Source organism: Sphingobium sp. L-44, assembly GCF_056859495.1.
This window is the reverse complement of the sequence record NZ_JBSXOQ010000096.1, coordinates 114,202-169,901: the sequence shown is the minus strand read 5'-3', so window position 1 is coordinate 169,901 and position 55,700 is coordinate 114,202. Positions and strand designations below refer to the sequence as shown.

General features: G+C 65.3%; 55 protein-coding genes and 1 riboswitch (1 of these 56 running past the window's edge). Of the genes, 30 read left to right on the top strand and 25 right to left on the bottom strand.

Going from position 1 to position 55,700, the window contains the following annotated elements; genetic code table 11:
* Position 1 precedes the first annotated feature (1 nt).
* From AC13EK_RS14705 to AC13EK_RS14650, 12 genes are all read left to right on the top strand, one after another.
* Entirely contained in the window at positions 2-946 is a 945-nt protein-coding gene (locus AC13EK_RS14705) for a helix-turn-helix domain-containing protein (protein ID WP_010339232.1), read from the top strand.
* Between the two features lie 103 nt (positions 947-1,049).
* Positions 1,050-1,460 carry an RrF2 family transcriptional regulator gene (locus AC13EK_RS14700; RefSeq protein WP_069338812.1) on the top strand — a complete coding sequence of 137 codons (411 nt, stop codon included), beginning with the start codon at positions 1,050-1,052 and terminating at the stop codon, positions 1,458-1,460.
* Positions 1,457-2,941, top strand: coding sequence for a Fe-S cluster assembly protein SufB (gene sufB, locus AC13EK_RS14695; RefSeq protein ID WP_004209391.1), 1,485 nt, complete (start codon positions 1,457-1,459; stop codon positions 2,939-2,941). The genes AC13EK_RS14700 and sufB overlap by 4 nt, the downstream gene beginning before the upstream one ends.
* Positions 2,938-3,192, top strand: a complete 255-nt coding sequence (locus AC13EK_RS14690) for a hypothetical protein (protein WP_139150136.1) — start codon at positions 2,938-2,940, stop codon at positions 3,190-3,192. The genes sufB and AC13EK_RS14690 overlap by 4 nt, the downstream gene beginning before the upstream one ends.
* Before the next feature lie 32 nt (positions 3,193-3,224).
* Complete coding sequence (locus AC13EK_RS14685) at positions 3,225-3,680, top strand: hypothetical protein (RefSeq protein ID WP_069338824.1); 456 nt, start codon at positions 3,225-3,227, stop codon at positions 3,678-3,680.
* A gap of 6 nt (positions 3,681-3,686) precedes the next feature.
* Positions 3,687-4,433, top strand: a complete 747-nt coding sequence (gene sufC, locus AC13EK_RS14680; protein WP_069338813.1) for a Fe-S cluster assembly ATPase SufC — start codon at positions 3,687-3,689, stop codon at positions 4,431-4,433.
* Positions 4,430-5,182 (top strand): SufD family Fe-S cluster assembly protein, encoded by a 753-nt coding sequence (locus tag AC13EK_RS14675; protein ID WP_017500996.1) that lies wholly within the window; start codon positions 4,430-4,432, stop codon positions 5,180-5,182. The genes sufC and AC13EK_RS14675 overlap by 4 nt, the downstream gene beginning before the upstream one ends.
* Positions 5,179-6,384 carry an aminotransferase class V-fold PLP-dependent enzyme gene (locus AC13EK_RS14670; RefSeq protein WP_069338814.1) on the top strand — a complete coding sequence of 402 codons (1,206 nt, stop codon included), beginning with the start codon at positions 5,179-5,181 and terminating at the stop codon, positions 6,382-6,384. Before AC13EK_RS14675 ends, AC13EK_RS14670 begins: the two co-directional genes overlap by 4 nt.
* A complete protein-coding gene (locus AC13EK_RS14665) occupies positions 6,381-6,842 on the top strand; it encodes an SUF system Fe-S cluster assembly protein (RefSeq protein ID WP_010335502.1) in 462 nt (153 codons plus the stop codon). The genes AC13EK_RS14670 and AC13EK_RS14665 overlap by 4 nt, the downstream gene beginning before the upstream one ends.
* A complete protein-coding gene (locus AC13EK_RS14660; RefSeq protein WP_017503694.1) occupies positions 6,842-7,204 on the top strand; it encodes a HesB/IscA family protein in 363 nt (120 codons plus the stop codon). The genes AC13EK_RS14665 and AC13EK_RS14660 overlap by 1 nt, the downstream gene beginning before the upstream one ends.
* 24 nt (positions 7,205-7,228) lie before the next feature.
* The gene (locus tag AC13EK_RS14655; RefSeq protein WP_069338815.1) at positions 7,229-8,044 is read left to right on the top strand and encodes a Rossmann-fold NAD(P)-binding domain-containing protein; all 816 of its coding nucleotides are present in this window, start codon (positions 7,229-7,231) and stop codon (positions 8,042-8,044) included.
* Between the two features lie 77 nt (positions 8,045-8,121).
* Positions 8,122-8,280 carry a hypothetical protein gene (locus AC13EK_RS14650; RefSeq protein WP_004209402.1) on the top strand — a complete coding sequence of 53 codons (159 nt, stop codon included), beginning with the start codon at positions 8,122-8,124 and terminating at the stop codon, positions 8,278-8,280.
* Here AC13EK_RS14650 and AC13EK_RS14645 read toward each other — a convergent pair.
* Positions 8,270-9,205, bottom strand: a complete 936-nt coding sequence (locus AC13EK_RS14645; RefSeq protein ID WP_234792515.1) for a DMT family transporter — start codon at positions 9,203-9,205, stop codon at positions 8,270-8,272. The genes AC13EK_RS14650 and AC13EK_RS14645 overlap by 11 nt on opposite strands.
* Entirely contained in the window at positions 9,195-10,220 is a 1,026-nt protein-coding gene (locus tag AC13EK_RS14640) for a threonine aldolase family protein (protein WP_069338817.1), read from the bottom strand. Before AC13EK_RS14640 ends, AC13EK_RS14645 begins: the two co-directional genes overlap by 11 nt.
* Before the next feature lie 154 nt (positions 10,221-10,374).
* Here AC13EK_RS14640 and AC13EK_RS14635 point away from each other — a divergent pair, with 154 nt between their 5' ends.
* Positions 10,375-11,466, top strand: coding sequence for a branched-chain amino acid aminotransferase (locus AC13EK_RS14635; protein WP_069338818.1), 1,092 nt, complete (start codon positions 10,375-10,377; stop codon positions 11,464-11,466).
* 136 nt (positions 11,467-11,602) lie between these two features.
* Positions 11,603-12,811, top strand: coding sequence for a UbiH/UbiF/VisC/COQ6 family ubiquinone biosynthesis hydroxylase (locus AC13EK_RS14630; RefSeq protein WP_069338819.1), 1,209 nt, complete (start codon positions 11,603-11,605; stop codon positions 12,809-12,811).
* 134 nt (positions 12,812-12,945) lie between these two features.
* Here the strand turns inward: AC13EK_RS14630 and AC13EK_RS14625 are convergent, their stop codons facing one another.
* Together AC13EK_RS14625 and acs are read right to left on the bottom strand one after the other, a co-directional pair.
* Entirely contained in the window at positions 12,946-13,458 is a 513-nt protein-coding gene (locus AC13EK_RS14625) for a cytochrome b (protein ID WP_069338820.1), read from the bottom strand.
* Between the two features lie 118 nt (positions 13,459-13,576).
* Positions 13,577-15,520 carry an acetate--CoA ligase gene (acs, locus tag AC13EK_RS14620; RefSeq protein ID WP_069338821.1) on the bottom strand — a complete coding sequence of 648 codons (1,944 nt, stop codon included), beginning with the start codon at positions 15,518-15,520 and terminating at the stop codon, positions 13,577-13,579.
* 152 nt (positions 15,521-15,672) lie between these two features.
* On the opposite strand from acs, the gene AC13EK_RS14615 reads away from it, so the two are divergent.
* Entirely contained in the window at positions 15,673-16,344 is a 672-nt protein-coding gene (locus tag AC13EK_RS14615) for a glutathione S-transferase family protein (protein ID WP_004209410.1), read from the top strand.
* A gap of 159 nt (positions 16,345-16,503) precedes the next feature.
* Here AC13EK_RS14615 and AC13EK_RS14610 read toward each other — a convergent pair whose 3' ends face one another.
* Together AC13EK_RS14610 and AC13EK_RS14605 are read right to left on the bottom strand one after the other, a co-directional pair.
* A complete protein-coding gene (locus AC13EK_RS14610) occupies positions 16,504-17,661 on the bottom strand; it encodes a GGDEF domain-containing protein (RefSeq protein ID WP_004209411.1) in 1,158 nt (385 codons plus the stop codon).
* A gap of 92 nt (positions 17,662-17,753) precedes the next feature.
* Positions 17,754-18,638 carry a LysR substrate-binding domain-containing protein gene (locus tag AC13EK_RS14605; protein ID WP_004209412.1) on the bottom strand — a complete coding sequence of 295 codons (885 nt, stop codon included), beginning with the start codon at positions 18,636-18,638 and terminating at the stop codon, positions 17,754-17,756.
* Between the two features lie 337 nt (positions 18,639-18,975).
* Between AC13EK_RS14605 and AC13EK_RS14600 the strand changes: the two genes are divergently transcribed.
* The 4 genes from AC13EK_RS14600 to AC13EK_RS14585 all read left to right on the top strand — a co-directional run bounded on the left by AC13EK_RS14600 (position 18,976) and on the right by AC13EK_RS14585 (position 24,764).
* Positions 18,976-21,264, top strand: coding sequence for a CDC48 family AAA ATPase (locus tag AC13EK_RS14600; RefSeq protein ID WP_026109514.1), 2,289 nt, complete (start codon positions 18,976-18,978; stop codon positions 21,262-21,264).
* Positions 21,265-21,404: 140 nt separating this feature from the next.
* Complete coding sequence (locus AC13EK_RS14595; RefSeq protein WP_069338822.1) at positions 21,405-22,052, top strand: class I SAM-dependent methyltransferase; 648 nt, start codon at positions 21,405-21,407, stop codon at positions 22,050-22,052.
* 110 nt (positions 22,053-22,162) lie between these two features.
* Positions 22,163-23,263 (top strand): helix-turn-helix transcriptional regulator, encoded by a 1,101-nt coding sequence (locus AC13EK_RS14590; protein ID WP_277788069.1) that lies wholly within the window; start codon positions 22,163-22,165, stop codon positions 23,261-23,263.
* A gap of 235 nt (positions 23,264-23,498) precedes the next feature.
* On the top strand, positions 23,499-24,764 hold the full coding sequence (locus AC13EK_RS14585; RefSeq protein WP_069336545.1) for a glutamate-5-semialdehyde dehydrogenase: 1,266 nt from the start codon (positions 23,499-23,501) through the stop codon (positions 24,762-24,764).
* Between the two features lie 26 nt (positions 24,765-24,790).
* Here AC13EK_RS14585 and kdsA read toward each other — a convergent pair whose 3' ends face one another.
* Both kdsA and AC13EK_RS14575 read right to left on the bottom strand, forming a co-directional pair.
* Positions 24,791-25,618, bottom strand: coding sequence for a 3-deoxy-8-phosphooctulonate synthase (gene kdsA, locus AC13EK_RS14580; protein ID WP_069336544.1), 828 nt, complete (start codon positions 25,616-25,618; stop codon positions 24,791-24,793).
* A gap of 5 nt (positions 25,619-25,623) precedes the next feature.
* Entirely contained in the window at positions 25,624-25,917 is a 294-nt protein-coding gene (locus AC13EK_RS14575; RefSeq protein WP_004209421.1) for a hypothetical protein, read from the bottom strand.
* 21 nt (positions 25,918-25,938) lie between these two features.
* On the opposite strand from AC13EK_RS14575, the gene AC13EK_RS14570 reads away from it, so the two are divergent.
* On the top strand, positions 25,939-27,063 hold the full coding sequence (locus AC13EK_RS14570) for a hypothetical protein (protein WP_069336543.1): 1,125 nt from the start codon (positions 25,939-25,941) through the stop codon (positions 27,061-27,063).
* Positions 27,060-28,430 (top strand): cytochrome P450, encoded by a 1,371-nt coding sequence (locus AC13EK_RS14565; protein WP_069336542.1) that lies wholly within the window; start codon positions 27,060-27,062, stop codon positions 28,428-28,430. Before AC13EK_RS14570 ends, AC13EK_RS14565 begins: the two co-directional genes overlap by 4 nt.
* 6 nt (positions 28,431-28,436) lie before the next feature.
* On the opposite strand, the gene AC13EK_RS14560 is transcribed toward AC13EK_RS14565, so the two are convergent.
* From AC13EK_RS14560 to AC13EK_RS14525, 8 genes are all read right to left on the bottom strand, one after another.
* Positions 28,437-29,045, bottom strand: a complete 609-nt coding sequence (locus AC13EK_RS14560) for an SMI1/KNR4 family protein (protein WP_234792152.1) — start codon at positions 29,043-29,045, stop codon at positions 28,437-28,439.
* Positions 29,046-29,150: 105 nt separating this feature from the next.
* Positions 29,151-29,336, bottom strand: coding sequence for a hypothetical protein (locus tag AC13EK_RS14555; protein ID WP_069336541.1), 186 nt, complete (start codon positions 29,334-29,336; stop codon positions 29,151-29,153).
* The gene (locus tag AC13EK_RS14550) at positions 29,333-30,238 is read right to left on the bottom strand and encodes a transglutaminase family protein (protein ID WP_069336540.1); all 906 of its coding nucleotides are present in this window, start codon (positions 30,236-30,238) and stop codon (positions 29,333-29,335) included. Before AC13EK_RS14550 ends, AC13EK_RS14555 begins: the two co-directional genes overlap by 4 nt.
* Positions 30,235-32,718 (bottom strand): circularly permuted type 2 ATP-grasp protein, encoded by a 2,484-nt coding sequence (locus AC13EK_RS14545; protein WP_069336539.1) that lies wholly within the window; start codon positions 32,716-32,718, stop codon positions 30,235-30,237. Before AC13EK_RS14545 ends, AC13EK_RS14550 begins: the two co-directional genes overlap by 4 nt.
* A 3-nt stretch (positions 32,719-32,721) precedes the next feature.
* The gene (locus AC13EK_RS14540) at positions 32,722-36,054 is read right to left on the bottom strand and encodes a transglutaminase family protein (protein WP_069336538.1); all 3,333 of its coding nucleotides are present in this window, start codon (positions 36,052-36,054) and stop codon (positions 32,722-32,724) included.
* Between the two features lie 471 nt (positions 36,055-36,525).
* A complete protein-coding gene (locus AC13EK_RS14535; protein WP_017503264.1) occupies positions 36,526-36,873 on the bottom strand; it encodes a hypothetical protein in 348 nt (115 codons plus the stop codon).
* Positions 36,874-37,044: 171 nt separating this feature from the next.
* Positions 37,045-39,141 (bottom strand): prolyl oligopeptidase family serine peptidase, encoded by a 2,097-nt coding sequence (locus tag AC13EK_RS14530; RefSeq protein WP_069336537.1) that lies wholly within the window; start codon positions 39,139-39,141, stop codon positions 37,045-37,047.
* Positions 39,142-39,161: 20 nt separating this feature from the next.
* Positions 39,162-39,446, bottom strand: a complete 285-nt coding sequence (locus AC13EK_RS14525; RefSeq protein WP_234792150.1) for a hypothetical protein — start codon at positions 39,444-39,446, stop codon at positions 39,162-39,164.
* A gap of 108 nt (positions 39,447-39,554) precedes the next feature.
* A riboswitch (TPP riboswitch) is annotated at positions 39,555-39,664 on the top strand.
* 54 nt (positions 39,665-39,718) lie between these two features.
* Here AC13EK_RS14525 and thiC point away from each other — a divergent pair.
* From thiC to AC13EK_RS14495, 6 genes are all read left to right on the top strand, one after another.
* Positions 39,719-41,653 (top strand): phosphomethylpyrimidine synthase ThiC, encoded by a 1,935-nt coding sequence (gene thiC, locus AC13EK_RS14520; RefSeq protein ID WP_069336535.1) that lies wholly within the window; start codon positions 39,719-39,721, stop codon positions 41,651-41,653.
* A 12-nt stretch (positions 41,654-41,665) separates the two neighbouring features.
* Positions 41,666-42,031 carry a ferredoxin gene (locus AC13EK_RS14515; protein ID WP_375178264.1) on the top strand — a complete coding sequence of 122 codons (366 nt, stop codon included), beginning with the start codon at positions 41,666-41,668 and terminating at the stop codon, positions 42,029-42,031.
* Positions 42,032-42,077: 46 nt separating this feature from the next.
* The gene (locus AC13EK_RS14510) at positions 42,078-42,305 is read left to right on the top strand and encodes an AbrB/MazE/SpoVT family DNA-binding domain-containing protein (RefSeq protein ID WP_081331555.1); all 228 of its coding nucleotides are present in this window, start codon (positions 42,078-42,080) and stop codon (positions 42,303-42,305) included.
* Between the two features lie 6 nt (positions 42,306-42,311).
* Positions 42,312-42,728, top strand: coding sequence for a type II toxin-antitoxin system death-on-curing family toxin (locus AC13EK_RS14505; protein ID WP_069335498.1), 417 nt, complete (start codon positions 42,312-42,314; stop codon positions 42,726-42,728).
* Between the two features lie 57 nt (positions 42,729-42,785).
* Positions 42,786-43,082 carry a LysR family transcriptional regulator gene (locus AC13EK_RS14500; RefSeq protein ID WP_081331554.1) on the top strand — a complete coding sequence of 99 codons (297 nt, stop codon included), beginning with the start codon at positions 42,786-42,788 and terminating at the stop codon, positions 43,080-43,082.
* A gap of 268 nt (positions 43,083-43,350) precedes the next feature.
* The gene (locus AC13EK_RS14495; protein ID WP_069335497.1) at positions 43,351-43,752 is read left to right on the top strand and encodes a hypothetical protein; all 402 of its coding nucleotides are present in this window, start codon (positions 43,351-43,353) and stop codon (positions 43,750-43,752) included.
* A 28-nt stretch (positions 43,753-43,780) separates the two neighbouring features.
* Here AC13EK_RS14495 and AC13EK_RS14490 read toward each other — a convergent pair whose 3' ends face one another.
* Both AC13EK_RS14490 and AC13EK_RS14485 read right to left on the bottom strand, forming a co-directional pair.
* Positions 43,781-44,440, bottom strand: coding sequence for a DUF6891 domain-containing protein (locus tag AC13EK_RS14490; RefSeq protein ID WP_069335496.1), 660 nt, complete (start codon positions 44,438-44,440; stop codon positions 43,781-43,783).
* Between the two features lie 141 nt (positions 44,441-44,581).
* On the bottom strand, positions 44,582-45,025 hold the full coding sequence (locus AC13EK_RS14485; protein WP_017500007.1) for a hypothetical protein: 444 nt from the start codon (positions 45,023-45,025) through the stop codon (positions 44,582-44,584).
* Positions 45,026-45,167: 142 nt separating this feature from the next.
* Here AC13EK_RS14485 and AC13EK_RS14480 point away from each other — a divergent pair, with 142 nt between their 5' ends.
* A complete protein-coding gene (locus AC13EK_RS14480) occupies positions 45,168-45,710 on the top strand; it encodes an Ivy family c-type lysozyme inhibitor (RefSeq protein ID WP_069335495.1) in 543 nt (180 codons plus the stop codon).
* A 40-nt stretch (positions 45,711-45,750) separates the two neighbouring features.
* On the opposite strand, the gene AC13EK_RS14475 is transcribed toward AC13EK_RS14480, so the two are convergent.
* From AC13EK_RS14475 to AC13EK_RS14460, 4 genes are all read right to left on the bottom strand, one after another.
* Entirely contained in the window at positions 45,751-47,859 is a 2,109-nt protein-coding gene (locus AC13EK_RS14475) for a hypothetical protein (protein WP_483022259.1), read from the bottom strand.
* Between the two features lie 48 nt (positions 47,860-47,907).
* Positions 47,908-48,888, bottom strand: coding sequence for an acyl-CoA dehydrogenase family protein (locus AC13EK_RS14470; protein WP_069335493.1), 981 nt, complete (start codon positions 48,886-48,888; stop codon positions 47,908-47,910).
* Positions 48,885-50,093 (bottom strand): acyl-CoA dehydrogenase family protein, encoded by a 1,209-nt coding sequence (locus tag AC13EK_RS14465; protein ID WP_069335492.1) that lies wholly within the window; start codon positions 50,091-50,093, stop codon positions 48,885-48,887. Before AC13EK_RS14465 ends, AC13EK_RS14470 begins: the two co-directional genes overlap by 4 nt.
* Before the next feature lie 90 nt (positions 50,094-50,183).
* A complete protein-coding gene (locus AC13EK_RS14460; RefSeq protein WP_069335491.1) occupies positions 50,184-50,498 on the bottom strand; it encodes a Rieske (2Fe-2S) protein in 315 nt (104 codons plus the stop codon).
* Between the two features lie 140 nt (positions 50,499-50,638).
* Between AC13EK_RS14460 and AC13EK_RS14455 the strand changes: the two genes are divergently transcribed.
* Together AC13EK_RS14455 and AC13EK_RS14450 are read left to right on the top strand one after the other, a co-directional pair.
* On the top strand, positions 50,639-51,784 hold the full coding sequence (locus tag AC13EK_RS14455; RefSeq protein ID WP_069335490.1) for an acyl-CoA dehydrogenase family protein: 1,146 nt from the start codon (positions 50,639-50,641) through the stop codon (positions 51,782-51,784).
* Positions 51,784-52,698: an acyl-CoA dehydrogenase family protein gene (locus tag AC13EK_RS14450; RefSeq protein WP_069335489.1), complete on the top strand. Its 915-nt coding sequence runs from the start codon at positions 51,784-51,786 to the stop codon at positions 52,696-52,698. Before AC13EK_RS14455 ends, AC13EK_RS14450 begins: the two co-directional genes overlap by 1 nt.
* A 70-nt stretch (positions 52,699-52,768) precedes the next feature.
* Here AC13EK_RS14450 and AC13EK_RS14445 read toward each other — a convergent pair whose 3' ends face one another.
* The 3 genes from AC13EK_RS14445 to AC13EK_RS14435 form a co-directional block, all read right to left on the bottom strand.
* A complete protein-coding gene (locus tag AC13EK_RS14445; RefSeq protein WP_069335488.1) occupies positions 52,769-53,689 on the bottom strand; it encodes a TIGR03619 family F420-dependent LLM class oxidoreductase in 921 nt (306 codons plus the stop codon).
* Between the two features lie 19 nt (positions 53,690-53,708).
* Complete coding sequence (locus tag AC13EK_RS14440) at positions 53,709-55,091, bottom strand: aromatic ring-hydroxylating oxygenase subunit alpha (protein ID WP_069335487.1); 1,383 nt, start codon at positions 55,089-55,091, stop codon at positions 53,709-53,711.
* A 103-nt stretch (positions 55,092-55,194) separates the two neighbouring features.
* Positions 55,195-55,700, bottom strand: partial view of a CaiB/BaiF CoA transferase family protein gene (locus tag AC13EK_RS14435; protein WP_069335486.1) — the final stretch only. It continues 658 nt past the right edge of the window; 506 of the gene's 1,164 nt are visible here — the last part of the coding sequence; its start codon lies off the right edge, out of view; the stop codon is at positions 55,195-55,197.

Here is a 55,700-nt window from a genome sequence, read left to right as displayed (position 1 = left end):
TATGGGGCCGCAACATTGGGATCTGCCGCTGAGTGCGGCGCGGGGGGTGGTGCCGGATAATCGCGGGCCATTGTCCTATTCGGTGGATGCCGAACAGGGCCCGGTCCGCTTGCGCTATTTCACCCCGCCGGAAAAGGTCCGGCCCTATTTCGGCTCGCTCTACATATTTTCCGTGGCCGCCGACCATTATGCCGACGTCACCCGCGCCGATGTCGCGCAGTTGCGGCTGATGCTGCGGGGCGATGGGCGCTATCATTTCCAGGATGGATCGGTGCAGCGGCCCCCCGCCGTCGGCCTGATCGGCCCCACGCAGGGCGCGACCCGCTTCGAACTGGATGCCCCGACCCGGCTGCTGGGCGTGTCGCTGCTGCCGGCCGGCTGGCTGGCGCTGCATGGCGGCGACGCCGACAAGCTGGCTGATGGCCTGTGCGATCTGGCGGCGGAGCGGGATGACGGCTTTCTCGACCTGCTCGCCCAGTTGCAGCGCATGGAGGATGGCGACGCCATGGCCGCGCTCACCTGGTCCTTCCTTGCCGAACGGATCAAGCCGTTGCCCGAAGCGACCTGGGCGATCCTGCGGGCGATCGACAGCTGGCTGATCGGCGAAGGCTCGCCCCGGATCGAGGTGCTGAGCGAGATGACCGAATTGTCGCCGCGCCAGCTCGCCCGCATCACCAACAAACTCTATGGCGCCCCGCCCAAGCTGCTCGCCCGCAAATATCGCGCCCTGCGCTGCAGCGCGCGGATCGCGCTCGACCATGAAAGCTGGCAGGCGCTGTGCGACGATGGCAGCTTCTACGACCAGTCGCATTTCATTCGCGAGATCAAGCATTTCATCGGCATGACCCCGCACCAGCTCCAGACCGAGCCGACCGCCGTGGTCCAGCTGACCCTGCTCCGCCGCACGCTGGGCGGCGACGTCGCGGTGCTCAACCGGCTGAGCTGATCACCCTTCGATCCAAGCAAAAATGCCTTGATTCCGGGGGCGAGTGGGACCACATGCCCAATCGGATTGATTCGATCCGATTTGAGAATGGTTCGCAACACGCATGAAATTATCGAGCTTTGCCGATTATGCCGTCGTGCTGATGTCTGCCGCCGCCCGCCACTGCGGTGCGGTCAAGATGAACGCGACCACGCTCAGCGCCGAAACCGGCATCCCGCTGCCCACCGCGCAGAAGCTGGTGAGCCGGCTGTCGGCGGCGGGTCTGCTCGAATCGAGCCGGGGCACTGGTGGCGGCGTGCGCCTGTCGCGCCCGCCCGCGACGATCACCCTGGCGGACGTGGTGGAGGCGGTCGAAGGCCCCATCGCCATGACCGCATGCAGCGAACAGGGGGCGCATGACTGCAATCTGGAACAGGATTGCCGCATCCGTCCGCACATGAATCTGGCGAACAACGCGATCCGCGAAGCGCTCGCGAACGTGACCATCGCCAGCCTGACACGAGAAATGGCATGACCGAAGAAGTGAGCACCGTCCGTAATCAGGAAGCGCTGGAGGCCGCCGAGCGCGCCTCCACCTATGAGCATGGCTGGTCGTCGGCCATCGAGCAGGATTTCGCGCCCAAGGGCCTGAACGAGGATACGGTCCGCTTCATCTCGGCCAAAAAGAACGAGCCGCAATGGCTGCTCGACTGGCGCCTGAAGGCCTTCGCCATGTGGCAGAAGATGGAAGCGCCGGACTGGGCCAAGCTCAATGTCCCGCCGATCGATTACCAGGACGCCTATTATTACGCCGAGCCGAAGAAGAAGGTGGAGCTGGATTCGCTGGATCAGGTCGATCCGGAAATCCTGGCGACCTATCAGAAGCTCGGCATCCCCATCGCCGAGCAGGAAATGCTCGCCGGCGTGAAGGGCAGCCGCAAGATCGCGGTCGACGCCGTGTTCGACTCGGTCTCGGTCGCCACCACCTTCCGCAAGGAGCTGGAGGAAGCGGGCGTCATCTTCCGCTCGATCAGCGAAGCGGTGCGTGAATTCCCCGACCTGGTGAAGAAGTGGCTGGGCAAGGTCGTGCCGATGCACGACAATTATTTCGCCACCCTCAACTGCGCGGTCTTCTCCGACGGCACCTTCGTCTACATTCCCAAGGGCGTTCGCTGCCCGATGGAGCTGTCGACCTATTTCCGCATCAATGCGGAAAATACCGGCCAGTTCGAGCGCACTTTGATCGTCGCGGACGATGGCGCCTATGTCTCCTATCTCGAAGGCTGCACCGCGCCGATGCGCGATGAGAATCAGCTTCACGCCGCGGTCGTGGAACTGGTCGCGCTCGACGATGCGGAGATCAAGTACAGCACCGTCCAGAACTGGTATCCCGGTGACGAGAATGGCAAGGGCGGCATCTATAATTTCGTGACCAAGCGCGCGCTCTGTCAGGGTCGCAACTCCAAGGTGTCTTGGACCCAGGTCGAAACCGGCTCCGCCATTACCTGGAAATATCCGTCCTGCGTGCTGAACGGCGAGAATAGCGTCGGCGAATTCTACTCCGTCGCGCTCACCAACAATCTGCAGCAGGCCGATACCGGCACCAAGATGATCCACAATGGCAAGGGCAGCCGCTCGACCATCGTGTCGAAGGGCATCTCGGCGGGCCGGTCCAACAACACCTACCGCGGCCTCGTCCGCGTTGCGCCGGGCGCGGAGGGCGTGCGCAACTTCACCCAGTGCGACAGCCTGCTGCTGGGCGACCAGTGCGGCGCCCACACCGTGCCCTATATCGAGGTGCGCAATCCCTCGGCCCAGATCGAGCATGAGGCGACCACCAGCAAGATCAGCGACGACCAGCTTTTCTACGCGATGCAGCGCGGCCTGGATCAGGAAAGCGCGGTCAGCCTGATCGTCAACGGCTTCGCCAAGGAAGTGCTGCAGCAACTGCCGATGGAATTCGCGGTGGAAGCGCAGAAGCTGCTCGGCATCAGCCTGGAAGGCAGCGTGGGGTGACGCGAAATGCAGCCATTGTGAGTGACATAACTTTGTTGCTTGCTGTGATGATTGCCGGGCCGATGATTGGATGGTTTTTCTGCAAAGGTTGGAAAACTGGGCTGGTCGAAACTTGGTATGGCAATTTCGTTAAATCTGAACGACCTGCGGCCTTTTGGCTTTTCATGATGATTTATGGCGCTGGCCTATTGGTTGTAGCGGCCAGTCTGGTGATGGTTTGTGCGGATCTTTTCGGAAACGCGGCAAGCTGAACAGCAAATTTGAGATTTTGAAGGACGGAAAATTGAGCGACGAAGACGATATCCAGGATGCCCTCGCCGATTTCGCGGAGGATGTCGGCAATGGCCAGGCATGGACCGCCGCGATCCGCATCCTGACCGAGGATTATGAGCTGGAAGAGGGCGAGCTTACCGCCCGCGCCGCCAAGGATTTCGGCGATCTCGACGCCTATCAGGCCGAATGCCGCGATGCGCTGGAAAAGGGCGATGTCGCCATGACCGAGAAGCTGCGCACCGACAAGGCCTTCCACAAGGCGAAGGCGCCCAACCTCGCCCGCATGGGCCCGGTCAGCGAATTCGTCGTCGCGCTGCTGGAAAAGGGCGCGCCCGAGCCGGACGCCGACTGGTGGCCCTATATGCCGATCAAGCGCCATATCGACACGCTTTTCCCCGCGCCGGGCGATGTGCGCGACATGGCCTTCTGGACCGCGCGGACGCTCCAGCGCGCGCACAAGGACTAAAGACAGATGCTGACGATCGACAATCTCACCAACGAAATCGACGGCAAGGCGATCCTGAAGGGCCTGTCGCTCCAGATCAACGCGGGCGAAATCCACGCGATCATGGGGCCGAACGGCGCCGGCAAGTCGACGCTCGCCTATACGCTGGGCGGCCGTCCGAACTATGAAGTGACCGGTGGCACCGCGACCTTCGAAGGCGAAGACCTGTTCGAAAAAGACCCGCATGAACGCGCTGCTGCTGGCCTGTTCCTGGGTTTCCAGTATCCGGTCGAAATCCCCGGCGTCTCCAACCTGCAGTTCCTGCGCGAAAGCCTCAATTCGCAGCGCCGCGCGCGCGGCGAGAAGGAACTGAACGGTGGCGAGTTCATCAAGCTGGCCAAGGAAAAGGCCGGCCTGCTCGGCCTCGACATGGAAATGCTCAAGCGTCCGGTGAATGTCGGCTTTTCGGGTGGCGAAAAGAAGCGCGCCGAAATGGTGCAGATGGGCATCCTCGATCCCAAGCTGGCGATCCTCGACGAAACCGACTCGGGCCTCGACATCGACGCGCTCAAGACCGTTGGCGCGGGCATCAATGCGATCATGCGCAAGCCCGACAAGGCCGTGCTGTTGATCACCCATTATCAGCGCCTGCTCGACTATGTGAAGCCGGATTTCGTCCACGTCCTGGCCGCCGGCCGGATCGTCAAGTCGGGCGGCCCCGAACTGGCGCTGCAGCTGGAAAGCGAAGGCTATTCCGAGGTGATCGCGGCGTGACCCTCCTCGCTCTCCCCACGCGCAAGGATGAAGCCTGGCGTTACAGCGATCTTGACGCACTCGCCGCCGTCTGGCCGGTGCCGGCCGCGACCCGGATCACGGTGGCGGAGGGCGAAAGCGCGCATGATCATCTGTTGCAGGATGCGGCCGATGGCGCGACCGCGGTGCATGACTATGTCATTGATATCGCGGACGGTGCCCGGTTCGATTTCCATCTGCTCAACATCGGCGGCAAGCTTGGACGTGTCACTTTCGCTGTCACGCTCGGCAAGGGCAGCCATTTCGAACTGAACGGCGCGATCATCGGCGGTGGCGAGCAGACGCTGGAGATCATCACCAGCGTCACCCATGCCCAACCCGACGCGACCAGCGGCCAGACCGTCCGCTCGATCCTGGGTAGCCATGCCACCGGCAATTATCTCGGCAGCATCAATGTCGCCCGCGATGCCCAGCGCACCGACGCTTTCCAGTCGATCAAGGCGATGCTGCTCGACCGCACCGCCACGGCCAACGCCAAGCCGGAACTGGAAATCTACGCCGACGACGTGAAATGCGCCCATGGCGCCACGGTCGGCGAGCTGGACAAGCAGGCGCTCTTCTACATGGCCTCGCGCGGCATGGACCCGGCCACCGCCAAGACGTTGCTGCTCAAGGCCTTCGTCGCCGGCGTGTTCGACGATGTCGCGCAGGACGATCTGCGCGAGCGGTTCGAGGCGGCGGCGCTCGCCAAGCTGGGGACGCTGGTATGACCGATCTCGCCCAAGGCCTGCGCCTGCGGGACGATTTCCCCGGTGTCGGCGACTGGCATTATCTCGACAGTGCCGCCACCGCGCAGAAGCCGACCGCGGTGATCGACGCGATCGCCCGTGCCTATGGCCCGGACTATGCCACCGTGCATCGCGGCGTCTATGAACGCTCGGCCAATATGACGCTCGCCTATGAGGCTGCACGGCGCAAGGTTGCCGGCTTCATCGGCGCCGCGTCGGACAGCGAGATCGTCTATGTCCGTGGCGCGACCGAGGGCATCAACCTGGTCGCCCAGTGCTGGGCCGGAACGCAGTTGAAGGCCGGCGACCGCATCCTGCTGTCGACCCTCGAACATCACAGCAATATCGTCCCCTGGCAGATCGTCGCCGAAAAGGTCGGCGCCCAGATCGACGTGGTGCCGCTGACGCAGGATGGCCGGATCGATCTCGACGCGATGCGCGCGATGATCACGCCGCAGCACCGCATGGTCGCGCTTGCCCATGTGTCGAATGTGCTCGGCAGCGTGCTCGATTGCCGCCGCGCCGCCGATGTCGCCCATATGGTCGGCGCCAAGATTCTGATCGACGGCTGCCAGGCGGTCCCCCGCCTCGCCGTCGATGTGCAGGCGCTCGACTGCGATTTCTACGTCTTCTCCGCGCACAAGCTCTATGGCCCGACGGGCATCGGCGTGCTGTGGGGGCGCAAGGAACTGCTGGACGCCATGCCCCCCTATCAGGGCGGTGGGTCGATGATCGACAAGGTGACGTTCGAAAAGACCACCTATGCCCCCGCGCCGACCCGGTTCGAGGCGGGCACGCCGCATATCGTCGGCGTCGTCGGCCTGTCGGCCGCGATCGACTATGTGCAAGGCATCGGCCTCGACGCCATCCACGCCCATGAATGCGCCATGGTGGCCAAGGCCCGCACCGCGATCAGCCAGATCAACAGCGTGCGCGTCTTTGGCCCGGAAGATTCGGCCGGCATCCTTTCTTTCGAGGTGGAGGGGGTGCATCCGCACGATGTCGGCACCATATTGGACGAAACGGGTGTCGCGATCCGCGCCGGCCATCATTGCGCCCAGCCGCTGATGCGGCATCTGGGCGTCGAGGCGACCGCACGGGCCAGTTTCGGCATCTACAGCGACGACAGCGACGTGGATGCGCTGGTCAAGGGTATCGAACGGGTAAGGAAGATCTTCGGATGACCGAGGAAAAGAAGTTCATGGTGGAAGAAGTCGACGCGGTGGAAACCCCGCCCAAGGCGCGCGTGGAAGAGGCGGAGGCCGCTCCGCGCCAGCGCGACTATCTCGACGGTTTCCTGGCGCAGAAGCCCAGCGAAGTCGCGGCGGGCGAACCGGGTGGCGATCTCTATGACGGCATCATCGATGCGCTGAAGGAAATCTTCGACCCCGAAATCCCGGTCAACATCTATGACCTCGGCCTCATCTACGGCGTCGACGTCACCAGCGACGGCCATGCCGTCGTCACCATGACGCTGACCACGCCGCATTGCCCGGTCGCCGAATCCATGCCCGGCGAAGTCGAGCTGCGCGTCGGCGCGGTGCCCGGCGTCGGCGATGTCGAGGTGAACCTCGTCTGGGATCCGCCATGGGATCCGGGCAAGATGTCAGACGAAGCCAAGCTCGAACTGGGAATGCTCTGATGACCGAGACGACCACCAAGACTCGTGCCCGCCCCGCCGCCGTCATGCTGACGCCCAGCGCCGAAGGCCGCATCGCCGAATTGATGGCGCAGGCGCCCGAAGGCGCGATCGGGGTCAAGCTCTCGACCCCCAAGCGCGGCTGCTCGGGCCTTGCCTATTCGGTCGACTATGTCACCGAAGAAGCCAAGTTCGACGAGAAGATCGAGACTCCCGGTGGCGTCCTCTATATCGACGGCGCCTCGGTCCTCTATCTCATCGGTTCGACCATGAACTGGGTCGAGGATGATTTCACCGCCGGCTTCGTCTTCGCCAATCCCAATGCCAAGGGCAGCTGCGGCTGCGGCGAGAGCTTCACGGTCTGATACCGGCTTAAGGGGAGGGCGCCGATGCTGCACATGCTGATCCTCGGCATGGGCTATAGCGCCTCCCGCCTCGCCGCCCGACTGCGGGCCGAGGGTTGGCAGGTCACCGGCGTCCGCCGCAGCGCCGATGCCCAGGCGATCGCCTTCGATGATGAACCGGCCGTTCGCGCGGCCATCGCCGGCGCCACCCATATCCTCTCCTCCGTCCCGCCCAAGGGCGAGGATGACCCCGTCCTCACCCGTTATGGCGCCGCGATCGCCGCCGCGCCGGCGCTCTGGGTCGGCTATCTCTCCTCGACCGGTGTCTATGGCGATGCGGCCGGCGCCTGGGTCGACGAGGCAAGCCCCGTAGGGCAGGGGCGCCGCACCGCCCGCGCCCGCGCCGATCTCGACTGGGGCGCCTTGCGGCCCGATGTCCGTCGCTTCCGCCTGCCCGGCATCTATGGTCCCGGCCGCTCGGCGCTCGATCGCGTCCGGGCCGGCAAGGCGCACCGCGTCGCCCTGCCCGGACAGGTGTTCAGCCGGGTCCATGTCGACGATATCGTCGGCGGCATCATCGCCGCCTTTGACGGCCCGCCCGGTGCCTATAATCTGGCCGACGGCAGCCCCTGCGCCCAGAATGATGTGATCGCCACCGCCTGCGAACTGCTGGGCCAGCCGCTGCCGCCGCTGCTGTCGCTGGAACAGGCGGACCTGTCGCCCCAGGCGCTGGCCTTCTATGCCGAAAACCGCCGCGTCGCCAATGGCCGGGCGCGTCGGCTGCTTGATTGGAAACCTCTTTACCCCACCCATGTCGAAGGTCTAAGGGCCTGTCTTGTGGAAGAAAATCAGCCTTGCTGATCGGTTCGTCGCATGGTTTACGCCCCGTTAACCAGCGTGCGCCGAAAGCGGGATTACCGCATCAACAAGGGTGTGTCATGACCAGCATCGACAAGACTGTTTCCACGCTCGGTGACCGCATCAACGCCATGTCCGTGCCTGATCGCGCGGCCCCCGCACCGGAATCGCTCAGCAGCCTGATCGCCCGCCTCAACATGGCCAAGCTACGCTACCAGCCCGGCGGCGTCAGGCTCTAGTTTTCGCCCGCAGCGCGATCACCATGCCGGCGATCGCCAGCAGCGCGCCCGGCACCGCCAGCCCGCTCCAGCGATAGCCCTCCATCACCGTGGAGATCAGCATTGCGATCACCGGGATCAGCACGCTGGTATAGGCGGCCCGACCCGCGCCCATGCGCTGGATCAGCCCGAAATAGAGCGGGAAGGTGACGACCGATCCCGCCAGTGCCAGCCATCCTATGCCCAGCAGATAGCCGATCCGCGGCTCGATCACCGGCGGCCCGGTGGTGATCCAGGCAAAGGCGGCGTCGATCCCGGCGCCGATCAGCATTGCCCAGGCCAGCACCGCGATCATTGGCAGGCGGCGGGCGATGTCCATGCCCTGCATCACATTGGCGGTCGAAGCGCTCATCAGCCCGGCACAGGCAAAGGCCGCGCCCAGCACCACCTTGTCCGGGCCGATTCCGGCAAAGCGATATTCATGCACCAGCATCATGGCGATGCCCGCCGTCGCGATCACCGATCCGCCGATGAAGGCCCGGCTGACCGGCTGGCGATGGAAGATCCAGGCCAGGATGCTGTTGGGGATCAGCAGCATCGCATAGACCACCGCCACCACGCCGGACGTCAGATAGACTTCGGCGCGATAGACAAAGTTGAAATTGAGCACGAACTGCGCCGTGCCCAGCAGCGCGGCAAAGACCAGGCCGCCCCGCCCGATGTTGAGCGATACGCCGCGCATCCGCGCGAACGCGGCCATGGCAAGCCCCGCCAGCAGGAAGCGATAGCAGACCGACCAGCTGGCGGGCACGCTGCCCAGCTGGTCGCGGATCACGATCCAGGTCGAACTCCAGATCAGCGTGACGAGGATGAAGGGCAGGGCGATGCCGCCCCGCTCCATCCCGCCCCGCTCCATCCCGCGCCGCGCCCTGTCGTCAGGCGTCATGATGCCCCAAGGCCCGGATCGCGGCGGCCAGCGGCGCGACGCTCTGCGCATCCTGCGACCAGTTGGTCACCAGCCGCGCCGCGCCTTCGCCCCAGTCATAGAAATCGAAGCCCTGCGCGCGCAGCGTCGCCGCTTCCGCCGGGGTCAGCCAGACAAACAGCTCATTGGCTTCCACCGGATGCATCAGCCGTCCGGCCGCTGCCTGCGCCAGCGCCTGCGCCGCACCATTGGCGGCGCGGGCATTGTCCAGCCACAGCCCGTCCTCGACCATCGCCAATATCTGCGCGGCCAGATAGCGCCCCTTGGAAAAGAGATGGCCCGCCCGCTTGCGCCAGCGCGCCGCTTCCGCAGCCCGCGCCTCACGCTCACGGCCGAAGAAGATCAGCGCCTCGCCCACCATGCCGCCATTCTTGACGCAGCCGAAGGAGAGGATGTCGATCCCCGCGCGCCAGGTGACGTCGGCCGGCGCGCAGCCCAGATGCGCCACCGCATTGGCGAAGCGCGCGCCGTCCATGTGGAAGCCCAGCCCATGGGCCTTGGCGATCTCGCCCAGCGCTGCGACCTCGTCCGGCGTATAGACCATGCCATATTCGGTCGCATTGGTGATGCTGATCGTCCGTGCCGGCACCTGATGCACGTCGGGGCGGATCGCCTTGAGCCTTGCCTTCACGACATCGGGCAACAGCTTAGCGCCGACACCGGGCAGCGCCATCAGGCTGGCGCCATGGGTGTAGAAGCCCGGCGCGCCGCATTCGTCGACGACGATATGCGCTTCCTCATGACAGATCACCCCGCCATAGGGCGGGCACAGGCAGGCGAGCGCGATGCTGTTGGCCGCCGTGCCGGTGGCGATCCATTGTGCCTTCACCGGTGTTTCGAACAGGTCGGAAAAGGCGCCGTCCAGTCGCGCGCTCCACGCGTCGCCGTCATAGCCATGGTCGGCATGGTCCGCGCCAGCGATGGCGGCCATCACCTGGGGGCAGATCGGGGTGGCGTTGTCCGAAAAGAAGTGCATGGCGCATGCGATACAGGGCGCGCGCTGGGACGGGAAGAGGCCAGCGACAGCGCCTTGGCTCTTTATTCCAAAATTGGTCAGTATATATGACCAATTGTTTCGCGGGGCCGGATGTGACATAGGCGCCCCCGTCCAACGCATAAGGAGACTCACCATGGACGTCGAACAGAAGTCGCGCTTTACCGTTACCCCCAGCAGCAAGGCTGTGGCGGCGGACGCGCGCGCGGTACTTCTGGAGGATCCGGGCTTCGGCCGGCTCTTCACCGACCATATGGTCACCATCCGCTATACCGAGGGGCAGGGCTGGCACAGCCACGCCGTCGGTCCGCGCGAGCCGTTCCAGCTCGATCCGGCCTGCGCCGTGCTCCATTATGCCCAGGAAATCTTCGAAGGGATGAAGGCCTATCGCCTGGCCGACGGCAGCGTCGCCATGTTCCGGCCGGAGGAAAATGCCCGTCGCTTCGCCGAGTCCGCTGAACGCATGGCGATGCCGGCGATCCCGGAAGACCTGTTCCTCGAAGCGGTCGAGCAGCTGGTGAAGATTGACGCGGACTGGATCCCGTCGGGTGAGGGCAGCCTCTATCTGCGCCCCTTCCTGTTCGCCAGCGAAGCCTTCCTGGGTGTGCGCCCGTCGAACGAATATATTTTCTGCGTCATCGCCTCGCCCGCCGGCGCTTACTTCAAGGGCGGCAAGAAGGCCGTGACCCTGTGGGTGTCGGAACATTATACCCGCGCCGCGCGCGGCGGCACCGGTGCGGCCAAGTGCGGCGGCAATTATGCCGCGTCGCTGGTCGCGCAGAAGGAAGCGATCAAGCATGGTTGCGACCAGGTCGTCTTCCTCGACGCCGCCGAGAACAAGTGGGTCGAGGAACTGGGCGGCATGAACGTCTTCTTCGTGATGGATGACGGTTCGATCGTTACCCCGCCGCTGACCGGCACCATCCTGCCCGGCATCACCCGCAACTCGATCATCAGCCTCGCCCGCGCCAAGGGGCATGAGGTCCGCGAGGAGCCCTACAGCTTCGCCCAATGGCGTGCCGACGCCGCCAGCGGCAAGCTGCGCGAGGCATTCGCCTGCGGCACCGCTGCGGTCGTCACGGCGATTGGCACGGTCAAGAGCACCGACGGCGATTTCACCGTCGGCAATGGCGATGGCGGCCTGGTCACCGAAAGCCTGCGCGCCGAACTGACCGGCATCCAGCGCGGCAGCGTGGCCGATCCGGCCGGCTGGGTCCGCACGCTGTAAGATTTGAGGCTGCGTGCTCCTGCGAAAGCAGGAGCCCAGTTCCGGCCTATCAACTAGGCTCCTGCTTTCGCAGGAGCATATGCGATTTGATCCAGGTCGCTTCCCAATCCGTTCCCAAGCGCCTAGATACGCCTCCATGGAACGCTTCGATGTCGTGATTTTGGGTGGCGGCCTGGTTGGCCTCACCCTTGGTATCGCTCTTTCGCGCCATGGCGTGCAATGCGCCGTGATCGATCCGGCCGACCCCGTGCAGGCCACGGCCGCCGGTTTCGATGGCCGTGTCTCGGCGATCAGCTCGACCAGCTTCGCGATGCTCCAGGCGATCGGTGTCGGCAAACATCTGGAAGGCAAGGGCTGCCCGATCGACCGCATCTGGGTCAGCGACGGGCTGGATCCGGGCGCGCTCGACTTCGTGCCGGACGCGGATGATGGCGTGATGGGGACGATGTTCCCCAATCGCGACCTGCGCGTCGCACTGGCACAGACCGCGGCCGAGGTCGAAAACCTCACCATCTTCCAGCCCGATCGTGCCGTCCATGTCGATCGCAATGCCGATGGCGTCACCCTGACGCTGCAGAACGGCGCGACGATCCACGGCGCATTGCTGGTCGCGGCGGAAGGGCGCAACAGCCCCACGCGCGAGGCGGCGGGCATCAACACCACCCGATGGCAATATAAGCACACCGCCATGGTCACCGCGATCGACCATGAAGTGCCGCACGCCAACACCGCCTATGAAATCTTCTATGTCGGCGGCCCGCTCGCGCTGCTGCCGATGCTGCCGGGCACCCGCTCGGCCGTGGTGTGGACCGTGCCCACCGATCAGGCGCCGGCGATGCTCAAGCTGTCGGAACGCGCCTGGCTCGCCGAAATGCAGAAGCGCATCGGCGGCTTCCTGGGCGAGATCAGCCTGGCCGGCCCGCGCTCCTCCTATCCGCTCGGCTTCCACCATGCCGCGCGCATCACCGACACCCGCCTCGCGCTGGTCGGCGACAGCGCCCATGCCATCCACCCGATCGCGGGCCAGGGCCTCAATCTCGGCTTCCGCGACGTGGCGGCGCTGGTCGAAGTCTTGGTCGAAGGCATGCGCCTCGGCCTCGATCCGGGCGATGCGCAGCTGCTCGCCCGCTATCAGCGCTGGCGCGGTCTCGACACGATGATGACCAGCGTCGCGATGGACGGTCTGGTCCGCCTGTTCGACATTCCCGGCAAGCTGCCCTCGCTGGTCCGCCGCGCCGGCCTTGCCGCCGTGCAGCGCACCAGCCTGCTCAAGAACCGCTTCATGGCCGAAGCCCGCGGCCAGTCCGGCGCCCTCCCGCGCCTGCTCGCCGGCGAGATGGTTTAGGGGCCGGCGAGCTATAGTCGCTTAACCATCATCGTCACCCTGAACTTGTTTCAGGGTCCATTTCTCCCATCAGGCCAACCGCCTGCCGGGCCTGATGGATGCTGAAACAAGTTCAGCATGACGTTAGAGGGAGATCACAGCATCCGCCGCAGCACCCCGTCCTTCAGCATGAAATGATGGCGCAGCGCCGCCAGGATGTGGACGATGATGAGGGCGCTCCACAGCCAGGGGATCAGTTCATGCGCCTCGTGCGATATGCCGACGATCGCATCGCCCTTGGCCACGCCGAATTTCGGCACGTCGAACAGGAAGAACCAGTTCAAGGGCCGCTCGCCCGCCGACGACATGATCCAGCCGGATAGCGGCACGATCAGCATGAAGGCGTAGAAGGCGATATGGGTGAGGTTGGCGGCCAGCTTCTCCCAGCCCGGCATCGCGGCCGGCAGCGCCGGCGGCTTGTGTCCCAGCCGCCAGACGATGCGCAGGATCGTCAATGCCAATACGGTCAGGCCGATCGACTTGTGGACCGGCATCACCTTCCACTCCTTGGGCAGGCTGTCATGGGCAAAGCCCAGCCACAGATTGACCAGGATCAGGATCGCGATGATCCAGTGCAACAGGCGGGCGACGGACGTGTAACGGGCCATGGGCTGCTCCTTTTACGGAAGTCTCGCCTGGGCCCTGCGCGCGCTACCCCGCCCGCACGGCCCAGCTATGTCGAAAGGATACGCACGGGCACGATAAGTTCCTTATCCGGCGTGTCTTTTATCCCTGACGATTGGCGACCAGATTATCCACAACCGACGGATCGGCAAGTGTACTAACGTCCCCCAGCGCCTGCGCGGACACTTCGCCCTCGGCGATCTTGCGCAATATGCGGCGCATGATCTTGCCCGAACGCGTCTTGGGCAGGCCGGGCGCGAACTGGATCGCGTCGGGCGTGGCGATCGGGCCGATCTCGGTCCGCACCCATTTCACCAGATCCTTGCGCAGGTCGTCGCTCGGCTCCTCATTCGCGTTCAGCGTGACATAGGCATAGATGCCCTGGCCCTTGATGTCGTGCGGGAAGCCTACCACGGCCGCCTCGGCGACGCTTTCATGCAGCACCAGCGCGCTCTCGACCTCGGCCGTGCCCATGCGGTGGCCCGACACGTTGATGACGTCGTCGACCCGGCCGGTGATCCAGTAATAGCCGTCGGCATCGCGCCGCGCGCCGTCGCCGGTGGTATATTTGCCGGGGAAGGTGGTGAAATAGGTCTGGAAGAAGCGGTCATGGTCGCCCCACACCGTGCGCATCTGGCCCGGCCAGCTGCCCGCGATCACCAGATTGCCCTCGGTCGCGCCCTCCTGCACTGCGCCGTCGCCGTCCAATATCTGGGAAATGACGCCGGGCATCGGCAGGGTGGCGCTGCCGGGCTTCAGGTCGGTGGCGCCCGGCATCGGCGCGATCATCGCGCCGCCGGTCTCGGTCTGCCACCAGGTGTCGATGATCGGACAGCGGCCTTCGCCGATCACGCTATGATACCAGCGCCAGGCTTCGGGATTGATCGGTTCGCCGACCGTGCCCAGCACGCGCAGCGACGCGCGGCTGGTCGAATGGACATAATCGTCGCCCTCCTTCATCAGCGCGCGCAGCGCCGTGGGGGCGGTGAAGATGGTGTGGACCTGATGCTTGTCGACCACTTCCCAGATGCGCGCCGGGGTCGGCCAGTTGGGCACGCCTTCATACATCAGCGTGGTCGCGCCGTTCGCCAGCGGGCCGTAGACGATATAGCTGTGGCCCGTGACCCAGCCGATGTCGGCGGCGCACCACCAGATGTCGCCGGGCCGATAGTCGAAGCACAGTTCATGGGTCAGGCTGGCCCACAGCAGATAGCCGCCGCTGGTGTGCAGCACGCCCTTGGGCTTGCCGGTCGAGCCTGAGGTGTAGAGGATGAACAGCGGGTCTTCCGCATTCATCGGTTCGGGCGGGCAGTCGGCCGATACCTGCGCCGCGGCTTCATGCAGCCAGATGTCGCGCCCCTCCTGCATCTGCACCGCGCCACCGGTCGCCTGCACGACGACCACCTTGTTGACGCAGGGCGCCTCGGCCAGCGCAGCATCGACATTGGCCTTCAGCGGCACGGTCTTGCCGGCGCGGCGGCCTTCGTCGGCGGTGATGACGATGGTCGAATCGCAATCGACCAGACGCCCGGCCAGCGCCTCGGGCGAAAAGCCGCCGAACACGACGCTGTGGATCGCGCCGATCCGCGCGCAGGCGAGCAGGGCAAAGGCCGCCTCGGGGATCATCGGCATATAGACGGTGATCCGGTCGCCCTTTCGCGCGCCCGCTTCCTTCAGCACATTGGCGAGGCGGCAGACTTCCTCATGCACTTGCTTGTAGGTGTAGCGGCGCACATCGGCGTCGGGACTGTCGGGTTCCCAGATGATGGCGACCTGGTCGCCGCGCTCGGCCAGATGCCGGTCGATGCAGTTGGCGCTGACGTTCAGTTCACCGTCGGCGAACCATTTGACGCCGAAATCTGCCTCATGGAAGCTGCTTTCGTCGGCCTTGGTCGGCGGCGTGATCCAGTCCAGCCGCTGCGCCCGCTCCAGCCAATAGGCGTCGGCGTCCTCGATCGAGCGTGCATAATCGGCCGCGCGGCCTTCCCGGTCCAACAGGGCCTGGGCGGCCCATTGGGAGGGAACCGGGAAGAAATCGTCAGACATCCAGCTATCCTTTCCTGTGCGCTAAATTCCATGCGCTTGCAGCAGGTTGTAGGAGGCGCGCAGCACGACTTAAAGGGGCGATGCGCGTTTCGCCGCGTTTCTGTGTTTTTGCGCCTTTCCCGGCGCGCGGCCCCGGCCTAACAGAAGATCATATGTGGCAACTTTTCCAATTCCCGCTCTGTCCCTTCTCCCGCAAGGTCCGTCTGCTGCTTGGCGAGAAAGGCATCGGCTATGATCTGGTGCGCGAATCTCCCTGGGAAATGCGCGACGAGTTTCTGGATCTCAATCCGGCCGGCACCACCCCGGTGGTCGTCGATCAGGAAAAGGGCGTCACGCTGATCGACAGCCAGGCGATCTGCGAATATTTCGAGGAAACGGTCGAAAAATTCCCGCTCATTTCCGGCACGGCCGCAGGCCGGGCGGAAGTGCGGCGCCTGACCGCCTTCTTCGACCAGAATTTCTACGGCGATGTCGTCGGCCCGCTGCTGCATGAGCGGATGAAGAAGCGGCTGATCGAGCGCGTCTCGCCCGATGCCCGCGTCCTGCGCGAAGCGATGCGCCGGGCCAACGTCCATATGGACTATATGGATTATCTGCTCGACCATCGCAGCTGGATGGCCGGCGGCACGCTCAGCCTCGCCGATATCGCGGCGGCAGCGCATCTTTCGGTGGCGGATTATCTGGGCGGCATCGACTGGGCCGGGCATGAACCGGTCAAGCGCTGGTATGCCGGCTTCAAATCACGCCCCTCCTTCCGCCCGCTCTTGTCCGAACGGATGGAAGTCATCACCCCGCCGACCCATTATGAAAAGCCGGATTTCTAAAGGGCATAAGGCGGCCTAGGGGCGATCGACATTCAGATGATGACGTGACGAAAATGGCGGTTTTCCGTGAGCCGGAGCGCAGCGTACTTAAAGTACGTGAGCACCGGAAGCGCGGGAAACCGCCATTTGCAGGCCGTCAGGGCTGAATGTCGATTGGCCCTAGTCCGCTTCGGCCGCCAGATAGACACGGTTGCGGCCATGTTCCTTGGCCAGGTAGAGCGCCCGGTCGGCGGCCTTCAGCGCCGCGCGCGGGTCGTCATAGGCCAGAACATTGGCGACGCCGGCGGAAAAGCTCACCCGCTCCATCCGCTCGCCATTGGTGCGGTTGACCAGGCTGCGATTGGCCAGATCCTCGCGCACTGCGTCGACCGCCTCGCAGGTCTCGGCCGCCGTCTTGCCGCGAAACAGCATGACGAACTCCTCGCCGCCATGGCGGGCGACATGGCAGCGGTCATCGGACGCCTTGGCCAGCAGCCCCGCGACGAATTTCAGCACCCGGTCGCCGGTCTCATGGCCATGGGTGTCGTTGACCAGCTTGAAATGGTCGATGTCGCAGAAGGCGACCGACAATTGCTCGTCGCCTTCCTTCGCCAGCTTCAGCTCCTCGCGCAGCACGCCTTCGAAGGCGCGGCGATTGGGCAGGCCGGTCAGATGGTCATGCTCGGCGGCGCGACGCGCGGTCTCCAGGCTCGATTTCAGCGCCTGGGTCTGCTTCTGGTTCTCGCGCAGCTGGGTTTCGACCTGGCGGGTCTTTTCCACCATCGACCGGGTCAGGCTGACCAGCCGGGCCAGGATCGGCTCATTGTCGGCGCCGGCGGCCAGGCCCTTGGCCTGTTCCTGCAATGCCGCGCCATAATCCTTGGCCGAATTGCGGGATTCGGTCATCAGCCCGGTGAATTCGTCCAGATTTTCCTCGACCTTGTCGAGCATGGAGGCGAGCGCATCGGGCGTCACCTCATCCGCGCGCTGGCTGGCGGCCAGCGATTCCATCCAGGCGTTGCTGATCTTGCCGCGCTCCATCAGCACTGCCTGCACCGCCTTTTCCACGCCGATGCTGGCCCCGGTCAGATAGTCGAGCGCAACGCCGAAATTGAGCGGTGTCAGGTCCAGATCATGGGCGAACAGAAATTCGCCGATTTCCTCGTAGAGGCGACGACGGCGATTGATCTCGCGACTGGCGGCACTGCCGGCGCGGGCGCGTGGCTCGCTCTCCACCTGCGGTTCGTCCGGCTTGCCGGACAGGCCACGGGCCCAGCGGGAAAGGCGGTCGGTCAGCCCATGGTGCGAGCCGGCGGTGGATGTGGATGCCCCAGTCATGCCGCTTATAACGGAGGCGCCCGATCAAGGTTAAGGGGGCGCTCGGCAAAAGTCGCAGGAACTTCAATCCGCGACGAATTTTCTACGCGGATTCAGATATTTGCCGCCACCAGCCAATCGCGGAAGATGCGCACCGACCGGGTCTGCAACGCGCGCGGGCGACAGACGAAATAATAGCGATAGGGGCTGTCGCAGCGGATATTGGGGAACAGCCGGATCAGCCGGGGATCGCCCGACTGTTCGAAATGGCTGGCATGCATGACCGCCACGCCCAGTCCCTGGGCGGCGGCTTCCAGCATCAGCTGGCCGGAATCATAATTGTCGATCGCCAGCGGCTGCAGGTCGGGAATGCCCGCCACGTCCTTCCACGCGTCGAAGGAAAGGGCCATGTCGCGATGCAGCAGGATCGTCTGTTGCGCCAGTTCGCTGGGCGACGCCAGCGCATTGGGGCCTTCCACCATTTCGCGCCGGCCGATCAGATAGACCTGCTCATGGTCCAGTTCATAGGCATAGAGCGCCGGGTCGATATCCTTGCTGGCCAGCACGATCGCCGCGTCCAGCCCTTCGCCCAGCCGCGCCACGGCATGGGGCGTCGTTTCGATGTCGATATGCAGCTGCGGGTGCTGCTGGCGCAGCCGGCCCAGATGCGGGAACAGGCGCTGCGTCGCGAACAGCGGCATCACCGCCAGGCGCAGGCGCAACTGGTTGCCGCCGCTCTGGATATTCTCCAGAGCCTGGCTGAGCGAATCCAGCGCCGGGGCGATGTCGTCCAGCAGCCGCTGGCCTTCCGAATTGATCTCCAGCGCCTGATGCTTGCGGTCGAACAGCGGGCGTCCGATGAACCGCTCCAGCGCCTGGACGCGGCGGCTGAGTGCCGGCGTCGACAGGGCGAGTTCCTCGGCAGCCGCCTTGACCGAACCAAGGCGGGCAACCTGAACAAAGGCCTCCAGGGCCGTAAGAGGCGGCAATCTGCGCATAATCGTCAAATTCTATAAGCCGGTCCGCTGCGTCGCATCATCTGTCATTATCGAACGGCGCGCTTCCCCGGTTCAAGCATCCTGACCTACAATGAGCAGGAAAACGCGGCAAATGGCAAGATGCAAAAATTGCAACCGGCCGATTCTTTTCGCACTTGCAAAATTACCTGCTGCAGCGCACATAGGAAAGGCCTTTCAGGCATCCTCTCCTATAAACTTTCCGGGCTGGCGCTTGCGCTGGCCCTTTTTTTGTTCCGGGCATAACGAAGCACGGCCCCTTTCCCTCACCCCCGGCGTTACCTATCTTCGTTTCGCAACCAAAAGGACGGGGATGACCATGGCCGATCAGGACAGCAGCGGACGCAGGATTCAGGTCGCCAATGCGCGGCCGGAGGATGCCGGGCGCGGTTTGGCGCGGCTTCCGTTGACGGTAATGGCCGAATTGCAACTGGCTGAAGGCGATGTTGTCGAGATTGTCGGCAAGCGATCGACTCCGGCGCGGGTGGTTCGCCCCTATAAGGAAGATGAAGGTCTGGACGTGCTGCGGCTGGATGGTTTGCAGCGCGCCAATGCCGGCGTCGGCTCGGGCGACTTCGTCCAATTGCGCAAGATCGATCCGCGTCCGGCCCAGCGCGTCGTGTTCGCGCCTGCACAAAATAATCTCCGTCTCCAGGGTAATCCCGATGCGCTGAAGCGCGTTTTCTTTCAACGCCCCCTCGTCGCGGGCGATGTCGTCGCCACCGCCGGCCAGCAACAGGTGCCGCCCGGCGACATGCCGCCCCATCTGCGCCAGATGCTGGCGGCGCCGGCTTATGCGCTCCAGGAAATCCGCCTGATCGTGGTGTCGACCGTGCCCAAGGGCATCGTCCATATCGATGCCGAGACCGAGGTGGAGCTGCGCGCCGAATATGAGGAGCCGCGCGAATCCCGCCGTGCCGATGTCACCTATGACGATGTCGGCGGCATGGCCGAAACGATCGACCAGCTGCGCGAGATGGTCGAATTGCCGCTGCGCTACCCCGAATTGTTCGAGCGACTGGGCGTCGATCCGCCCAAGGGGGTGATGCTCCATGGCCCGCCGGGCACCGGCAAGACCCGGCTGGCCCGCGCCGTCGCCAATGAATCGGAAGCCGAATTCTTCCTCATCAACGGACCCGAGATCATGGGTTCGGCCTATGGCGAGTCGGAAAAGAAGCTGCGCGACATTTTCGAGGAAGCGGCCAAGGCGGCGCCCTCCATCCTCTTCATCGACGAGATCGACTCGATCGCGCCCAAGCGCGGTCAGGTCACCGGCGAGACGGAAAAGCGCCTCGTCGCCCAGCTTCTCACCCTGATGGACGGGCTGGAGCCGCGCACCAATCTGGTCGTCATCGCCGCCACCAACCGGCCCGAGGCGATCGATGAGGCGCTGCGCCGGCCCGGCCGGTTCGACCGCGAAATCGTCGTCGGCGTTCCCGACGAACGCGGCCGGCGCGAAATATTGGGCATCCATACCCGCGGCATGCCGCTGGGCGACCGGGTCGACCTCGCCGAACTGGCGCGCATGACCTATGGCTTTGTCGGCGCCGATCTCGCTGCGCTGACCCGCGAGGCCGCGATCGAGACGGTGCGCCGGCTGATGCCGCGCCTCAATCTGGAGGAAGGCACGATCCCGCCCGACGTGCTGGAGGATCTGTCCGTCACGCGGGAGGATTTCCTCTCGGCGATCAAGCGGGTCCAGCCCTCGGCCATGCGTGAAGTGATGGTGCAGGCGCCCAATATCGGCTGGGCCGACATTGGCGGCCTGGACGATGCGCAGATGCGCCTCAAGGAAGGGGTGGAACTGCCGCTCAAGGATCCAGACGCCTTTCGGCGCCTGGGCATCCGCCCGGCCAAGGGCTTCCTCCTCTATGGTCCGCCGGGCACCGGCAAGACCTTGCTGGCCAAGGCGGTCGCGCGTGAGGCGCAGGCCAATTTCATCGCCACCAAGTCGAGCGATCTCCTGTCCAAATGGTATGGCGAGAGCGAGCAGCAGATCGCCCGCCTGTTCGCCCGTGCGCGTCAGGTGGCGCCGACCGTCATCTTCATCGACGAACTGGACAGTCTGGTTCCCGCCCGTGGCGGTGGCCTTGGCGAGCCGGCCGTGACGGAGCGGGTGGTCAACACCATCCTCGCCGAAATGGATGGGCTGGAGGAATTGCAGTCGGTGGTCGTCATCGGCGCCACCAACCGGCCGACCCTGGTCGATCCGGCATTACTGCGGCCCGGCCGATTCGACGAACTCATCTATGTGCCGGTGCCCGACCAGGCCGGACGCAAGCGCATCCTGGCGATCCATACCAAGAAGATGCCGCTGGCGTCCGACGTCGATCTGGATCAGCTGGCGGCTCGGACGGAGCGGTTCACCGGCGCGGACCTGGAGGATCTGTCCCGCCGGGCGGGCCTCATCGCGCTGCGCCAGTCGCTGCGGGTCGAAGCCGTCACCATGGCCCATTTCGAGGCGGCGCTGGAGGAAACCCGCGCCTCGGTCACGCCGGAAATGGAACGGGAATATGAGCAGATCCAGGCGACGCTGAAACAGAGCGCGATGCAGGTCGATCCGATCGGCTTCATCGCGCCCGGCATGCTGCGCGCCCGCGAACGCTGATGGACTTGGGATAAGCGCGCGGCCGACGGTGGGTGAACCCATCGCCTGGCCGCGCGTTCTATCCCGTGGCGCGCAAAGCCGCTTGCCAGCGGACATCAATTTTGCGAGGCCGATTCTGTTAGTCAGTCAGGCGGATTTTGATGGCCTCCCTACCGTTCAAAGACAAGAAGACTAGGATTTCGACGCGCGGTGGCAGCCGCTCCTTCCGTAGCCAGTGGGCCATGTTCTTCCGCCAGTTCATGAAGCATCCCGGCATGATCGGTTCGGTCATCCCCTCCTCGTCGCAACTGGTCGCGCGCTCGCTGGACGGCGTCCACTGGGCACGGACCCGCCTGTTCGTCGAATATGGTCCGGGTGTCGGCACCTTCACCCAGGCCATTCTCGATCGCATGCATCCCGACGCGATCCTGCTGGCGATCGACCTCAATCTCGATTTCGTCGCCTATCTGGAGGATGCGATCGACGATCCGCGCCTGCGCGTCGTCCATGGCTCGGCCGCCGACGTGCGCCGCTTCGTCAAGGAAGCGGGCTATCAGAAGGCGGATTACGTCCTTTCGGGCCTGCCCTTTTCCACCCTGCCGGCGGGAGTGGGCGAAACCATCTGCGAAGAGACGCGCGCCGTGCTGCGGCCGGGCGGCAGCTTCATCATCTACCAATATTCGCGCTATGTCCGCCGCCTGATCGACCCGCTGTTCGGCCAGGTCAGCGACGAACTGGAATGGCGCAACATTCCCCCCTGTCGCCTGTTCCGCGCGGCCAAGGACGAAGCGCTGGCCCAGGCAGCCTGATCTTTCCTGATCTGTATTAATATCTGGCAGAAATTACGTAATTCGGCCTGCTGCGCGTTTGACTCCGCGCTGGACTTGAGCAACCAATTGCTTGGGGACAAGGGGGTTATATGGCGTCATACGCCGATGGCAGCGATCCGTGGGCCGACCTCTTCTTGTCGGCTGCGCTGGAGCCGCACCTGTGGGATGCGGCGCTGCGCGCCATGGCCCAGGCAACCGGGTCGTGCCATGGCCAATTGATCGGTTTCGGTCCGGGGGCAGCGGCCTTCAACTGGATCAGCGACGTGGCGCCGGATATTATCGAAAAGTCATCGATGATAGACGGCGCTGCCCCGGACCTCAATTTCCGGGTCGCGGCCGACCGACTGCCGGCGCGCCCGGCGATCGTGCATGAAGCCCATTATGATGTCGCGCGCCAGGCACTGCGCGCGGATGACTATCTCGACCTGTGCAGCGACTATGACATTTTCCACGGATGCCAGACGCGTCTGGTCGCCGACGACAATGTGATGATCGGCTTCGCCCTGCTGCGCAGCGAGGCTGATGGCCGCACCAGCGTGGAACAGCGCGACCTGTTCGCCAAGCTGGCCGGTCATGCCCGCCATGCCGTCCGGCTGCAGCGGGCGATCGAGCAACAGGGCTTCGGCCTGCTGGCCGGCACGTTCGAGACCATGGACCGCGCCTGCTGGCTGCTCGACGCGACCGGGCGGGTAGGGGGCATGACGCCGCGTGCCGATGCCTTGCTGTCGACCAGCCGGCTGCGGGTCGGCGACGGCTGGCTGCAGAGCGACCGGGGCGACGAGACGCGCGCAATTTTGCGATCCATACGCGCGGTGGTGGATGTGCCGGCGCGCGAAGCCGATCCGGTGGCGCTTGCCGATGCCGATGGCGGCGTTGGCATCATGCTCGAATTTTTCCCCTTACCCTCCCGCCCCTGGGCACTGCCCTTTGCGCCGCATGCGATGATCGTCGCGCGCGTCGGCGCGCCGACCGAGCGCCATGTTCGCCTGCTCATGCGCACTTTCCGCCTGACCCCGGCCGAAGCGGACATCGCCATCCATCTCGCCGCCGGCCTGACCCGCGCGGACATTGCCCAGCGGCGGGGTGTTTCCGCCGAGACGCTCAAGGCCCAATTGCGCTCCATCTATGACAAGACCGGGTGCAGCCGGGAGTCGCAACTGGTGCGCATCGTCGGCATGATGAGCAGCTGAACATGTCCTTTTATTGCATAAATTTCGCAATTTACCCCTATCGGGGTATGCGCCCGCGCCGTTGAAGAGCTAGGTGATTCGACGAGGCAGGAGCATCTTGCCTGCCGACGGCCGATCCATATGCGACCCATGGGTCGGCCGCCGGCATCTCTTCCTGTCTCCCCACACTTCGTCAGGGTTCCGTCTCGCGACATTTTCGTGCTAAGCCGCTGCCGGATTTGAAGCGAGATTACCGATGAACGACCTGACGCAGACCCCCGAAATGCTGATCGCGCAGATGGGCGCGCGTGCGCGCCGCGCCGCCGCCCTGCTCGCGCCAGCCGGGGACGCGCAGAAGGTCGACGCGCTGCGCCGCGCCGCCCAGGCCCTGCGCGACCAGGCGCCCGCCATCCTCGCCGCCAATGCGCGCGACATGGACAATGGCATCGACAATGGCCTGTCCGCCGCGATGCTCGACCGGCTGCGGCTGGACGAGGATCGGATTGCCGCCATGGCCGCCGGCGTGGATCAGGTCGCGACCCTCGACAATCCGCTTGGCAGCGTGATCGACTCCTCCGTGCGCCCCAATGGTCTGGAACTCAGCCGCGTGCGCGTGCCGCTGGGCGTCATCGGCATCATCTATGAAAGCCGCCCCAACGTCACCGCCGATGCAGCCGCTCTCTGCCTGCGCGCCGGCAATGCCGTGATCCTGCGCGGCGGCAGCGAGGCGAAGGAAAGCAACCGTGCGATCCACGCCGCCATGGCAGAGGGGATCGCCGCCGCCGGCCTGCCTGCCGAAGCGGTGCAGCTCATTCCCACCACCGATCGCGCCGTGGTCGGCGCGCTGCTGCGCGCATCGGATTTCGTCGACCTCATCGTGCCGCGTGGCGGCAAGAGCCTGGTCGCGCGCGTGCAGGAAGAGGCGCGGGTGCCCGTGCTCGCCCATCTTGACGGCATCAACCACAGCTATGTCGATGGCGCGGCCGATCCCGCCATGGCGGAAAGCCTGGTCTTGAATGCCAAGCTGCGCCGCACCGGTGTCTGCGGTTCGACCGAAACGGTGCTGATCGACCGCGCCTATGCCCATGCCCCCGCGCTGGTGCAGGCGCTGCTCGACGCCAAATGCGAAGTGCGCGGCGATGAGGCGGTGCAGGGGATGGACGATCGCGTGATCGCCGCTTCGGATGAGGATTGGGATACCGAATATCTCGACGCCATCGTCTCGATCCGGCTGGTCGACGGCGTGGAAGAGGCGATCGCCCATATCGCCGCCCATGCCAGCCATCATACCGACGCGATCATCACCGAGGATGCGGCGGTCGCCGAACGCTTCCTCAATGCCGTCGACAGCGCAATCGTGATGTGGAACGCCTCGACCCAGTTCGCCGATGGGGGCGAGTTCGGCCTGGGTGCGGAAATCGGTATCTCGACCGGCCGGCTCCACGCGCGCGGCCCGGTCGCGCTCGAAGGGCTCACCACCTATAAATGGATCGTGCGCGGTCGCGGCCAGGCCCGACCGTAAGGCGTTTTCGGGGTGAAGGGGGAGACTTACCCCTTCACCACCCTATCGATCGCCTTCAACTGCTTCAGCATCGGCCCGACCCAGTCGAGCTTCAGCATCACCGGCCCGTCCGACGGCGCATTGTCCGGGTCTTCATGCGCCTCCGCGAAGATCGCCGCCACGCCGGCCGCTACCGCGCTGCGCGCCAGCAGGGGCGCATAGTCGCGCTGGCCACCGGAGGCCGATCCCAGCCCGCCGGGCTGCTGCACCGAATGGGTGGCATCGAATACGACGGGATAACCGGTTTCCGCCATCACCGGCAGCGCGCGCATGTCGCTGACCAGCGTGTTATAGCCGAAACTCGCGCCGCGCTCGGTCAGCAATATGCGCTCATTGCCGGTCGACGCGACCTTCTGCGCCACCGCCGCCATGTCCCACGGGGCCAGGAACTGCCCCTTCTTGACGTTGATCACCGCGCCGGTCTTCCCCGCCGCGATCAGCAGGTCGGTCTGGCGACAGAGAAAGGCCGGGATCTGCAGGATATCCACCGCCTGCGCCGCCGCCTCCACCTGCTCGGGGCCATGAATGTCGGTCAGCACCGGGCAACCCAAAGTCGCCTTCACCTCGGCCAGGATCGCCAGCCCCGCGTCGATGCCGACGCCGCGCTTGCCCGATACCGACGTGCGGTTCGCCTTGTCGAAGCTGCTCTTGAAGATGAAGGGCACGCCCGCATCCGCCGCCGCCTTGGCCAGCGCATCGGCCATGAACAGCGCATGGTCGCGACTTTCGATCTGGCAGGGGCCGGAAATCAGGACGAAGGGCAGGTCGTTGCCGAAGGTGACCGGGCCGACCTTCACATGCTTGGGATCGCTCATGCCGCTCACTTGGGCGCTTTGGCGAAGCGGCGCAACAATTGTCCGCGCCACAGCCCCTTGCCGGGATGATAATTCCAGCAGAACCAGCCAAAGGTCAGGCAGGCGAGCAGCGAGGGCAGCGCCATCGGATCGCCATTGGCCTTCATATGGCGATAGAATGTCATGTCGGCGCGCCAGCGGTCGCGCTCGCTGCCACCGCCATTGATGCCGTACATATTGTCATGCTTCCTGCAACCGACATTCCGGTTGTATTTGCGATGGTCTATGAAATAGCAGTAGTCGCGTTCGGGCGTGGTCATGTCCCGATTAGGACCGGGGCAGTGCAGAAATTCAAGCGTAAAGTCTTCTACCTGGGTGGTTTCGACCCGCGCGGCGTCCGTTTCTATCACCAGCTCTATCGTGATCAGGCGGCCCGCTACACCGCGCTGACCGGCGAAGCGGTGGAGGTCAGCGCGCGCCGCGCCGGCCCCGCCAACAGCGCGCTCTGGACCGTCACCAACGCCAGCGCCGGGGTCGAGACCGACTATGAATATCTCCGCTGGGAAGACCTGATCGGCAAGGTCTGGATCCGCCATCCCTTCACCCTCGCCTGGCGCGCTGCCCGTGCCTATGCCGGCCATGCCCGGTTGATGCAGTTCGGCCGGATGCGCAAATTGCGCCGCGGCCCGGTCATCACCATCCTCTATCCGCCGATCCTGGCCGTGCTGATCCCGCTGCTGCTGGTGCTGCTCCCGGCGCTGCTGCTGTCGCTGCTGCTGCCCTTCTGGGCCAGTGCGCTGGCTGGCATCGGCCTTAGCGCCTTCTTCTCCGGCCGCATCCTCGACAAGCTGGTCGTGCCCTGGCTGCTGCGCTTCATGACCTATCATGGCGCGCTCGCCGCCGACGGGCCGGGCGATGACCTCAACGCCCGGCTCGATCAGTTCGCCGCCCGCATCGCGGCGGAGCTGGACGGCGACTGGGACGAGGTCCAGCTCGTCACCCACAGCGCCGGCACGATCCTGGGCATGAGCCTGCTGCGCCGCATCCTCGCGCTGCGCGGTGGCGCGCTGCCCGACCATTTCGTCATGGTCGGCATGGGGCAGGTCGTGCCGGTGATCGGCCTGCGCCGCGATGCCGGCTGGTATCATGCCGACCTCAAGGCGCTCGCCGACCAGCCTTTCCGCTATGTCGACATCAGCTCGCCGCCCGACGGCGCGGCCTATTACAACGTCAATCCGCTGCGCCTTGTCGCCGATCAATTTGCCGCGCGGGTGGACATGCTATCGCCGCGTTTCCATCTCTTCTACTTGGCCGAAAATTATCACGGGGGCTGGTCCAACAAATATGAGGCGCATTTCGATTATCTCAGGGTCGGCGACCGCCTGTCGCCGCTGGATTTCGTGAGCCTGACCGCCGGCCGCCGCACCGTGGACGAAGCGGTCGCCGCCTTCCGGACGATCCCGTGAGCGCGCCCTTCACGCCCCCTTATCCTGAGCCGCCCAAGTCGAAACGCGGCCTCGTCAAGCGCTTCCTGCGTGGCTGGCACAGCTGGATCCATGTGCTCTTCGACAAGAGCTATACGATGAAGATGGGCGAGATCCGCATGCCGGGTCAGACCATGTATATCGCCAACGAACTGCCGCTGGTCGACAAGATCCTCAAGGGCGGCACCGCCTTCCCCAAGCATAGCGAACTGGTCCGCAATCTCGATCCGCTGATCGGCAACTCGGTCTTCTCCGCCAATGGCGAGGATTGGGAAAGCCAGCGGGCGATGGTCAATCCGGCCTTCGCCCATACCGCGCTCAATCGCTCCATGCCGCTGATGGTCGCCGCCGCCGACGATCTGCTCGCCCGGCTCGATGCCGCTGACCGGTCGAAGCCGGTCGATATCGACCCGATGATGACCCATGTCGCGGCCGACATCATCTTCCGCACCCTCTTCTCGCAGACGCTGGACGAGGAACGCTCCAACATCATCCACACCGCCTTCGGCCGGTTCCAGCGGTTCGCCCATTCGGCCTCGATGCTGCGCCTCTACGGCATCCCCGCCGGCTGGTTCGAAAAGCGCTCGAAAGGGCCGGCCCGCGCCATCCATGATGTGTTCCGCCCGATCGTCGAGGCGCGCTACGAAGGCTATCATGGCCGGGGCGAGGCGCCCCATCGCGACATTCTCCAGTCGCTGATCGAGGTGCAGGATGCGCAGACCGGCGCCCATTTCACCTGCGAACAGGTGATGGAACAGGTGTCGACCATCTTCCTCGCCGGCCATGAAACCTCGGCCAGCACCATGACCTGGGCGCTCTACATGCTCGCCGAATGCGCCCATATCCAGGATCGGGTCCGCGCCGAAGTGGCCGGCATCGCCGGAGCCGAAGCGCTGACCGCGCCGATGCTCAAGGATATGGGCCATGTCCGCAACATTTTCCGCGAAACGCTGCGCCTCTATCCGCCGGTCGCCTTCTTCCCGCGCGAAGTCACCTGTCCGATGGAGATGCGCGACAAGCAACTGGAAGAAGGATCGATGCTGGTCGTCGCGCCCTGGCTGACCCAGCGCAACAAGGACAACTGGGCCTGCCCGCACGCCTTCGATCCCGACCGGTTCGATGATCCGGCCAATGCCGACATGGTTAAACAGGCCTGGTTCCCCTTCGGCCGCGGCCCGCGCGTTTGCGTCGGCGCCGGCTTCGCCCAGCAGGAGGTGATGACCGTGATCGCCTCGGTCATCCGCCGCTACCGCCTCACCATGCCCGCCGGCTTCAAACCCGAACCCATCAGCCGCCTCACCATCCGCCCCAGGACCGGCATGAAACTGCTGTTCGAGCGGGTGGGGTAACCGGAACTATTGTGGGCGGACGAGGCTCGCCAAAGCACTCTCCAACTCGGCGTGACTGCGATCGATGATCCCATCGCATGAAAAACAGGCATCAACCCGGTCGATGACTGTCGAGAGGCATTGTGTGAATGAGGGCATGGAGCGTGCAATTTGCTCCGATGTGATCGCGCAACGACCGTCGCGATGGAGTTCGATGGCATAGGAACTGCTCCAGCCAACGACTGATCCGATGACGCGCCAGCCCTCGGCCCAGCGGGCGCCGTTGGTCGCCGCAAAGATCCGATTATTGTCGTCGATCGATATGGGCTGCTGCTTTTCTGGCGACAGATCGCGGGAGAGGCTTCCGATCAGTCCGAACAGATATATCTTGTTATCGAACAGGCTTGCGCCATTCGACCATTGGAGAAAGCTGGTGAAATCTGCTGGGAGCGGTTGCTCAAGGGCTTGGTGAAGGCTTTCCAGGCCTGCATCATCAAGCGGTGTAAAGAGTTTGTGCAAATAGCCCAGAGAACGATCATCGGGCAATTTCCGGATGAACCGGTTGCCATTCTCCAATTTCAGCGAAGTTGGATCATCGCATTTGAACAATGTTTTCGCGAAGGGTGGCGTTTGCATAAGCAGGGGATGGGATGGCGCATCGGACCAGTCAAGTCACCCGTCATGCCGGGCTTGACCCGGCATCCCGCTCCTTGCCCTGCCAGCGTCGGTTGATGGCGTCGATCACTTCCCGCCCTGCGCCATCGGCAGGTCGACGCTGACGGATTGCGTCGGGATCGGCGCCGCCATGATCGCGATCCCTGCGACGATCCCCAGCCCGCCCCACACCCAGCGTTTCGCGCGCAGGTCCATGACGCCGCGCGCCAGGCAGTAAAGGCCGGCCAGGACCAGGATGATGGCGGCGATCATGCGACTTCCTCTTTTGCGGTCTCGTCCTCGGGCACGACATCGACGGCGACGCTGATGCTCTGGCCCGATCCGCCGACGAACAGCCCGTCCATCGGCGCGACATCGGCATAGTCGCGGCCCATGGCGATGAACAGATGATCCTCGCCAGTGATGACGCCATTGGTGGGGTCGAAGCCGATCCAGCCGCGCGTCGGCCCGCACCACAGCATCACCCAGGCATGCATGGCGTCGGCGCCGACCAGCCGGGGCATGCCCGGCGGCGGATAGGTGCGGAGGTATCCGCTGACATAGGCGGCGGGCAGGCCAGCGAGGCGCAGCGCCACCACCATCACATGGGCGAAATCCTGGCACACGCCATGGCGCGCGGCAAAGGCGTCGGCCACCGGCGTCCCGGCATCGGTGGCGCTGGGATCATAGGCAAACTCCGCCTTGATCCGCTGCGCCAGTTCCCATGCCGCCGCGACGATCGGCCGGTCGGGCGCCAGCATCGCGCCCGCCCAGTTGCCGATCGCGTCCAGCATCGGCGCGCGGGGCGAGGCATAGAGGAACTGCGCGGGGGCAGAGGCGCTGATGTCGCGATCGGCCAGCGCCGCGCGCGCGACCATGGCGATGCTGGGGTCGTCATCCTGCGGCAGGATCGGCGCGCCGCCCGCCACCCCGGCGCGGAACCGGCTCTCGATCGTCAATTGCCGCAATGGCTGGTCGATCACCAGCCGCTCGACATGCACCGGCCAGGCGCCCGGCCGCGCCTCGATCGACAGCGGCGCGGGATCGACGCTCAGGCTATAGTCGGCGGTCCATTGCCCGGCCCAGGCCATCGGCCGCAGCCGCACATTGAAGCGGGCGACCCGCACCGGCGCGCCATAGCGCAATATGCTTCTGTGCCGGACATGGTAGATCATGACAGCAGCTCTGCGCCCTCGACCTTTTCGGTCTTGCGGACCTGCAGGAAATAGCGCTGGCCGATTGCGTCGGACAAGGCGAGCAGCCGGCTTTCAATATCGGTCAGCGCCGCCATGGTCAGCATGTCGCCGGTCAGCGGCGCCAGCGTCGCCGCCAGCGCGCCGGCCAGCCGCTGCGGTTCCTCCGGCATGCCGTCGCCGCGCAGCGTCGGCAGGGCAGCGACATGCTCGGCAATGCGCTGCGCCTGATAGGCGATCGATCGCGGGTTCTGCGGCTCCAGCGCCACCAGATCGCGCACCGGCGGCAGCGACGGGCCGGTCAAATAGCGGTTGCGATAGCTGATCTGGCTGTCATGCAGGTCGAGCAGGACGGTCAGGTCGTCGGCCGATGCCCAGTCGCTGCCCAGCAGCAGCGTCAGCCGGCATCCGGTGATCGCCCGCTCGATCCGCCGCCCCATGTCGTGGAAGCGCCAGCCCTCGGTGCGCGCCATATTCTCCGCCGCCAGCCCCGACAGCGCCGATATCCGCTCGATCATGCGCGATGCCGCATCCAGCAGCGTCTCGGTCACCGCCCCGTCGAACGCCGGCAAGGGCAGGCGCACCAGTCGCCAGAAATCGGTTGCCAGCCGGTCGCGCAGCCCCTCGCCGATATTGGCGACCACGCCCATCAGCGCGCGCACGCTGCCCGGCTGGCGCGCATCGCCCAGTGCCTGCGCGCACAGCGCGCCGACCGGCTGCGCCGCGTTGCTGGTGGCCCCCCATAAAGCAAGCTGCCCCGCCAGCCGCGCCATGGTCGGCGAATCCGACGACGGCCCCATATCGACCTCGATCGATTCGCCCACCACCGCGCGGATCACCCGCAACGTCATTTCGGTCCGCTCGATATAGCGGCCCAGCCAATAGAGATTGTCCGCCGCCTTGGTCGGCAACAGCCCGCCGATCCGCCGGATCGCCGGCGCGCCGCCATCGCCCAGCAGCGTATCGGGCGGCACAGGCTGGCTGTCGATCACGCACATGTCGGCCGACATGTCGCCCTCGCCCATCAAGGCGGCACGGATATCGCCATGCGCGGCCAGCCGGGCAAAGGCGCCCGGCATGATCCGCCATTGGCCGAGGCCATCACGCGCCACGAACACGCGCAGGGTGAAGGGCAGGGGCGTAAGTCGCCCGCCGACGATCGCCGGGGTGGTGGACAGCTTCACCACTTCCTGCCCGACATAGTCCATCGGCCGCCGCGCCATCGCCTCCAGCAGGGTCATGCGCTGGTCCGCGTCCAGCATCGATCCCTGCACCGATCGCGCCGGACCAAGCCCTGCCGCATCCCGGTCGAACGCCGAAGCGACCAGCAATTCGTCCAGATGGCCGGTCACATGGCCGTGCTCGCGCTCCTGCCCGCACCACCAGGTGGCAATATTGGGCAGCAGCAATTCGGTGCCCAGCAATGCTTTCGCCAGTTGCGGCAGGAAGGCGGCAAAGGCGCGCGCCTCGATCACGCCCGCGCCCGGCCAGTTGCTGATCATCAGCCCGCCGCGCGCGCAGGCATCATACAGGTCGGGCACGCCGATCCGCGATTCCCCGTCGAACGCCAGTGGATCGAGAAAGCGGCTGTCCATCCAGCGCCACAGCCCGTCGATCCGCTTCAGCCCCTCGATCGTGCGCACGAACAGGCGGCCGTCGCTGACGATCAGGTCATCGCCCTCGACCAGCATCAGGCCCAGATAACGGGCCAGATGCGCCTGTTCGGCATAGCTCTGGTTGAACCGGCCCGGCGTCAGCAGGCCGATGCGCGGATCGGCGCGCTGGCAATCGACCGCCAGGCCCCGGCGCAGGTCGGCGAAGAAGGGCGCCAGCCGCCGCGTGTTCATCGCGCCCAGCAGGTCGCCGGTCGCGCGCGACAGCGCCAGCCGGTTCTCCAGCGCATAGCCGACGCCCACGGGCGTGCGCACCCGGTCGGCCAGCACCCGCCATTCGCCATCCGGCCCGCGGCCAAGGTCCGCAGCATAGAAATGGAGATAATGGCCGCGCGGCGGCGCCGCCCCGGTCATCACCCGCCAATAATGCGGGCTGCCGGTCACCACCGCAGCGGGCAGCTTGCCCTCGCGCACCAGGCTCTGGGTGCTGTAGATGTCGCTGATCACCCGCTCCAGCAGCTCGGCCCGCTGCATCAGCCCCTGCTCGATCCGGGTCCATTCGCCAGAACCGATCAGCATCGGGATCGGGCTCAGCGGCCAGGGCCGCTCCTGCTCGTCACCGGTCAGGCGGAACGCCAGGCCCAGATCCTGCGCCTGCCGCTCGACATTGCCGGCCAGCGTCGCGGGATCACCCTGACCCTGTTCCGACAATCGATCCAGCATCGCCCGCCAGCGTGGCGCCATCTCCGCCGGCGCCCCGGCGAACAGGTCGCCGCCCGACGCGCGCGCCAGATAGTCGCCGGCCCAGCCGGACGCTTCGAGACCCGGCAGGACAGGCGAGTCGGTCATCGTCTAATATTCGGGATGCCTGAACCGAAGGTCCAGCGTCATCGGAAATTCGCTTGGGGGCTCGGCCGGCGGCATGTCGACGGGGCCGGGCGTATGGCCATGATCCTGGAACCGCGCCTTGCGCCGCGCCTCCGCCTCATAGCTGTTGATCGGCACATCGTCATAATTGCGCCCGCCCGGATGGGCGACATGATAGACGCAGCCGCCCAGCGACCGCCCGCTCCAGCTGTCGAAGATATCGAAGGTCAGCGGCGCATTGGCGGGCAGATTGGGGTGCAGGCAATTGGCCGGCGCCCATGCCTTGTACCGCACGCCGCCGACCGCCTCGCCCGGCACGCCGGTCGGCGTCATCGGCACCCGCCGGCCGTTACAGCTGACGATATGGCGCCCGGCGACCAGGCCCGACACGCGCACCTGCAACCGCTCGGTCGAACTGTCGACATAGCGCACCGTGCCGCCGATCGCGCCGGTCTCGCCCAGCACGTTCCACGGCTCCAGCGCATGGCTGATCTCCAGCCCGACGCCGCCGGCCTCCACGCTGCCATGCACCGGGAAGCGGAACTGGCGCTGCGCCTCGAACCAGTTGGGATCGAAATCATAGCCCGCCTGGCGCAGGTCGTTCAGCACCTCCAGGAAATCGGCCCAGACGAAATGGCCCAGGAAGAAACGGTCGTGCAGCGCCGTGCCCCAGCGCACCAGATTGCCCTGCTGCGGCTCGCGCCAGAACCAGGCGGTCAGCGCGCGCAGCAGCAATTGCTGGGCCAGGCTCATCTGCGGGTCTGGCGGCATCTCGAACCCGCGAAACTCGACCAGGCCCAGGCGCCCGGTCGGCCCATCGGGCGAGAACAGCTTGTCGATGCAGATTTCGGTGCGATGGGTATTGCCGGTCACATCGACCAGCAGGTTGCGGAACAGCCGGTCCACCAGCCAGGGTGGCGGCAGCTTGTCCGTGCCGTCGCGGACCGGATTGGGCACCTGCGCCAGCGCGATCTCCAGCTCATACAGGCTGTCGTGCCGTGCCTCGTCGATGCGCGGCGCCTGGCTGGTCGGGCCGATGAACAGGCCGGAAAACAGATAGGAGAGCGCGGGGTGCCGCTGCCAGTAGAGGACGAAGCTCTTCAAGAGGTCCGGCCGGCGGATGAACGGGCTGTCGTTCACGCTCGCCCCGCCCAGCACCAGATGATTGCCGCCGCCGGTGCCGACCGACCGGCCATCGACCATGAACTTGTCGGCGGTCATCTTCACTTCGCGGGCATCCTCATAGACGCCCTGGGTAATCGCCACCGTCTCGGCCCAGCTTGTCGCCGGCTGGATATTCACCTCGACCACGCCGGGATCGGGCGTCACCTTCAGCACGTTGACGCGCGGGTCGGACGGCGGGGCATAGCCCTCGATCCGCACCGGGATGCGGGTCGCCTCGGCCACCTTCTCGACCTGCGCAATCAGTTCCAGATAATCGTCCAGCGTCTTCACCGGCGGGATGAAGACCGACAGGAAATTGCCGCGCGGCTCGACCGTGACGGCGGTGCGCACGGCGCCTTCGATGAACACCTGTTCCTGCCGGTCCTGATGCTCGGCCTGCGCCACCTCGGACCGCTCGAACCGTTCTGCCGGGGCTTCCGCCTCGGCACGATAATCGGCCAGCGGTTCGCGCGGCTCGCTCGTGTCCTGCGGGTGGATATAGGGGAAATCGGACGGCGGCACATAGGGCAGGGTGCCCAGCGGCAGGCGGTATCCCAGTGCAGAATCGCCCGGCACCGCGAACAGCGCCTTGCGCCGCACCTTCCACACCTCGCTCTGCCAGCGCGGCGCGCTCGCCTGCGTCTGCCAGCGCTGGATCGGCAGGACATAGCCGACCGTCTTGCTAAGGCCGCCCTCGAACGCGCGCACCATCCGGCTGCGTTCCTCGGGATTGTCGAACTTGGGGTCGCCCGGCTCGGTATTGGCGGGCAATTCCGCCTCCTTCACCGACCAGGCCAGCGCATCCTCATACACCGGCTGGACGAAATCCGTCTCGACCCCCAGCCCGTCCGCCATGGCGGTCAGGAAGCGGCCGGCATCCTCGGCGGTAATGGTCGTATCGCCCGCCTCCGGCTCGCCCGCGATCAGCCCGGCGTCGCGCCAGATCGGCACGCCGTCCGCCCGCCAGTAGATCGAATAGCCCCAGCGCGGCAGGCTTTCGCCCGGATACCATTTGCCCTGGCCATGGTGCAGCAGCGCGCCCGGCGCGAAACGGTCGCGCAGCCGCCGGATCAGCCGGTCGGCATAGCCCGCCTTGGTCGGGCCCACCGCGTCGCCATTCCATTCGCCCGCCTGCGGGTCGTCGACCGCGACGAAGGTCGGCTCGCCACCGGTGGTCAGCCGCACATCCTGCGCGATCAGGTCCGCGTCCACCTGCTCGCCCAGCGCCATCAGCGACGCCCAGCGCCCTTCGGTAAAGGGCTTGGTGATCCGCACCGCCTCGGCAATGCGGCTGACATTCATCGCAAAATTGAAATCGACCTCGGCCGGCTCGGCCATGCCGCTGATCGGGGCGGCGGACCGATAATGGGGCGTGGCGCAGAGCGGGATATGCCCCTCGCCCGCGAACATGCCGCTGGTCGCATCAAGCGCGATCCAGCCGGCACCGGGCACATAGGCTTCGGCCCAGGCATGCAGGTCGACCACATCCTGGGTGACGCCCTTGGGCCCTTCGATCGGCTCGACGTCAGCAACCAGCTGGATCGAATAGCCCGACACGAAGCGCGCGGCAAAGCCGAGGCGTCGCAACAGCTGCACCAGCAGCCAGGCGGAATCGCGGCACGATCCGGTGCCGATGTCCAGCGTCTCCTCGGGCGACTGCACCCCGGTTTCCATGCGGATGACATAGCCGATGCGCTGCTGCAGCTTGCTGTTCACATCGACCAGGAAGTCGATCGTTCGCCCCTCGAACGCGGCATGCTGCGCGACCAGTTCCTCGAACAGCGGCCCCTGCGCCTCGACGTCATAATAGGCCGCCAGATCGGTCTCCAGCTGCTCGTCATAGGTGAAGGGATAATTTTCCGCATAGGGTTCGACGAAGAAGTCGAACGGGTTGATGATATCCAGATCGGCCAGCAGGTCGACCTCGATACTGAAATGGTCGACCGGATCGGGAAAGACGATCCGCGCCAGCCAGTTGCCGTGCGGGTCCTGCTGCCAGTTGAGGAAATGGTTCGCCGGCTCGATCTTCAGCGCATAATTGGGGATCTTGGTGCGACTGTGCGGCGCGGGCCGCAATCTTATCACTTGCGGACCCAGACGGATCGGGCGGCTATAGCGATAGGCGGTCAGGTGGTGCAGCGCGGCCTTGAGCATGATGCGATCAGAAACCACGCTTTGCTGCAATGCAATGCGAAACTGTCGCTTCGCCAAAGATTCTCGCAATTTCCGTTCGCGTCAGCCCCGGCCATCCCCTCATTTAACCGACGTCATCCCGGTCCCTGCGACAGGCTCAGGGCATGCTTGATCCGGGATCCATTCAGCGCTTCCTTTCTGGCGCAGAATGGATCCTGACTTCTGTCAGGATGACGCAGGTCGTGATTGGCAGGGAGCGACCAGAAGCTGCCATTGTCACCCCGGCCTTGAACCGGGGTCCCGCTTCTTTATCTGTTGCATAGAAAAGTGGGATGCCGGGTCAAGCCCGCATGACGGATGTGGGTAGGGCGGCTTGCGACCAATTCTTGCCACCCCTTCTATTCATTTGGATCGTTGAAAGCCGCCGCTCATTTAGATGGCGAATTGAAGGAAAAGGGACAGATTTGGCAGGAGGGCAGCGGCAGGTTCAGGTCAGTGATCCCTGAACCAGCGAGCGACGGCTTCAATCACGCCTTCTGAATGACATCTGCCCTTTCCGGTGGTGATGTGAGGGCCTTCGACGCGTGAATATTCGGGATTAGCCAAATCAAGATCGAAGGTGAAAGATGCCCCGTCCCGAGTGATAAGATGCCCGATCACCGTGTCGTCCCCATCGGGGGTGACGCCTAAAATCATCACATCCGACCGCGCCAGTCCGAACATCTCAAGATTGCTATACAGCTTCTCTGAAGCGTTGATCCCCTCGAAGTTATCGAAGAAGATGGTGCCCGCACGCATTCGCTGGTTGAGGACGATCAGATCGGAAGCGAAATCCTTCATACCGCTAGACCTACTGCACATCGAAACGTTCGCAAATGGGCCATTGTTGGCCAATGATTTTTCACCACGCGGTGTCAGCTATTGCCAGCTATCTCTCCAAAAGCTGACAGACTGATAACCACCCATCTCGGCCATTCGGTCCGCACTGAATTTGTCCACGCGGCCTAGCCCCTATTTCCCCTCCAGCCTTTGGCTGAAATAGACCATCTGCATCGCCTGCAACCGGGCGCCCTGTTCGATATCGGCGTCGCCCGAATGGCCGCCGGCGGTGTCCTCGTAGAAGAGATAGGGCAGGCCATAGTCCTTCAGCCGCGCGGCGAACTTGCGCGCATGCTGTGGCCCGACCCGATCATCCTTGGTCGTGGTCCAGATATAGGGCGTGGGATAGGCCACCCCCTTGCGGATATTGGCATAGGGCGAAATCTTCTCGAGGAACGCCTTTTCCTCCGGCACTGACACGCTGCCATATTCATCGACCCAGGACGCACCGGCGGCGATCTGCTCGTATCGGATCATGTCGAGCAGCGGCACCTGGATCACCACCCCGTTCCAGAGTTCGGGATGCTGGTTGAACTCGACCCCCATCAACAGCCCGCCATTGGACCCGCCATAGATGCCGAACTTCTGCGGGCTGGACAGTTTGCGGGCGAAGATATCCTGCGCCACCGCCGCGAAATCATCATAGATGATCTGGCGCTTGGTCTTGAGGCCCGCCTCATGCCAGGCCGGGCCGAACTCGCCGCCGCCGCGGATATTGGCCAGCACGAAACTATTGCCCCGCTCCAGCCACAGCTTGCCGGTGATCGCGGCATAGCTGGGCGTCATCGGCACCTCGAAGCCGCCATAGGCGGTCATGATCGTCGGCGTGCTGCCGTCGGGCGTCATCCCCTTCTTGTGGACGATGAAATAGGGGATCTTGGTCCCGTCGGTGGACGTCGCCTCAAATTGTTCGACGACAAGACCCGCCGCATCGAAGCGCGCCGGCATCGCCTTCACCTGCACCGGTTTCGGGTCGGCCGCATCCATCGCCCATAATGTCGTCGGCGCCAGGAAGCCCGCGACGCTCAGATAGGCCTGGTCGCTCTTGTCGGACGCGGCGACCGTGCTGATCGTCGCATTGTCGGGCAGGTCGACCGGCTGCGCGCTCCATCCCTTTGCGCCGCGCGCATAGACCCGCACCCGCCCGCGTACATTGTCGTTGAGGCTCAGCACGACCCGGTTCTGCGTCGCCACCACCCCGTCGATCGACTGGCGCGGCGTCGGCGCGAACAAGATCTCGGGCGTCAGCACCCCGCCCTCCTGCAGGGCTTTGAGCGCCACGCTCGCCAGCGCCCCTGCCGGCACGGTCACGCCGCCGCTTTCCCACGCCTCGCTGGTCTGGATCAGCACCTGCCCGTCGACCATGCCCTGCAGCTGGCTCTTGGCCGGCAGCGCCAGCCGCTTCGTCCCCTGCGCCGTCAACAGCCAGGTCTCGTTGCCGAAGAAGGTGACGCCGCGAAACAGGAAGGCGGCCCTGTTGCCCTGCCCATCGCTCAGCAGGATCGGCATCGACATGAGCTGGTCGCTCGCCGCGCCGCGAAACACTTCCTGTGCCTCGTCCAGTTTCTGCCCGCGCTTCAGCGTCTTGATGATGAAGGGATAGCCCGACTTGGTCAGGCTTTCCGCCCCCCAGTCGCGCGACAGGAGGAGCGTATCCTTGTCCAGCCACACCGCATCCTGCTTGGCATTGGGAATGTCGAACCCACCCGGCACGAACTGGCCGTCGACCAGGTCGAACTCGCGCAGCCGCACCGCATCCTCGCCACCATCCGATAGCGCCAGCAGCGCGATCCGCTCCTCGGGGTCGAGGATGGTCGCGCCCTTCCACACCCATTTCTTGCCCTCGGCCCTGGACAGCGCATCCAGGTCCAGCACGGTCGTCCATCTCGGCGACGCCGACGCATAATCAGCCTCGGACGTATAGCGCCACACGCCCTGCGGATGGTCGGCATCGCGCCAGAAATTATAGATGCGGCCATGGATCAGCATCGGCATCGCGATCCGGTCCTTGGCCGACGCGATCGCCAGCGCGTCCCTGTAATAGCCGGCATAGCGCGGATCGCCCTGCAGCGTGGCGACGGTCGCCTTGTTCTCCGCCTCCACCCACTGCATTGCGCGCGGCCCGGTCCAGTCCTCCAGCCAGACGAACGGATCGTCCGCCGGAGCAGGGGCGGGCGCGCCAGCGCCGGTCAGCAAGGCAGCAGAAACCATCGTCAAAAACCTCTTCATTGCGCCCCCCTTTGTTGTCCTCAATCCCGCGCGAACTGTCCCTTCAGATAGCGCCGCCGCAGCACCGCGCCCGCCACCAGCAGCGGCAGCGACGCGGCGCAGGCGACCAGCCCCAGCAGCATCGGCGACCAGCCCATCACGCTATGAACGCCAAAGGCCGACGGCAGGATCAGCAGCAGCGCACCCAGCGTCAGCAGCCACAGCCCCCAGCGCCGCGGCCGCACCGCCACCATCCGCATCTCGTGCCGCAACGCTTTGCGCCGGGCCTTCTCGGAATCGGGATGGGGTGGGGCGCTGTTCTGCACGATCGGCCTCTTGCTGGATCTCCTTCCAATTATGGTCTCCATCGCCCCGGCGCAAGGCGATCGGCTCGCGAAGGGCTTCCCCTGCCGCCGCGCTTGCGCTATCCAATGCCCATATCCCCGGGGGACCGTCCGCAGACGGTTGAGAGGCGGCTTTGTGGCCGCGACCCGCTGAACCTGATCCAGTTGACACTGGCGTAGGGAGGGAAGCGCGTCGTGCCACTCGTCCCGTGACACCGCCCGCACTCTCTTTCCGCCTGAAGGAGAGAGAAGTTATGGCAGACGTCCCCGCCCGCACAGAAATGCGCGTCACCACCGGGCCCATTCGCGGCTCGAAGAAGATCCATGTCGGTCCGCGCAAGGTCGCCATGCGCGAAATTCATCTGGAGCCGGGCAGCGGCGAGCCGCCGGTCCGCGTCTATGACACGTCCGGTCCCTATACCGACCCCGACGCCCGCATCGACATCATGGCCGGCCTCCAGCAGCTTCGCCAAGACTGGATCCGCGATCGTGGCGATGTCGAGGAATATGATGCGCGCGAGATCAAGCCGGAGGATAATGGCCTCAAAGGCCCCGATCGGAGCGCCACCGGCACAGTCTCGACTGTGACGGAATCCAGAAATGGACGCGTCCAGCCCTTCCCCAATGTCGTGAAGCGCCCGTTGCGCGCCAAGCTCGGCGCCAACGTCTCCCAGATGCACTATGCCCGCCGCGGCATCATCACCCCGGAAATGGAATATGTCGCGGAGCGCGAAAATCTGGGCCGTGCCCGCCTCGCCGAATATGTCCGCGACGGCGAAAGCTGGGGGGCGTCGATCCCCGACTATGTGACGCCGGAATTCGTGCGCGATGAAGTCGCCCGCGGCCGCGCGATCATCCCGTCGAACATCAACCACCCGGAATCCGAGCCGATGGCGATCGGCCGCAATTTCCTGGTGAAGATCAACGCCAATATCGGCAACTCGGCGGTCGCCTCCGACGTCGCGTCCGAAGTCGACAAGCTGGTCTGGTCGATCCGCTGGGGTGCCGACACGGTGATGGACCTCTCCACCGGCCGCAACATCCACGACACCCGCGAATGGATCATCCGCAACTCGCCCGTGCCGATCGGCACCGTCCCCATCTATCAGGCGCTCGAAAAGGTCGGCGGCATCGCCGAAGACCTGACCTGGGATATCTTCCGCGATACCCTGATCGAACAGGCCGAACAGGGCGTCGACTATTTCACCATCCATGCCGGCGTCCGCCTCGCCTACATCCCGATGGCGGCGAAGCGCGTCACTGGCATCGTCTCGCGCGGCGGATCGATCATGGCGAAATGGTGCCTGGCGCACCACAAGGAGAGCTTCCTCTACGATCATTTCGACGAGATCACGGAGATCATGAAGGCCTATGACATCGCCTATTCGCTGGGCGATGGCCTGCGCCCCGGTTCGATTGCCGACGCCAATGACGAAGCACAATTCTCCGAACTCTACACGCTGGGCGAACTGACTCACCGCGCCTGGAAACAGGATGTGCAGGTGATGATCGAAGGGCCGGGGCATGTGCCCATGCACAAGATCAAGGAGAATATGGAAAAGCAGCTCCAGGTCTGCGGCGAAGCGCCCTTCTATACGCTGGGGCCGCTCACCACCGACATTGCGCCGGGCTATGACCATATCACTTCAGGGATCGGCGCCGCCCAGATCGGCTGGTATGGCACGGCGATGCTCTGCTACGTCACGCCTAAGGAGCATCTGGGCCTGCCCGACCGCGACGATGTGAAGGTCGGCGTCGTCACCTACAAGCTCGCCGCCCACGCCGCCGACCTTGCTAAGGGTCACCCGGCCGCCAAGGTCCGCGACGACGCGCTCAGCCGCGCGCGTTTCGAGTTCCGCTGGCGCGACCAGTTCAACCTGAGCCTCGATCCCGACACGGCCGAACAATATCATGACCAGACCCTGCCGGCCGAAGGCGCCAAGAGCGCCCATTTCTGCTCGATGTGCGGCCCTAAATTCTGCTCGATGAAGATCACCCAGGAAGTGCGCGACTTCGCCGCCAGGAAGAACCAGCCCGCCGACGGTTTCCTAGAAGCCGGTCTCACCGGCGCGGAAGTCGCCGAAGCCAGCAAGGCCGCCGCGTTGAAAGGCATGGAAGAGATGAGCAAACTCTTCAAGGAAACCGGCAGCGAACTCTATATGGGCGCCGGTGGCAGGGAGCATGATTGAGGTCGAAGAGTGATGATTGGGGTGTGGCTGGGTAAGTTTCTGCGGCGATTTATCCGCCCCACCCCTGCGGTGGAGGCTTATTCGCCCCGACCACCCCACCCCGCAAATGTGCCGGGAACTTTTTATGTTGAAGACGGGTGCTGCATTGCCTGCGGCGTATGGGAGGATGTGGCGCCTGACCTACTGGCATGGCTGCCTGGCGATGACTATTCGCATTGCTACGTCGCGCGCCAGCCGGAAACGGAAGCAGAATTGTCCCGGATGATGGACGCGATGCATGTTGGTGAAGTCGATTGTATTCGTGCCCGTAATTGTCGCCCGGATTGGGCTGAAAGGCTCCGCCAGGCGGGGTTGGGACAGCTGATAGATCGGGACTGAGCAATCGCATTTTGCCGCGCGCGCGGCTTCATGTTACAACGCTCGTATGAACATGCCCCTCAAAATCACGAAGATCGGCAACAGCGCTGGGGTTATTCTGCCCAAGGAGTTGCTGGCGCAGTTGCGTGTCGGTCCTGGCGATACCCTGTACGTCACCGAGGCGCCCGATGGCATTCGCATCACCGCTGCCAATCCCGATTTCGAGGCGAAGATGGCGCTGGCCGAACAGATCATGCGCGAGGATCGCGATATTTTGCGCGTGCTGGCGAAATAAGGGCGCATGGTTGCACCCGATCCCGATCCGGATGCCACGCGCCCGGAGCCGGTTTGGATCGAAAAGTCCGTCGCACTCGCCATCCATGATCGCCAACTGGCCGAGCATAGCGGCGGGACAGGCATTCGTGATGACGCCATGCTGGAATCCGCGCTGGCACGGCCGATCAACCAATGGACCTATGGCGAGGATGATCGATGCGCTCTCGCGGCGGCCTATGCGTTCGGCGTGGTGCGCAATCATCCCTTTGTCGACGGCAACAAGCGCACGGGCTGGGTGTTGGCCCGTCTGTTCCTCATGCTGAACGCCGTGGCCGTGCGCTTCGACGCGGCCGATGCGATCCGCGCCATGCTGGATTTCGCCGCCGGCACCCTGTCGGAGGAAGAGCTGGCCGACTGGTTTCGCCACCATCTCGCCCCCTGACACCCCGGCGCCAATATCCCCTGTCCTACACGGCGATCCTCTGATCTACCTTGGGGAATGACACAGCACATCCCCGCTCGCCCGCCCGCGCAGCCCGCGCTGGCCATCTTCACCCCCGCCCGCTGGATCCCGGCCCGGCAGCGGACCTTCCTGACCGCCCTCTACCAGAGCGGCAGCGTGGCCCAGGCCGCGCGCATGGTCGGCATGTCGCCCTCCAGCGCGCATCGCCTGCGCCGCCGCCTCGCCGGCACCGCTTTCGACCGGGACTGGAGCAACGCGCTGACGCTGCATGCCCAGGCGATGGCCGACCCGATCGCCACCCAGCTTCGCCCACAGGCCGCGACGCGGCGCTGAGGCATATCGGTGCAGAACAGGTGCAAAGCTGTCGCGTCACCGGGGCGTCATGGGCGCATTATGCGTCGCCGCGGTGACGCGTTCTGATGCAGAACAGGCGCGTGGGTGACGCGCGGCCGGTGCAAAACGGGCGCAAATGCCCCGGAAAGGTCGATAACGCTGTGAACTTCGGGTGTGACCCTGCGCCCTTCGTCCGTGCGGGCTTGCAGGATCGCCGAAAATATGAGAACAAATAACGAACATGATTCGTCCTCAGAGGAGGAAGTCCATGGTTCATCGTCTCGCTTCGTTATTGCCGCTGCTGCTCGCCGCGATCATCGTCGGCGCGCCCGATCCGGCAGCGGCCAAGCCCGATTTTTCTCATGTCACCTTGCGCGAACAGGCGGAGGCGCTTGTGGCGACCGGGGCGCTGGTGCGCATCTATCTCTTCCCGATCCGTCTGGGCGGGCCGAGGCGCAAGGCGAATATCAGCTATGTCCCACCCGAAGCGGGCGCCGCGCTCGACCAGATTAGCGGCACGCTACAGCGTTTCACCCGTGAGGGGCTGGTCGATCAGTTGAGGATCATACCCGAATATCGCGGCACCAGTTTCGTGCCGACGCGCATCAACATGCATGCCACCCATAGCGGGCGGGAGGGCGGCTTCCACCCGAGCATCGCGATATGGTGACGGTCGGCGCGCAGCAGGCGCCGCCGGTTCAGGCTTCCAGCATGCGCAGGGTGCGACGCTTCTTCCAGTCGAGCACCACCTGGATGCGCATGCTCCAGCTGCCGTCCCAGTCGACCGCCAGATCATGCGCGTCGAGCTGGGCGGCGATCCGCCGGCCGATGTCGAGCGCCGCCGCCTCGCCCGCTGCGCAGGCACCGTAATTGAGGTAGAGCGCCTCGCCCTCCACCGCGGCCTCGGTGTCCTGCATGTGGAAAAAGGCATAGCCCTCGGCCGGACGCCCTTCGCCGATCGCTTCCTCGATCTCGTCCCAGATCTCGATCGCGCCGCAACTGCCGCAGCAGGTGAAATTCTGCCGGGCGATCACGCCCTCGGCCTCCAACGCGGCAAAGGCGGCGTCCAGCCGGTCGCAATCGGTCATGTCGGGCCAGGCCTTTTCGGCGGCATTATGCTCGGCCAGCGCCTGACGCAGCGCGGCCGATGCCTCGCGGCGCAGGGTCGGGCCGGGCAGTTCCTCGACGAATGTGTCGTGGGCGGCGGTCAGGATCGCGTCATCGTCATGAAATCCCCCGGCGACGTCACGCCATACCTGGTCGCGCAGCGCCGCGAGCGGATCATAGGGGGGAAGGGCTGGTTCTTGCTCGGGAGCGTTGGTCTTGCCGAAGATTCGTTTCCACAATGCGCCGAACATGCGTTTGCCTGCCTCCCGCGATGCACTTTACTCCGCCCAACATGGCGTGGCTTCGGGCAAAGGAAAAGGGGGCATTTGACCCATGAATCGCGACAGCTTCACGGTCCGCCGCAGCGATGCCCCCAAATGGCCTGCCGATCCTTATGGCGCGGGTTCCAGCACCACGTCCCAATGATCTTCCGTCACCGCCATGCGCTTGGCCTCCTCGGCATCGAATGCCGCCTTATCGGGGAACATCCGTGCCTTGGCCGCCGCCATCGCCGCCTTGTATGCTTCGCCCGCGCCCACGCCGTCGGCGCCATGCTTGTAGACGATGGTGGTGCGCACGTCCCACCGCGTGCTGCCGCCCATATGGGTGAAGGGCATCTCGACCGTGACTTCGCTGATATAGCCCTGCCGCATCATCTCGCGCAGCAACGCTTCATGCTGCTTGTGATAGGTGGTCAGGAACTGGCCCATCCCGCCCCATTTGACGCGGTAGTAATTTTCCACCTTCAACGGGCCGTCGGCGGGTGCCGCGGTCTGGGCGGTGGCGGGCGCGGCGGCCAGGCTGGCGAGCAGGATCAGGGCAGGGGGGAAACGCATCGGGCAGGGGCCTTTCGCAATCGATCATCTGCCCCTACAGACGGATCAGCCGCCAATTTCCGCGCCCGTGGCGCAATCGCGCTTGCTCGCTGCCGCGTCCCGCCCCACCATGGGGGCATTCTCCTCCCGCAAAGGACCGCCGATGACCCGCCACCGCCTCTGGACCGTCCTGACCCTGCCCGTCCTCCTGTCTGTCGCGCTGGCCGCCTGCAGCGGCGAGAAGAGCAGCCCGGCGGAAAATGCCGCCGACAACGCGGTCAACGCGGTTGAAAATGCCATGGCCAACGCCGCCAACGTGACCAATGCCGCCGCGCCCAGCGCAGACGCCTTCAGCCAGTATGTCGGCAAATATCCCTTCGACAAGGTCGGCGCCCATAGCTGGAATGACGATCCCGCCGTGGTCGCGGCGGTGAAGGCGGCGGTCGCGGACAAGGCGGTGCGCAAATGGGTGCTGGAGGATGGCGGCCCGTCCTCGCCGATCGCGACCGTTGACGGCAAGGTCGCCGCCTGGTCGTGCGAAACTCATAATTGCGGCCCGCACCAATGGCTGACCCTGATCGATCCGGCCAGCGGCACGGCCGAGGTCTGCTATTATGACGAGGCCGTCGATGCCCAGTCGACCCGCTGGTTCAAGGCCGGCCAGGAAGAAAAACGTCCGGGCCAATGCCCTGACGTGTCGAACTGACGGGACAGGGGCGCCACATGATGCGGCGCCGCCTCTGCCGCTATTGGATGACGACCCGCACCCGACCCAGATTCTGAATGCGGGCATAGGGTGTGGCGGCGTTGCCCTTGCGCTCCGACGCGATGCGCAGCGCGGGGAAATAGGTGCCGGGCGCGGTGAAGCTGTGGCGTGTGGTCAGGGTCAGGCTGTTGCCCGAACCGCCGGGCAGCTTCGCCTTTTCGGCAAAGGCGCCGCTGCCGTCGAAATCCCATTCCGCCGACACGATCCGGCCGGTGCCCGGCGGCACACTGATGGTCGCGCGGAAGGTCACGGCCGTGCCCGGCTTCACCACCGCCTTGGCCGCGCCATTGGCGGTGACGCTGGCGACCGGCTGGATCCCGCCGCGCACCGCCGCATCGGCCGGCACGATCACCTGGCCATTATCGATGCGATAGGCAGTGTTGGCGGGCGGGGCGACGCCCTTTTCCACCCAGGCGGACAGGTCGCGCAGCGCCTGTTCCAGCATGCCCAGATAGCTGACCGTGCGGGTCGGGTCTTCCTGATGGCTGCTGTCGCCGTGCAGCGCATGATCGGTGAACCAGATGCGGAAATTCTGGTCGGCGCCCGCGCCCTGCGCAGCGATCACCCGCTGGCGATACCAGTCGCCCTGCCAAGGCATGGCTTCGCGATCCCACAGATTTTCGACCAGGATCATCTTGCCCCGGAACTGCCCGGTCATCGGTGGCTGGCCCATCGGCTTGCCGGTGGTCGCCGCAGTGAAAAGCGGGCCGAGCAAGAAGGGTCGCTGGGGATAGAGCGGCTTGCCATCGGCCCCGCGAAACTGATCCCAGACCGGATAGCCGGCATCGGCCGGCGGCACCTGATGCCAGTGATAGGTTTCGGCGGCGAGGAAATTGCTGTTGTCGACCCGCACCTTGTCGCCGGCCTTCAACAGGTCGACGGTGGCGTCATCGACCACGCCCAGGATCACGACATCGCCGGCGATCCGGTTGATCGTCAGCCGCTTGCCCTGCGCCGCGCCCGTCCCGACGATCAGGTCGCCGCCGACGAAATAGGTGGCGGGCGGCGGGCTCGACAGGCGGAAGGCGACGATGCGCTGCGCCGCCCGGCCCTGCAGCGCGGCAAAGGCATTGTCGACATTGGCCGCGCCATCGGTGATGCGGGTGTCGAGCTTCAGGTCCGCCGCCTGCGCCGCGCTGATCGGCGCGGCGATGGTCGCGTCATGCTGCAGCCGATAGCCCTCGAAACTCTTGGGATCATCATGGCCGAGATAGCCCGGCTTGGTCCAGAAATCGGTGAAATAGCCGGCATCGGCCATCACCATCCCGCCATAAAGGGCGGCAAAGCCATGGATGCCCATCGTCTTCCAGCCGAACCAGCTGGGCGTCGGGAACCCCATCGCCGTCACCTCGCGCAGCACTGATGCCTGTTGTGGCGTCAGCCCGGCATAGGGATCGCCGCTGCCGCCCGGCTCGACCGCGTCCAATATCTGCGGGAATTTGTCGTTGAGCACCCGCATCGCCCGCATCCGCACGGAGAACATGTTGGGCGGCGCCATCGGCGATCCCAGCACATAGGGGACGACGCCGTCCCACACGCCGGTCGTATTCTCGATCGAGCCGACTGTGCGGAAGCCGCCGCCGCTGCCGCCAAAGGCATAGCCATAAGGGCGCTTGCCGCCGTACATCTGCTGCGCGACGACGCGCGAATAGCGGGCCGATGCCGCATTGGCGCGATAGGCGGCGATGGTGAAATCATTGGGCTTGCCCGGCATGCCCACCTGGTCGCGGCCGCCGCCATTGGTCTCGACATAATAGCCGCCCGACGCGATCGAGAAGCCGATATAATTTTCCTCGCCATCGGTCAGCTTCTGCGCCAGATTCTCGTCATCCGGGACCGGCGTGATATGCTGGAAGAAGCGGCCCTGATAGTGCGCCTTGTCGGGGAAATAGAAGGAGAAGCGGGTCTCCGTCCCCTTGAACCCGCCATGGACATAGCGGTGCCGCACCGGCGCATCGCGCCATTCGTCGATATCGATATAGGGCTGGGTGAAGAGCGGGTCTTCGACGGCGCTTGCAGGTCCGGCAGGTGCGCTGCCCTGCTGCGCCCCCGCCATGCCGGCCATCAGTAGCGCTGACAGGGCTGTCATGCCCATTGCAATCGATCGACGCATCGCTTCCTCTCCCTTTTTGCCGGTTCAGGCTGCTGCCTCCAGCGCCGCCCTGCCCGTTTGTTCGTCCCAATGATCCGCGTCGCCGCCGAGCGCGCCATTCAGCATCGCGCGCTTCAGGAACAGGTGACAGGGATGCTCCATGGTGAGGCCAATGCCGCCATGGAGCTGGATCGCCTCTTCCGCGACCAGCCGATAAACGGTGCAGGCCAGCGCCTTGAGCGCGCCCAGGGCGATGATATCGACGTCAGCCTGCTGCGCCCGGCTCCAGAACAGGGCATCGGCGGCGGTCAGTTGCGTGCGCATGTCGGCTACGCGATGCTTGAGCGCCTGGAACAGCGCCAGCGGCCGATCGAACTGCTGCCGCGTTTCGAGATAGGCGACGGTCATGGCCAGCGCCGCCTCCGCGCCGCCCAGGCTGTCGCCCGCCAGGCAGAAGAGGCGCAGCGCCTCGATCCGATCGGCCAGCACGCGGGCGGCCTCACCCTGCGCCAGCGTGAGGCCGGGGCCTTCAAGGACGACATCGGACAGGCGACGGCTCTTGTCCCATCCGGCGCGATAGGTGACGGAAACCTGCTCGGCCGGCACCAGCGCCACCCGGTCCGCCGTGACATGCAAAACATGGCTGGCCGTATCAGCATCCGGTACGCAGGTCAGCCGGTCGGCGCCGTCCAGCCCCCCCGTCAGCGACGCGGTCATCACCTCGCCGGCCATGGCGTCCGCGATCAGCGCGTCGCGCTCCGGCAGATCATCGGCCGCCGCCAGCGCCTCGATCGTCAGCATCTGCGCCAGCACGGGGCCGGGCACCAGTGCCTTGCCCACGCCCTGATGGATGACGCCCGCCGCCTCGCGGCCCAGGCCCAGGCCGCCCAGTTCCTCCGGCACGCCCATCATCAGCCAGCCCATCTCGGCGATCAGCGCCCAGCTCTGCGCCGCATCCGGGGCCAGTTCGCTCTGGCCGAAGGCCTTGTCGGCCGCATCCTGCACTTCCGCGCGGGTCATGGTCATGCCGCGCCCTCCTTCAGCGTCCAGCTTTTGGGTTCGCGCGGCATGCCCACCAGCCGTTCCGCGATGATGTTGCGTTGCACCTCGTCACTGCCGCCGGCGATGGTCCAGGCATAGCTGTTCATGAAATCCGCCATCCAGTTGCCGGTCTCCATGCCGCCGCCAAAGGTGATCGGGCTGTGATATTGCGCGTCGATGCCGCCCAGCCGAATCCCGAGCGATGTGAAGTCCCGCAGCGTGCGGGAGTAGGACAGCTTGACGATCGACGCGTCGCCGACCCGTTCGATCCCGGCGATGCGGTTGGCGAGGAACTGGTCGGCGACGGCGCAGGTCGCATCCACCTTGGCGCTCAACCGGCCAAAGTCCCGCACTATGCCCTGATCGTCCTGCCGGCCCTGCGCCCGGATCAGCTCGCCTAGCCGCCACAAGGCGCCACGCAACCGGGCGCTGAGTTCCAGCAGGGTCAGGCCGCGTTCGGAGGAAAGGGTGGATTGCGCCACGGCCCAGCCCTGCCCCTCTTCGCCCAACCGGTCGCTGACGGGAATCTCGACATTGTCGAGGAACAGCTCGGCAAATTCCTCGTCACCATGAATCTGGTGGATCGGCCGCGCGATGACGCCCGGCGCCTTGAGGTCGAGCAGCAGATAGGTGAGCCCCGCCTGTTTCGGCCCGTCATTGCTGGTGCGCACCAGCAACAGGCATTTGTCGGCAAACTGGCCCATGGTCGACCAGAGCTTCTGCCCGTTGACGACATAATGGTCGCCGACCCGCTCGGCGCGGGTGCGGACATTGGCAAGGTCGGACCCGGCATTGGGCTCGGAAAAGCCCTGGCACCAGATTTCGCCGGCCAGGATGCGCGGGATCAGCAGCGCCTGCTGCGCCTCGCTCGCCCATTCGAACAGGGTGCAGGCAGCATGATAGGTCGACATGAAGGACAGCAGCAGCCGCGGCGTATCGGCGCGGGCCAGTTCCTCATAGAGAATCTTCTGTTCGGCAAGCGAGCGGCCGCCGCCCGGCCATTGGGCCGGCCAGTGCGGCACGGCATAGCCGCCCTGGACCAGTTTGGCGAACCAGTCGCGCTGGATCTGCAGGAAGGCGGCCTCGCTGCTGCTGCGGTCGCGCCAGCCCTGCGGCGCATTGTCGGCCAGCCACTGGCGCACTTCCTGCCGCAGCCCGTCGAGCGCGTCGGTCAAAGCCTGCCCCTCCATCCCGTTCCGGTTCCTCTCATGCCCGACGCTAGGCCCAATTGCGCCGCCCCCCGCAAGATGGCGGCCGGCGATATCCCCAAGGCGATGGCGCTAGATCGCCACCTCGATCATCCCGTCGACAATGCGGACGGGATAGGTGGCGATCGGTTCGCTCGCCGGGCCGGTCAGCGGCGCGCCGGTCTCCAGGTCGAAACGGGCACCATGGGCCGGGCAGGCAATCCAGCCGAGACGAATGCGACCGCAGGCGAGCGGTTCGTCGGCATGGGAACAGAGCGCGGCGATGGCATGAATCTGCCCGTCGCTGTTGCACAGCAGGATGGTCCGTCCGTCGATGGTCACGCTTTTGGTCTTGCCCAGCGGCACCTCATCCAGGGAGGCTGCCATTTTGAAATCGCGCTCGCTCATGCCCGAAAGCTGCCCAAGCCGGTGGAGCGCGGCAAGGGCCGGCCCACGCCCATCACCGGGGCGTTCTCTTGCCCGCCGCCCTGTCGCGCCGCGCCGCTCTTAAGTATCGCATCCCTGTTCGGCAGGGGATGCGTGGACCGATGGATTTTGACTGGACGCAGGATGAAGAGGCTTTTCGCCAGCGGTTGCGCGATTTTCTTGCCGCGACGCTGCCGCAGGATTGGGAACGTTTCTCGCAACATGGCCCGGCCTCCCCGGCACTGACCGACTATGCCCGCACTTTCTGCGGGCGCCTGGCCGACGAAGGCCTGCTGACCCCGCATTGGGCCAGGGAGATTGGCGGCCAAGGGCTCGATCCCTGGCACCAGACCATATTGGCCGAGGAAATGTGGATCGCGGGCGAACCGCGCGGCGGCCAATATATGAACGTCAACTGGGTCGGGCCGACATTGATCCGCTACGGCTCGGAGGCGCAGAAAGCCCAGTATTTGCCCGCCATCACCGGCGGCCGCGCGCTCTGGTGCCAGGGCTTTTCCGAACCCGGCTCCGGTTCCGACCTCGCCTCGCTGCGCACCCGCGCGACCCGCGACGGCGATGTCTATCGCGTGTCGGGGCAGAAAATCTGGACCAGCTATGCGGGGCTTGCCGACTCCTGTTTCCTGGTCTGCCGCACCAGTGATGATCGCAAGAAGGGCATTTCCATCCTGCTGGTGCCGATGGACACGCCCGGCATCACCGTGCGGCAAATCCCCTCGCTGATCGGCGAGGGCGACATTCACGAGGTCTTCTTCGACGATGTCGTCGTGCCGGTGGAGGCGCGGCTGGGCGAGGAAGGCCAGGCCTGGGAGATTATCGGCTATTCGCTGACCAATGAGCGGCTCGGCATTCCCCGCTATGCCCTCGCCCGCGCCGCGCTCGACCGGGCGGTGGTGCTGCTCCAGGCACAAGGCGAATTTGCCGGCGAGGCAGTGCGGATCGAGGCGGCCCATGCCGCCGCCCTGTGCGAAGCGGCGCGGATGGCCAGCTATGCGATCGTCGACCGGCGCTGCCGGGGCGAGGCGATCGGCGCCGAATCCAGCTCCGCCCGCTTCGCCACGGTGATGGCCGAACGGCGGGTATGCGAATTCATCGTCGAATATCTGCCGCAGGCACTGGCCGACGCCCACCCCTATCTCAAGATGCATCATCAGCGCGGAATCGTCGCGGGCATCGCCGCCGGCGCGGCGGAGATCCAGCTCAACATCATCGCCAGCGATGTGCTCAAACTGCCACGGGAGCCGCGCTGATGGACCTGTCCCTGACCGACGACCAGATCGCGATTCTCGACGCGATCGACACGCTGACCCGCCCCTATGCCGGCGCGACGCTGCATGAGGCGGGCTTTGCCCTCAGCAGCGAGGCGCTGGACCGCGACCTCGCCGAAGGCGGCTTCCTAGACATCGGCTTCGATCCCGATCTGGGCGCGATCAGCGCCGCGCTGGTGGTCGAACGGCTGGCGCGCCTGCCGCAGGCGGTGGAGGCCGCGGCCAGCGCCCTCATCCGCCCGCTGCTGGGCGACGCGGCACCGCGCCCGCTCTGCCTGGTGGAGGAAGGCAAGACCCATCGCCCGGTCCGCTTCCTTGCCCCCGGTGCGACGGTGCTGCTGGTCGGGTCCGATCGCGTGCGCAGCTTCGTCGCGGCGCCTGAGCATATCCGGGCCGAACCCGAAGCCCTTTATGCCTATCCGATGGGCAGCCTGATCGCCCAGCCCGACGATCTTACCGATCACGCCGTGTCGGCCGACGATGTCCGCACCCGCTGGCGCGTGGCGCTGGCGGCGGAGGCGGCGGGCCTGCTCGCCGCCGCGCTCGACAGCACGGCGACCTATGTCACTGATCGCCAGCAGTTCGGCCGCCCGCTCGCCACCTTCCAGGCGCTGCGCCATCGCCTGGCCGAGGCGCAGGTGCGCGCCAATGGCCTCTATTGGCTGGCGATGAAGGCTGCCGGCACGCTCGATGCCGGCGACGCAGCGCTGGCGGCACTGCACGCGCAGGAATCGGCGCGCAGCTGCGTCTATGATTTCCACCAGTTCCTCGGCGCCATGGGCATGACGCTGGAGCATCCGCTGCACCTGTGGACCTATCGGCTGAAGGTGCTGATCGGCGACCTGGGCGGGCGCGGCGGCCAGGCGCTGGCGGCGGCCGATGCCCTCTGGGGTTAGAATCCTTGAGAGAACCTGATTCACGCCATCGGTGAAAGCACGGTGCGCTTTCACCTCAGACGATCAGGCTCTAGCCCAGCTTGGGCTTGATCTCCTCGATCACCCAGCGGGCATAATCCTCATATTCGCTGATGCTGCGCACCGCCGGGATCGGCACCGAACTCATGGTGACGCCCAGCGTCCCGAACCAGCCGAGCCGGTCGATGATCTCGGGTGCGGTCATGCCCGGCCGGGCGCGCGGATCGTCGACCACGGCATGACCCTCGCCGACCCGGCTGGTGGCAAAGCCGTACATCACGTCGAACGGACGGCCGTCATAGCCCGGCTGAGACTTGATGAAGTCGATCTTGGCCGGGATATCCTCGGGTTTCGTCAGATAAGGCCACCAGCCGCTGGCATGGCGCGCGGCGCGCCTGAGCACGGCGTCGGCCTCGCCGCCCATCCAGATCGGCAGATGCGGTTGCTGCACCGGGCGCGGGGCAAAGGCGACATCGCGGAAGGACACGAACTCGCCCTCGAACTGCGGATCATCGCTGGTCCACAGCTCGACGATCGCAGCCAGATATTCGTCGCACATTCGCCCGCGCTGGTGGAAGGGGACGCCGAGCAAGTCGAACTCCTGCTCCAGCCAGCCCGCGCCAAAGGTCACCATCGCCCGGCCGCCCGACAGCCAGTCGATCGTCGACAGCGCCTTGGCGGTGATCGCGGGATGCTGCAGCGGCAGGATCGCGATCGAACTGTTGATGCGGATGCGGCTGGTGGCGCCGGCATAATAGCCCATCGCCGCATAGGCATGGAAATGATGCGGCCCCGACAGGTCGACATGGGCGCGCGGGATCAGGAAATGTTCCGGCACGCTGATCATGTCGTAACCCAGGTCATCGGCCAGCCTGGCCAGCCGCGTCTGGTCCGCTCCGCTGACGGACAATTCCCAGGGCTGCATCGTCGCCTTCAGCTCGATCAGCCGCGGCATGCCGAAGGCGAATTTCATGACCCCGCCTCCCGCCGGCTCAGAAGCCCAGATCGAGCACCGGCCCGTCGAAATTGCCGGCCAGCTTCTGCGTCGCCGCGCTCAGCTTGTCCATGGGTTCATGCCGGATATAGCCGTCGATGATCCGCTGATAATTGCTGATCAGCCCTTCGATCACCTTGGACAGGCGCATGAAGTCGAAGCCCTCGGCATGCAGCCCCTTCTGCTGCAGCGGGATGTTGGAATAATCCTGGCGCGGGATCATCGGGAACTGGTCGCTGTCATAGGGCAGCATCACCGGTTCCATCACCACCGGCGGCTCTTGCCCCTCGGCGAAATGGGTCAGCGACCAGAGTTCGAACATGCAGCTTTCCGGTCCCAGCGGGCGGATGCGATAGGCGGCCATGCTGGAAAGGAAGGGCAGCAGGAAATAGTTGGGGAAGATGAATTCCACCGACTTGACCGGGGTTTCCACCGCCAGCTTGTTGAGATCGGGCGTGGGTTCGCCGCGCGCCTGTCCGGCCTGGGTGACGCAATGATTGACCATGCCGAACCAGTGCATGATCGCCTGCTGCGGGTCTTCGGGCAGTTCGACGTCGATCAGGGTGCGGGCGACAGCGACATCCTTGGCATGGCACATGCCGGCCATGCCCTCGCTCAGCAGCTGCATATGGTCGACCTGGTCGACGATATTTTCCTTCATCGACCGGTTGGGATTGATCGGCACGCCGATCCCGCCCGTGTCCATGCCGTACATCATGTTGTAGAGGATCGGCACCTTCTGCTGCAGCTGCGGATGGGTGCGCATGACATGATAGCCTTCCATGAAGGCTTCCATCGCGACCTTCCAATTGGCCGGCAGCACCGTGCCGAAACACCATTCGGCGCGCATCTTGTCGGCATTATAGGCGTCGAGCCCCACCGCGAGCGGCCCAAGCTGTTCGCGCAGCGACGGCGCGTCATCGTCGAAATTGATGAAGACGCAGCCCATCTCGATCTCGGTGCGGCACGGGCGCAGCGCCAGATCCTGCTCGTCCAGCTGATGCTCGCTGAACATGTGCCGGCCATAGACGAAGGTGTTCTTGCCCTCGATATTCCAGCGCCAGCCATGGAAGGGGCAGATGAAGCCCTTGCCCTTGCAATTGCCATGGCTGCCCTCGGTCAGCGGCACGCCGCGATGGCGGCAGGCATTATGATAGGCGCGAATGCCGTCCTTGGTCCGCACGATGATGACGGACTTGCCCAGATTGCTATATTCGATCCAGTCGCCGACCTCCGGCACCTGCTCCACGCGGCAGGCCATCTGCCAGACATGGGGCCACAATTCCTCGCATTCGCGGCGATAGAAATCCGCGTCATAATAACGTGCCGTGGGAATGCGCTCGGGATCGCTGATTTCCAGCGGGAAGCCCGCACGCGTCATTTCAGCAGCCTCAACCATGCCATGCCTCACCCAGATTTCTTGCTTGGATGAAGTGGTATAGGGCGGGCCGGGGAGCGCCAAGGCAGCGCCCCAACCCATCGCCCTACCGATGGACGGCCGCGCCCAGTTCGTCCAGCACCTCCCGGCTGTGCGCGCCCAGTTCCGGCGCGCCGCCCGCGACCCGGCCCGGCGTCTGCGAGAACCAGGTCGGCACGCCGGGGAAGCGCACCGGCCCCTGCGGCGTCTCGACCGTCTCGAAAAAGCCGATCGCGTTGAGATGCGCATTGTCGAACAGTTCGTCCGTGGTGCGCAGCGGCGCGGCCGGGATATGCAGCGCCTCCAGCAGCTCCAGCCATTCCTGCGTCGTCCGCTCGGCAAAGGTCTCGCCCAGCAGGCCATAGACCCGGTCGATCTGCTTCGCCCGCTTGGCCAGCGTATCGAATTCCTCGGTCGCCCAGGGCGGGTTCACCGCCGCGACGAAGGCGTTCCAATGCTTGTCATTATAGACCAGCGCGGCGACATGGCCGTCCTTGGTCGCATAGGGCTTGCGGTTGCGGGCGACGACGCGGTGATAATGGGCCGGCCCCAGCGGAGGCTCGAACAGCATGC

What these genes read in the sequence shown, in the direction of transcription:
- AC13EK_RS14655 (WP_069338815.1), top strand. Translation starts at nt 7,229, where the DNA reads ATGCTGCACATGCTGATCCTCGGCATGGGCTATAGCGCCTCCCGCCTC.
- AC13EK_RS14505 (WP_069335498.1), top strand. Translation starts at nt 42,312, where the DNA reads ATGGTTGCACCCGATCCCGATCCGGATGCCACGCGCCCGGAGCCGGTT.
- AC13EK_RS14545 (WP_069336539.1), bottom strand. Translation starts at nt 32,718, where the DNA reads ATGACCGACTCGCCTGTCCTGCCGGGTCTCGAAGCGTCCGGCTGGGCC.
- sufB (WP_004209391.1), top strand. Translation starts at nt 1,457, where the DNA reads ATGACCGAAGAAGTGAGCACCGTCCGTAATCAGGAAGCGCTGGAGGCC.
- AC13EK_RS14550 (WP_069336540.1), bottom strand. Translation starts at nt 30,238, where the DNA reads ATGATCTACCATGTCCGGCACAGAAGCATATTGCGCTATGGCGCGCCG.
- AC13EK_RS14470 (WP_069335493.1), bottom strand. Translation starts at nt 48,888, where the DNA reads ATGACCATGACCCGCGCGGAAGTGCAGGATGCGGCCGACAAGGCCTTC.
- AC13EK_RS14465 (WP_069335492.1), bottom strand. Translation starts at nt 50,093, where the DNA reads ATGGAGGGGCAGGCTTTGACCGACGCGCTCGACGGGCTGCGGCAGGAA.
- AC13EK_RS14500 (WP_081331554.1), top strand. Translation starts at nt 42,786, where the DNA reads ATGACACAGCACATCCCCGCTCGCCCGCCCGCGCAGCCCGCGCTGGCC.
- AC13EK_RS14460 (WP_069335491.1), bottom strand. Translation starts at nt 50,498, where the DNA reads ATGAGCGAGCGCGATTTCAAAATGGCAGCCTCCCTGGATGAGGTGCCG.
- kdsA (WP_069336544.1), bottom strand. Translation starts at nt 25,618, where the DNA reads ATGAGCGATCCCAAGCATGTGAAGGTCGGCCCGGTCACCTTCGGCAAC.
- AC13EK_RS14700 (WP_069338812.1), top strand. Translation starts at nt 1,050, where the DNA reads ATGAAATTATCGAGCTTTGCCGATTATGCCGTCGTGCTGATGTCTGCC.
- AC13EK_RS14585 (WP_069336545.1), top strand. Translation starts at nt 23,499, where the DNA reads ATGAACGACCTGACGCAGACCCCCGAAATGCTGATCGCGCAGATGGGC.
- AC13EK_RS14555 (WP_069336541.1), bottom strand. Translation starts at nt 29,336, where the DNA reads ATGATCGCCGCCATCATCCTGGTCCTGGCCGGCCTTTACTGCCTGGCG.
- AC13EK_RS14540 (WP_069336538.1), bottom strand. Translation starts at nt 36,054, where the DNA reads ATGCTCAAGGCCGCGCTGCACCACCTGACCGCCTATCGCTATAGCCGC.
- AC13EK_RS14515 (WP_375178264.1), top strand. Translation starts at nt 41,666, where the DNA reads ATGATTGGGGTGTGGCTGGGTAAGTTTCTGCGGCGATTTATCCGCCCC.
- AC13EK_RS14535 (WP_017503264.1), bottom strand. Translation starts at nt 36,873, where the DNA reads ATGAAGGATTTCGCTTCCGATCTGATCGTCCTCAACCAGCGAATGCGT.
- AC13EK_RS14455 (WP_069335490.1), top strand. Translation starts at nt 50,639, where the DNA reads ATGGATTTTGACTGGACGCAGGATGAAGAGGCTTTTCGCCAGCGGTTG.
- AC13EK_RS14440 (WP_069335487.1), bottom strand. Translation starts at nt 55,091, where the DNA reads ATGACGCGTGCGGGCTTCCCGCTGGAAATCAGCGATCCCGAGCGCATT.
- AC13EK_RS14665 (WP_010335502.1), top strand. Translation starts at nt 6,381, where the DNA reads ATGACCGAGGAAAAGAAGTTCATGGTGGAAGAAGTCGACGCGGTGGAA.
- AC13EK_RS14645 (WP_234792515.1), bottom strand. Translation starts at nt 9,205, where the DNA reads ATGACGCCTGACGACAGGGCGCGGCGCGGGATGGAGCGGGGCGGGATG.
- AC13EK_RS14650 (WP_004209402.1), top strand. Translation starts at nt 8,122, where the DNA reads ATGACCAGCATCGACAAGACTGTTTCCACGCTCGGTGACCGCATCAAC.
- AC13EK_RS14615 (WP_004209410.1), top strand. Translation starts at nt 15,673, where the DNA reads ATGTGGCAACTTTTCCAATTCCCGCTCTGTCCCTTCTCCCGCAAGGTC.
- sufC (WP_069338813.1), top strand. Translation starts at nt 3,687, where the DNA reads ATGCTGACGATCGACAATCTCACCAACGAAATCGACGGCAAGGCGATC.
- AC13EK_RS14490 (WP_069335496.1), bottom strand. Translation starts at nt 44,440, where the DNA reads ATGTTCGGCGCATTGTGGAAACGAATCTTCGGCAAGACCAACGCTCCC.
- AC13EK_RS14475 (WP_483022259.1), bottom strand. Translation starts at nt 47,859, where the DNA reads ATGACAGCCCTGTCAGCGCTACTGATGGCCGGCATGGCGGGGGCGCAG.
- AC13EK_RS14575 (WP_004209421.1), bottom strand. Translation starts at nt 25,917, where the DNA reads ATGACCACGCCCGAACGCGACTACTGCTATTTCATAGACCATCGCAAA.
- AC13EK_RS14630 (WP_069338819.1), top strand. Translation starts at nt 11,603, where the DNA reads ATGGAACGCTTCGATGTCGTGATTTTGGGTGGCGGCCTGGTTGGCCTC.
- AC13EK_RS14640 (WP_069338817.1), bottom strand. Translation starts at nt 10,220, where the DNA reads ATGCACTTCTTTTCGGACAACGCCACCCCGATCTGCCCCCAGGTGATG.
- AC13EK_RS14670 (WP_069338814.1), top strand. Translation starts at nt 5,179, where the DNA reads ATGACCGATCTCGCCCAAGGCCTGCGCCTGCGGGACGATTTCCCCGGT.
- AC13EK_RS14610 (WP_004209411.1), bottom strand. Translation starts at nt 17,661, where the DNA reads ATGACTGGGGCATCCACATCCACCGCCGGCTCGCACCATGGGCTGACC.
- AC13EK_RS14485 (WP_017500007.1), bottom strand. Translation starts at nt 45,025, where the DNA reads ATGCGTTTCCCCCCTGCCCTGATCCTGCTCGCCAGCCTGGCCGCCGCG.
- AC13EK_RS14450 (WP_069335489.1), top strand. Translation starts at nt 51,784, where the DNA reads ATGGACCTGTCCCTGACCGACGACCAGATCGCGATTCTCGACGCGATC.
- thiC (WP_069336535.1), top strand. Translation starts at nt 39,719, where the DNA reads ATGGCAGACGTCCCCGCCCGCACAGAAATGCGCGTCACCACCGGGCCC.
- AC13EK_RS14595 (WP_069338822.1), top strand. Translation starts at nt 21,405, where the DNA reads ATGGCCTCCCTACCGTTCAAAGACAAGAAGACTAGGATTTCGACGCGC.
- AC13EK_RS14635 (WP_069338818.1), top strand. Translation starts at nt 10,375, where the DNA reads ATGGACGTCGAACAGAAGTCGCGCTTTACCGTTACCCCCAGCAGCAAG.
- AC13EK_RS14705 (WP_010339232.1), top strand. Translation starts at nt 2, where the DNA reads ATGGGGCCGCAACATTGGGATCTGCCGCTGAGTGCGGCGCGGGGGGTG.
- acs (WP_069338821.1), bottom strand. Translation starts at nt 15,520, where the DNA reads ATGTCTGACGATTTCTTCCCGGTTCCCTCCCAATGGGCCGCCCAGGCC.
- AC13EK_RS14590 (WP_277788069.1), top strand. Translation starts at nt 22,163, where the DNA reads ATGGCGTCATACGCCGATGGCAGCGATCCGTGGGCCGACCTCTTCTTG.
- AC13EK_RS14530 (WP_069336537.1), bottom strand. Translation starts at nt 39,141, where the DNA reads ATGAAGAGGTTTTTGACGATGGTTTCTGCTGCCTTGCTGACCGGCGCT.
- AC13EK_RS14600 (WP_026109514.1), top strand. Translation starts at nt 18,976, where the DNA reads ATGGCCGATCAGGACAGCAGCGGACGCAGGATTCAGGTCGCCAATGCG.
- AC13EK_RS14495 (WP_069335497.1), top strand. Translation starts at nt 43,351, where the DNA reads ATGGTTCATCGTCTCGCTTCGTTATTGCCGCTGCTGCTCGCCGCGATC.
- AC13EK_RS14510 (WP_081331555.1), top strand. Translation starts at nt 42,078, where the DNA reads ATGAACATGCCCCTCAAAATCACGAAGATCGGCAACAGCGCTGGGGTT.
- AC13EK_RS14605 (WP_004209412.1), bottom strand. Translation starts at nt 18,638, where the DNA reads ATGCGCAGATTGCCGCCTCTTACGGCCCTGGAGGCCTTTGTTCAGGTT.
- AC13EK_RS14480 (WP_069335495.1), top strand. Translation starts at nt 45,168, where the DNA reads ATGACCCGCCACCGCCTCTGGACCGTCCTGACCCTGCCCGTCCTCCTG.
- AC13EK_RS14660 (WP_017503694.1), top strand. Translation starts at nt 6,842, where the DNA reads ATGACCGAGACGACCACCAAGACTCGTGCCCGCCCCGCCGCCGTCATG.
- AC13EK_RS14445 (WP_069335488.1), bottom strand. Translation starts at nt 53,689, where the DNA reads ATGAAATTCGCCTTCGGCATGCCGCGGCTGATCGAGCTGAAGGCGACG.
- AC13EK_RS14560 (WP_234792152.1), bottom strand. Translation starts at nt 29,045, where the DNA reads ATGCAAACGCCACCCTTCGCGAAAACATTGTTCAAATGCGATGATCCA.
- AC13EK_RS14625 (WP_069338820.1), bottom strand. Translation starts at nt 13,458, where the DNA reads ATGGCCCGTTACACGTCCGTCGCCCGCCTGTTGCACTGGATCATCGCG.